The 56,895-nt window shown below is 59.8% G+C and carries 53 protein-coding genes (1 of these 53 only partly in view); 24 read left to right on the top strand and 29 right to left on the bottom strand.

The features are described 5' to 3' along the window. From uvrD to ACIOU6_RS06440, 4 genes are all read left to right on the top strand, one after another. Positions 1–950 carry the final stretch of a DNA helicase II gene (gene uvrD, locus ACIOU6_RS06455; RefSeq protein ID WP_221731871.1) on the top strand. It extends 1,234 nt beyond the left edge of the window, so only the last 950 of its 2,184 coding nucleotides appear in the window; its start codon lies beyond the left edge, outside the window; it ends in the stop codon at positions 948–950. Between the two features lie 133 nt (positions 951–1,083). Further along, positions 1,084–1,524 carry an EamA family transporter gene (locus ACIOU6_RS06450; RefSeq protein ID WP_016984014.1) on the top strand — a complete coding sequence of 147 codons (441 nt, stop codon included), beginning with the start codon at positions 1,084–1,086 and terminating at the stop codon, positions 1,522–1,524. 176 nt (positions 1,525–1,700) lie between these two features. Beyond that, positions 1,701–2,576 carry a Tim44 domain-containing protein gene (locus tag ACIOU6_RS06445; RefSeq protein ID WP_221731869.1) on the top strand — a complete coding sequence of 292 codons (876 nt, stop codon included), beginning with the start codon at positions 1,701–1,703 and terminating at the stop codon, positions 2,574–2,576. Between the two features lie 138 nt (positions 2,577–2,714). Further along, complete coding sequence (locus ACIOU6_RS06440) at positions 2,715–3,122, top strand: SMI1/KNR4 family protein (RefSeq protein WP_221731868.1); 408 nt, start codon at positions 2,715–2,717, stop codon at positions 3,120–3,122. Between the two features lie 21 nt (positions 3,123–3,143). Here the strand turns inward: ACIOU6_RS06440 and ACIOU6_RS06435 are convergent, their stop codons facing one another. Next, positions 3,144–4,907: a cation:proton antiporter gene (locus ACIOU6_RS06435; protein ID WP_401134795.1), complete on the bottom strand. Its 1,764-nt coding sequence runs from the start codon at positions 4,905–4,907 to the stop codon at positions 3,144–3,146. Between the two features lie 281 nt (positions 4,908–5,188). Between ACIOU6_RS06435 and ACIOU6_RS06430 the strand changes: the two genes are divergently transcribed. After that, a complete protein-coding gene (locus tag ACIOU6_RS06430) occupies positions 5,189–5,671 on the top strand; it encodes an acyl-CoA thioesterase (protein ID WP_003229693.1) in 483 nt (160 codons plus the stop codon). A gap of 134 nt (positions 5,672–5,805) precedes the next feature. Here the strand turns inward: ACIOU6_RS06430 and pdxY are convergent, their stop codons facing one another. Further along, entirely contained in the window at positions 5,806–6,678 is an 873-nt protein-coding gene (gene pdxY, locus ACIOU6_RS06425) for a pyridoxal kinase PdxY (protein ID WP_401134792.1), read from the bottom strand. Positions 6,679–6,794: 116 nt separating this feature from the next. Here pdxY and ACIOU6_RS06420 point away from each other — a divergent pair, with 116 nt between their 5' ends. Further along, a complete protein-coding gene (locus tag ACIOU6_RS06420; protein WP_221731865.1) occupies positions 6,795–7,208 on the top strand; it encodes a DUF3301 domain-containing protein in 414 nt (137 codons plus the stop codon). A gap of 1 nt (position 7,209) precedes the next feature. On the opposite strand, the gene ACIOU6_RS06415 is transcribed toward ACIOU6_RS06420, so the two are convergent. Next, the gene (locus ACIOU6_RS06415) at positions 7,210–8,181 is read right to left on the bottom strand and encodes a CobW family GTP-binding protein (protein ID WP_401134788.1); all 972 of its coding nucleotides are present in this window, start codon (positions 8,179–8,181) and stop codon (positions 7,210–7,212) included. Positions 8,182–8,209: 28 nt separating this feature from the next. On the opposite strand from ACIOU6_RS06415, the gene ACIOU6_RS06410 reads away from it, so the two are divergent. After that, a complete protein-coding gene (locus tag ACIOU6_RS06410) occupies positions 8,210–8,566 on the top strand; it encodes an NADH:ubiquinone oxidoreductase (RefSeq protein ID WP_221731863.1) in 357 nt (118 codons plus the stop codon). A gap of 4 nt (positions 8,567–8,570) precedes the next feature. On the opposite strand, the gene ACIOU6_RS06405 is transcribed toward ACIOU6_RS06410, so the two are convergent. Both ACIOU6_RS06405 and zigA read right to left on the bottom strand, forming a co-directional pair. Continuing rightward, positions 8,571–9,221 (bottom strand): DUF1826 domain-containing protein, encoded by a 651-nt coding sequence (locus tag ACIOU6_RS06405; RefSeq protein WP_401134785.1) that lies wholly within the window; start codon positions 9,219–9,221, stop codon positions 8,571–8,573. After that, positions 9,221–10,426 (bottom strand): zinc metallochaperone GTPase ZigA, encoded by a 1,206-nt coding sequence (gene zigA, locus ACIOU6_RS06400; protein WP_221731861.1) that lies wholly within the window; start codon positions 10,424–10,426, stop codon positions 9,221–9,223. The genes ACIOU6_RS06405 and zigA overlap by 1 nt, the downstream gene beginning before the upstream one ends. Positions 10,427–10,647: 221 nt before the next feature. On the opposite strand from zigA, the gene ACIOU6_RS06395 reads away from it, so the two are divergent. Beyond that, complete coding sequence (locus ACIOU6_RS06395; protein WP_221731860.1) at positions 10,648–11,025, top strand: glutamine synthetase; 378 nt, start codon at positions 10,648–10,650, stop codon at positions 11,023–11,025. On the opposite strand, the gene ACIOU6_RS06390 is transcribed toward ACIOU6_RS06395, so the two are convergent. Next, positions 11,022–12,224 (bottom strand): N-acetylmuramoyl-L-alanine amidase, encoded by a 1,203-nt coding sequence (locus tag ACIOU6_RS06390; protein WP_401134781.1) that lies wholly within the window; start codon positions 12,222–12,224, stop codon positions 11,022–11,024. The genes ACIOU6_RS06395 and ACIOU6_RS06390 overlap by 4 nt on opposite strands. Positions 12,225–12,308: 84 nt before the next feature. On the opposite strand from ACIOU6_RS06390, the gene folE2 reads away from it, so the two are divergent. The 5 genes from folE2 to ACIOU6_RS06365 are packed head-to-tail and all read left to right on the top strand — an operon-like array spanning position 12,309 to position 16,180. Then, a complete protein-coding gene (folE2, locus tag ACIOU6_RS06385) occupies positions 12,309–13,205 on the top strand; it encodes a GTP cyclohydrolase FolE2 (RefSeq protein ID WP_401134779.1) in 897 nt (298 codons plus the stop codon). Then, positions 13,202–13,870 (top strand): metal ABC transporter ATP-binding protein, encoded by a 669-nt coding sequence (locus ACIOU6_RS06380; RefSeq protein WP_401134777.1) that lies wholly within the window; start codon positions 13,202–13,204, stop codon positions 13,868–13,870. The genes folE2 and ACIOU6_RS06380 overlap by 4 nt, the downstream gene beginning before the upstream one ends. Further along, complete coding sequence (locus ACIOU6_RS06375; protein ID WP_221731856.1) at positions 13,870–14,736, top strand: metal ABC transporter permease; 867 nt, start codon at positions 13,870–13,872, stop codon at positions 14,734–14,736. Before ACIOU6_RS06380 ends, ACIOU6_RS06375 begins: the two co-directional genes overlap by 1 nt. Positions 14,737–14,747: 11 nt before the next feature. After that, on the top strand, positions 14,748–15,623 hold the full coding sequence (locus ACIOU6_RS06370; RefSeq protein ID WP_221731855.1) for a metal ABC transporter substrate-binding protein: 876 nt from the start codon (positions 14,748–14,750) through the stop codon (positions 15,621–15,623). Then, on the top strand, positions 15,620–16,180 hold the full coding sequence (locus ACIOU6_RS06365; RefSeq protein ID WP_221731854.1) for a carbonate dehydratase: 561 nt from the start codon (positions 15,620–15,622) through the stop codon (positions 16,178–16,180). Before ACIOU6_RS06370 ends, ACIOU6_RS06365 begins: the two co-directional genes overlap by 4 nt. Positions 16,181–16,279: 99 nt before the next feature. Here ACIOU6_RS06365 and ACIOU6_RS06360 read toward each other — a convergent pair whose 3' ends face one another. Beyond that, entirely contained in the window at positions 16,280–16,798 is a 519-nt protein-coding gene (locus ACIOU6_RS06360) for a DUF3617 domain-containing protein (RefSeq protein ID WP_221731853.1), read from the bottom strand. 131 nt (positions 16,799–16,929) lie between these two features. Here ACIOU6_RS06360 and cls point away from each other — a divergent pair, with 131 nt between their 5' ends. Next, positions 16,930–18,369, top strand: a complete 1,440-nt coding sequence (cls, locus tag ACIOU6_RS06355; RefSeq protein ID WP_401134771.1) for a cardiolipin synthase — start codon at positions 16,930–16,932, stop codon at positions 18,367–18,369. Positions 18,370–18,404: 35 nt separating this feature from the next. Here the strand turns inward: cls and cfaB are convergent, their stop codons facing one another. From cfaB to hflK (ACIOU6_RS06315), 8 genes are all read right to left on the bottom strand, one after another. Further along, positions 18,405–19,592, bottom strand: coding sequence for a C17 cyclopropane fatty acid synthase CfaB (cfaB, locus tag ACIOU6_RS06350; RefSeq protein ID WP_221731851.1), 1,188 nt, complete (start codon positions 19,590–19,592; stop codon positions 18,405–18,407). Between the two features lie 83 nt (positions 19,593–19,675). Beyond that, complete coding sequence (locus tag ACIOU6_RS06345) at positions 19,676–20,464, bottom strand: putative DNA-binding domain-containing protein (RefSeq protein ID WP_401134768.1); 789 nt, start codon at positions 20,462–20,464, stop codon at positions 19,676–19,678. Continuing rightward, the gene (locus tag ACIOU6_RS06340) at positions 20,455–21,300 is read right to left on the bottom strand and encodes a DUF692 domain-containing protein (protein ID WP_401134765.1); all 846 of its coding nucleotides are present in this window, start codon (positions 21,298–21,300) and stop codon (positions 20,455–20,457) included. The genes ACIOU6_RS06345 and ACIOU6_RS06340 overlap by 10 nt, the downstream gene beginning before the upstream one ends. A gap of 65 nt (positions 21,301–21,365) precedes the next feature. Next, a complete protein-coding gene (locus tag ACIOU6_RS06335) occupies positions 21,366–21,617 on the bottom strand; it encodes a hypothetical protein (protein ID WP_401134762.1) in 252 nt (83 codons plus the stop codon). Between the two features lie 110 nt (positions 21,618–21,727). Then, positions 21,728–23,635, bottom strand: a complete 1,908-nt coding sequence (locus ACIOU6_RS06330) for a heavy metal translocating P-type ATPase (RefSeq protein WP_401134759.1) — start codon at positions 23,633–23,635, stop codon at positions 21,728–21,730. Further along, complete coding sequence (hflK, locus tag ACIOU6_RS06325) at positions 23,632–24,693, bottom strand: protease modulator HflK (RefSeq protein WP_401134757.1); 1,062 nt, start codon at positions 24,691–24,693, stop codon at positions 23,632–23,634. The genes ACIOU6_RS06330 and hflK (ACIOU6_RS06325) overlap by 4 nt, the downstream gene beginning before the upstream one ends. Continuing rightward, on the bottom strand, positions 24,690–25,730 hold the full coding sequence (gene hflC, locus ACIOU6_RS06320) for a protease modulator HflC (RefSeq protein ID WP_401134754.1): 1,041 nt from the start codon (positions 25,728–25,730) through the stop codon (positions 24,690–24,692). Before hflC ends, hflK (ACIOU6_RS06325) begins: the two co-directional genes overlap by 4 nt. Beyond that, on the bottom strand, positions 25,727–27,688 hold the full coding sequence (gene hflK, locus ACIOU6_RS06315) for a protease modulator HflK (RefSeq protein WP_401134751.1): 1,962 nt from the start codon (positions 27,686–27,688) through the stop codon (positions 25,727–25,729). Before hflK (ACIOU6_RS06315) ends, hflC begins: the two co-directional genes overlap by 4 nt. Before the next feature lie 211 nt (positions 27,689–27,899). On the opposite strand from hflK (ACIOU6_RS06315), the gene lpdA reads away from it, so the two are divergent. After that, positions 27,900–29,300 carry a dihydrolipoyl dehydrogenase gene (lpdA, locus tag ACIOU6_RS06310; protein ID WP_401134749.1) on the top strand — a complete coding sequence of 467 codons (1,401 nt, stop codon included), beginning with the start codon at positions 27,900–27,902 and terminating at the stop codon, positions 29,298–29,300. 162 nt (positions 29,301–29,462) lie between these two features. Here lpdA and ACIOU6_RS06305 read toward each other — a convergent pair whose 3' ends face one another. Beyond that, on the bottom strand, positions 29,463–29,936 hold the full coding sequence (locus ACIOU6_RS06305) for an Lrp/AsnC family transcriptional regulator (protein ID WP_221731842.1): 474 nt from the start codon (positions 29,934–29,936) through the stop codon (positions 29,463–29,465). 144 nt (positions 29,937–30,080) lie between these two features. Here ACIOU6_RS06305 and ACIOU6_RS06300 point away from each other — a divergent pair, with 144 nt between their 5' ends. After that, positions 30,081–30,710 (top strand): LysE family translocator, encoded by a 630-nt coding sequence (locus tag ACIOU6_RS06300; RefSeq protein WP_401134747.1) that lies wholly within the window; start codon positions 30,081–30,083, stop codon positions 30,708–30,710. Here ACIOU6_RS06300 and ACIOU6_RS06295 read toward each other — a convergent pair. The 6 genes from ACIOU6_RS06295 to ACIOU6_RS06270 all read right to left on the bottom strand — a co-directional run bounded on the left by ACIOU6_RS06295 (position 30,707) and on the right by ACIOU6_RS06270 (position 38,899). Then, positions 30,707–32,845: a hypothetical protein gene (locus tag ACIOU6_RS06295; RefSeq protein WP_401134744.1), complete on the bottom strand. Its 2,139-nt coding sequence runs from the start codon at positions 32,843–32,845 to the stop codon at positions 30,707–30,709. The two genes, ACIOU6_RS06300 and ACIOU6_RS06295, sit on opposite strands and share 4 nt — an antisense overlap. Further along, on the bottom strand, positions 32,832–34,016 hold the full coding sequence (locus ACIOU6_RS06290; protein ID WP_401134742.1) for a DUF3142 domain-containing protein: 1,185 nt from the start codon (positions 34,014–34,016) through the stop codon (positions 32,832–32,834). The genes ACIOU6_RS06295 and ACIOU6_RS06290 overlap by 14 nt, the downstream gene beginning before the upstream one ends. Positions 34,017–34,078: 62 nt before the next feature. Then, positions 34,079–34,894 carry a class I SAM-dependent methyltransferase gene (locus ACIOU6_RS06285; protein WP_221731838.1) on the bottom strand — a complete coding sequence of 272 codons (816 nt, stop codon included), beginning with the start codon at positions 34,892–34,894 and terminating at the stop codon, positions 34,079–34,081. After that, positions 34,888–36,042: an acyltransferase gene (locus ACIOU6_RS06280; protein ID WP_221731837.1), complete on the bottom strand. Its 1,155-nt coding sequence runs from the start codon at positions 36,040–36,042 to the stop codon at positions 34,888–34,890. Before ACIOU6_RS06280 ends, ACIOU6_RS06285 begins: the two co-directional genes overlap by 7 nt. Continuing rightward, positions 36,039–37,340, bottom strand: a complete 1,302-nt coding sequence (locus tag ACIOU6_RS06275) for a glycosyltransferase (protein WP_401134738.1) — start codon at positions 37,338–37,340, stop codon at positions 36,039–36,041. The genes ACIOU6_RS06280 and ACIOU6_RS06275 overlap by 4 nt, the downstream gene beginning before the upstream one ends. After that, positions 37,334–38,899 (bottom strand): glycosyltransferase, encoded by a 1,566-nt coding sequence (locus ACIOU6_RS06270; protein WP_401134735.1) that lies wholly within the window; start codon positions 38,897–38,899, stop codon positions 37,334–37,336. The genes ACIOU6_RS06275 and ACIOU6_RS06270 overlap by 7 nt, the downstream gene beginning before the upstream one ends. Positions 38,900–39,326: 427 nt before the next feature. Between ACIOU6_RS06270 and ACIOU6_RS06265 the strand changes: the two genes are divergently transcribed. From ACIOU6_RS06265 to ACIOU6_RS06230, 8 genes are read left to right on the top strand one after another with little or no spacing between them, the layout of a single operon-like run. Continuing rightward, a complete protein-coding gene (locus ACIOU6_RS06265; RefSeq protein ID WP_401134732.1) occupies positions 39,327–40,241 on the top strand; it encodes a GDP-mannose 4,6-dehydratase in 915 nt (304 codons plus the stop codon). Beyond that, entirely contained in the window at positions 40,238–41,209 is a 972-nt protein-coding gene (gene gmd, locus ACIOU6_RS06260) for a GDP-mannose 4,6-dehydratase (protein WP_221731833.1), read from the top strand. The genes ACIOU6_RS06265 and gmd overlap by 4 nt, the downstream gene beginning before the upstream one ends. 3 nt (positions 41,210–41,212) lie before the next feature. Further along, positions 41,213–42,655 carry a mannose-1-phosphate guanylyltransferase/mannose-6-phosphate isomerase gene (locus tag ACIOU6_RS06255; protein WP_401134729.1) on the top strand — a complete coding sequence of 481 codons (1,443 nt, stop codon included), beginning with the start codon at positions 41,213–41,215 and terminating at the stop codon, positions 42,653–42,655. Further along, positions 42,656–43,453: an ABC transporter permease gene (locus ACIOU6_RS06250; RefSeq protein ID WP_339431445.1), complete on the top strand. Its 798-nt coding sequence runs from the start codon at positions 42,656–42,658 to the stop codon at positions 43,451–43,453. It abuts the gene before it with no gap. Further along, positions 43,453–44,706 (top strand): ABC transporter ATP-binding protein, encoded by a 1,254-nt coding sequence (locus tag ACIOU6_RS06245; protein ID WP_401134725.1) that lies wholly within the window; start codon positions 43,453–43,455, stop codon positions 44,704–44,706. The genes ACIOU6_RS06250 and ACIOU6_RS06245 overlap by 1 nt, the downstream gene beginning before the upstream one ends. Next, complete coding sequence (locus tag ACIOU6_RS06240; protein WP_221731829.1) at positions 44,703–46,070, top strand: glycosyltransferase family 1 protein; 1,368 nt, start codon at positions 44,703–44,705, stop codon at positions 46,068–46,070. Before ACIOU6_RS06245 ends, ACIOU6_RS06240 begins: the two co-directional genes overlap by 4 nt. After that, on the top strand, positions 46,054–47,184 hold the full coding sequence (locus ACIOU6_RS06235; protein WP_401134722.1) for a glycosyltransferase family 4 protein: 1,131 nt from the start codon (positions 46,054–46,056) through the stop codon (positions 47,182–47,184). The genes ACIOU6_RS06240 and ACIOU6_RS06235 overlap by 17 nt, the downstream gene beginning before the upstream one ends. Beyond that, entirely contained in the window at positions 47,185–48,315 is a 1,131-nt protein-coding gene (locus ACIOU6_RS06230; RefSeq protein ID WP_401134720.1) for a glycosyltransferase family 4 protein, read from the top strand. Between the two features lie 46 nt (positions 48,316–48,361). On the opposite strand, the gene ACIOU6_RS06225 is transcribed toward ACIOU6_RS06230, so the two are convergent. The 7 genes from ACIOU6_RS06225 to ACIOU6_RS06195 form a co-directional block, all read right to left on the bottom strand. Further along, positions 48,362–50,392, bottom strand: a complete 2,031-nt coding sequence (locus ACIOU6_RS06225) for a pyridoxamine 5'-phosphate oxidase family protein (protein ID WP_401134718.1) — start codon at positions 50,390–50,392, stop codon at positions 48,362–48,364. 45 nt (positions 50,393–50,437) lie between these two features. Next, entirely contained in the window at positions 50,438–51,064 is a 627-nt protein-coding gene (locus tag ACIOU6_RS06220; RefSeq protein ID WP_221731825.1) for a glutathione S-transferase family protein, read from the bottom strand. A gap of 104 nt (positions 51,065–51,168) precedes the next feature. After that, on the bottom strand, positions 51,169–52,095 hold the full coding sequence (locus tag ACIOU6_RS06215; protein ID WP_401134714.1) for a LysR family transcriptional regulator: 927 nt from the start codon (positions 52,093–52,095) through the stop codon (positions 51,169–51,171). A gap of 75 nt (positions 52,096–52,170) precedes the next feature. Further along, positions 52,171–54,003, bottom strand: a complete 1,833-nt coding sequence (glmS, locus tag ACIOU6_RS06210) for a glutamine--fructose-6-phosphate transaminase (isomerizing) (RefSeq protein ID WP_401134711.1) — start codon at positions 54,001–54,003, stop codon at positions 52,171–52,173. A 2-nt stretch (positions 54,004–54,005) separates the two neighbouring features. Continuing rightward, on the bottom strand, positions 54,006–54,782 hold the full coding sequence (locus ACIOU6_RS06205) for a DeoR/GlpR family DNA-binding transcription regulator (RefSeq protein ID WP_221733266.1): 777 nt from the start codon (positions 54,780–54,782) through the stop codon (positions 54,006–54,008). Between the two features lie 214 nt (positions 54,783–54,996). Next, entirely contained in the window at positions 54,997–56,364 is a 1,368-nt protein-coding gene (glmU, locus tag ACIOU6_RS06200) for a bifunctional UDP-N-acetylglucosamine diphosphorylase/glucosamine-1-phosphate N-acetyltransferase GlmU (protein ID WP_401134708.1), read from the bottom strand. Between the two features lie 117 nt (positions 56,365–56,481). Next, positions 56,482–56,895: F0F1 ATP synthase subunit epsilon (locus ACIOU6_RS06195; protein ID WP_401134705.1), on the bottom strand; the 414-nt coding region annotated here is incomplete at its 5' end.

Below are 56,895 nucleotides of genomic sequence, written 5' to 3'. Positions count from 1 at the left end.
TGATCAACGTCCCGGCCCGTGGCATCGGCGAGAAAACCGTCGAAGCGATCCGCGAGCATGCGCGCCACAGCGATGTATCGATGTGGGAAGCCATGCGCCAACTGGTCGCCAATAAGGGCCTGACCGGGCGCGCGGCGGGCGCGCTGGGGGCGTTTATCGAGCTGATCGAGAACCTCGCCGCCAAGTGCATGGAGATGCCGCTGCATTTGATGACGCAAACCGTCATCGAGCAATCCGGCCTCATCGCCTATCACGAAGCGGAAAAAGGCGAGAAAGGCCAGGCCCGGGTGGAAAACCTTGAGGAACTGGTCAGCGCCGCGCGCAACTTCGAGAACACCGAAGAAGACGAAGAACTGTCACCGCTGGCGGCATTCCTCGGCCACGCCTCGCTTGAGGCCGGCGACACTCAGGCCGATGAGCATGAAGACAGCGTTCAGTTGATGACCCTGCACAGCGCCAAAGGCCTGGAATTCCCTTACGTGTTCCTGGTGGGCATGGAAGAAGGCCTGTTCCCGCACAAGATGAGCTTGGAAGAACCGGGACGCCTTGAGGAAGAACGGCGTCTGGCCTACGTCGGTATCACCCGGGCGATGCAGAATCTGGTGATGACCTATGCTGAAACCCGACGCCTTTACGGCAGTGAAACCTACAACAAGGTGTCGCGTTTCGTACGCGAAGTGCCCAAGGGTTTGATTCAGGAAGTGCGCTTGTCGAACAGCGTCAGCCGGCCATTCGGCGGCAATCAGTCGATGAGTGGCAGCAATCTGTTCAGCGGCAGCGAAATTCCGGAAACCGGCTTCAGCCTCGGCCAGACTGTTCGTCATTCGATCTTTGGCGACGGAGTGATCCTGAATTTCGAAGGCGCCGGGGCTCAAGCGCGGGTGCAGGTGAATTTCGGCGAAGGCAGCAAGTGGCTGATGTTGGGCTACGCGAAGCTGGAAGCCATTTAAGCCTTACGGCGTCCCTGTGGGAGCGAGCTTGTCGCCAAAGTGGTCTTTCATTCAACACTGCGTTGGCTGACACACCCTCATCGCGAGCACGCTCGCTCCCACAGGGGCTGGCGTTAATCATCAGGATAGCCACATGGGCTCAGGCTTCTTTTCCTCCTGGACATTCTGGGCACTGCTCTCGGCGACGTTCGCGGCACTGACGGCGATTTTCGCCAAAGTCGGCATCGAAAACGTCAATTCCGACTTCGCCACCCTCCTGCGCACCATCGTGGTACTCGTCAGCCTGGCCTTGATTTTGTACGCCACGGGCCAATATCAGTCATTGGGATCAATATCCGCCAAGAGCTATCTGTTCCTGCTGTTATCCGGCCTGGGCACCGGCGCGTCTTGGCTGTGCTATTTCCGGGCGCTAAAGGTAGGCCCGGCCTCGCTGGTGGCTCCAGTCGACAAGCTCAGCGTGGTGCTGGTGGCAGTGCTCGGCGTGATCCTGCTGGGCGAGAAACTCGACCTGCGTCAATGGGGTGGAATCGGTCTGATTACGGCCGGTGTGGTGATGCTGGCGTTTCGTCGCTGAGCTAATTTCTCACTGAACCCATCCCGATTTCCTACAGACAAAAGTACATAGCCTTATTGCTTGGACCAAGCTGAACGTAACCTGTCAGGCAAAAGCCCGAAACACTCTCTCGCTAGCCAGTAACACTTCAGCTGTGCAACATGGCGCGCGTGTCTCCACAAACGGGTATTCCCTTTATGAAACGTTTTCTTAGCATCGCCATGGCGTTGTGCATCGGCCTGACGATGAGCCTCGACGCCAACGCCAAGCGCTTTGGTGGTGGCAAAAGCGCCGGCGCTGCGCCGACGCACCAGACCAGCCAGATGGCTCCTTCTTCCTCAGGCATGGGCGGCGCTGCGGCGACCGCGGGTGCTGCCGGTGCCGCTGGCGCCGCTGCCAAGGCCGGCGGTGCTTCGCGCTGGCTCGGCCCTCTGGCCGGCATCGCTGCCGGTGGCCTGCTCGCGTCCATGTTCATGGGCGGCGGCTTCCAGGGCATGCAGATCTTCGACATCCTGATCATGGGCTTGATCGCGTTCGTGATCTTCCGTTTCATCGCCGCTCGTCGCCGCAAGCAGCAAGAGCAATTCGCTCCGGCCGGCGCGCCGATGCAGCGTGAAACGTTCGAGCACAAGCCTGCGGCCATGGGTTCGATCTTCGGTGGTTCGGCTGCACCGGCTGCCGCCCGTCCGGTGATCAACGCACCGGCCTGGTTCAACGAACAGAACTTCCTTGAAGCTGCGCGCAGCCACTTCCAGTCGCTGCAGCAGCACTGGGATGCCAACGAAATGGACAAGATCGCCGAGTTCGTGACCCCGCAAATGCTCGAGTTCCTCAAGCGTGAGCGTGCGGATCTGGGCGACGCGTTCCAGTCGACCTACATCGACAACCTCCAGGTGCAACTGGACGGCGTGGATGACCGTGCCGACAAGACCATCGCCACCCTGACCTTCAGCGGTGTGTCGAAGACTTCGCGTTTCGACCAGGGCGAAGTGTTCAGCGAAAGCTGGAACATGGAACGTCCGCAGGGCGACAACCAGCCTTGGCTGGTCGCCGGTATCCGCCAGAACGGCTGATACCCTCTGCGTTAAGCATGCGCTCATGAAAACCCTGGACTCGTCCGGGGTTTTTCTATTTCACGGTTGCATCTATAGCGAGCTACTGTATAAACCGGCCCATATAAACCGCGCCATTCAAGCAAGAGGATCCCGGACGTGGAAGAAATCATCGAACAACTGCGCGAAGCCAACGAACCCGTACCGGTTCCATTGGAGTTGCCTGACGAAGATCTGCTGGTCGAAATCGAAGAACAACTGTTCATCGATATTCCGTTTGTCTTCAAAGAGTTTTTGCTGACCGTCAGCGATGTGGTTTACGGCAGCCTGGAACCTGTGACCGTGACCGACCCACAATCCCACACTTACTTGCCGGATGTTGCCGCCAACGCCTGGGATGTCGGTGTTGATCGCAGCCTGATCCCGATCTGTCAGGACGGCGACGACTACTACTGTGTCGAGGAAGACGGCACAGTGGTGCTGTGGCAGGCCGAAGAAGAGTTGGTTGCCGAAGAAACCTGGGAATCGGTATGGCACTGGGCACGGGACGTCTGGCTGGAAAGCTGATCGGCCAAGCGCCCCGGGTGATCAGTGCCCCGACGACTCCTTGTGATTGTCGAGGGTTTCCAGCAAGGCCACCTGCATCCGCGTGTGCACGCGGATGAACCAACGCCAGAGCAGCGCCGCCACGGCGGCCGCGACCACGGCGATCAGCACCAGCAACTTGTTGGTCGGCAGAATACTGGCCGACAAGGCTGCCAGCAGCAGAAAAATCACCAGCAGCGAGAGAATCGGGATCACTTCGCAGATCACCCGGCGCACTCGTTGCGTGTGACGCCCAGCCATGTGCGGCTTCACGCCCATCTCCGCCAGCAACATCGACAGCGCCTTGAGCTTGCGGTACGCCGCAATCAAGAACGGCAGCGACACCAGCAGCGCTCCACCCCAGATCAACGCTTTCTGCCAGCTCGGATCGCTGATCCAGTCTTGCATCCAGACCGACAGACGTCCGGCAAAGAATGCGCTGGTGAAGAAGATCGCAATCACCAGCGCCAGATTGACCCCGACCTGCAACAGAATCCGCCGAATCATCGCCGCCAGCATCGCGCCCTCGCCCTGCGGCTGAATGCTGCGCAGCCATTCGCCATACATCCCGAACACCCGCGCGAGGCGCTGCGGCATGGCGGCAGACAGCTTGATCGACAGCGGATCAGCGGCGCGAATCAGATAAGGCGTCAGCAGTGTAGTGATCACCGACACCGCCACGGCAACCGGATAAAGGAAGTGACTGGTCACCTGCAAGGTCATGCCCAGTGCCGCGATAATGAAGGAAAATTCGCCAATCTGTGACAGCCCCATCCCTACTCGCAGTGAGGTGCGTCCGTCATTGCCAGCGATAAAGGCACCGAGGCCGCAGGACAGCATCTTGCCCAGCACCACGGCGACGGTGATGACCGCTATCGGCCACGCATATTGCAGCAGGATCATCGGGTCGAGCATCAGGCCGATGGCCACAAAGAAGATCGCGCTGAACAGATCACGAATTGGCTCGATCAGCCGTTCGATTTTCAGCAGTTGCCGTGACTCAGCCATGATTGCGCCGATCAGGAATGCGCCCAGCACCATGCTGTATTCGAGCTTCACGACCAGCAGGCAAAAGCCGAAACACAGGCCCAGCACGGTGATCAGCAGCATCTCGTTGCTTTCGAATTTGGCGACGTAAGCCAGCAAGCGTGGCACCAACAGAATGCCGATCACCAGCGCAACAATCATGAACAGCGACAGCTTGCCGACCGTGGAGAACACTTCGCCGGAGCTCACTGTGCCGCTGACGGCGATGCTCGACAGCAGGGCAATAATGCCGATGCCGAGGATGTCTTCGACGATCAACACACCGAAGATCAGCTGCGCGAAGCGCTCGTTCTTCATCTTCAGATCATTGAGCGCCTTGACGATGATGGTGGTCGAGGAGATCGCCAGGATCGCGCCGAGAAACAGCGAGTCCATGGTGCTCCATTCAAACCAGCGACCAATCTCGTAGCCGATCCAGATCATCAGGACGATTTCGAGGAACGCCGCGATAAACGCCGTGGCGCCGACCTTGAACAGCTTACGCAGGCTGAACTCAAGGCCCAGGCAGAACATCAGGAAAATCACCCCCAGTTCGGCGAGGGTCTTGATCGTTTCTTCGTCATGGATGAAGCCGAACGGCGGGGTGTGCGGCCCGATGATGAAACCGGCAACGATGTAACCGAGCACCACCGGTTGCTTGAACCGGTGAAACAGGACAGTTACCACGCCAGCGACCAACATGATCACCGCCAGATCCTGAATAAAGCTGATGGCATGCATGGCGTGGGCTCCTTGATTGGCGAAGCGCGCAGTCAGACGCCAGAGAGGTCTGAGCGTGCTCGGAAAAATCCGCTTTTCTTGTGGGAATTGCCTTTTTGCACGGGCTTTTGCAGGGTAACACCGCGACTTCGGGCTGGAAGGCAGTGCAATATATGGAAACAGATCGATCCAGGCGTGACGGCGACCTGTTGCCCGGCGTCCCGATAACGGTACTTTTTGAAAAGTGACCAGGCACCCGCAGAGGTGCTTCCAGCAATCCAGCCTTGATCCGTGAGAACGTTATGGAACCCGGAAACGCCCAGCTGTCGATGACGGTACTGATGACCCCCGACATGGCCAACTTCTCAGGCAATGTCCACGGCGGCACCCTGCTCAAATACCTCGACGAAGTGGCCTACGCCTGCGCGAGCCGCTATGCCGGCCGCTATGTGGTGACCCTGTCGGTGGATCAGGTAATTTTCCGCGAGCCGATCCATGTCGGTGAACTGGTGACGTTCCTCGCCTCGGTCAACTACACCGGCAATACGTCGATGGAAGTCGGCATCAAAGTCGTGACCGAGAACATCCGCGAACGCTCGGTGCGCCACACCAACAGTTGCTTCTTCACCATGGTCGCGGTGGATGATCAGCGCAAACCCGCTGCTGTGCCGCCGCTACAACCGCAGAACAGTGAAGACAAGCGCCGTTACATGCAGGCCCAGCAGCGCCGGCAGATTCGTCAGGAACTGGAGAAGCGTTACCAGGAGATCAAGGGCGACGCCTGATCGATCCTTTGGAACGATGTCGCTTTACAGATAGCCTTCGCGAGCAAGCCCGCGCCCACATTTAATCGCAGTCCTCCCATGAGAACGCGGTCGAATGGGGGAGCGGGCTTGCTCGCGAAAGGGGTGACGCGGTCTTACAGACTGATCGCCGTAGCCTCGAACTTCACTCGCGGATGCGCAATTCGGTCCTGCGCACGCACCAGTTGCAGCTCATAACTGGCGCACGCCTGAGTCTCCAGCAACACTTCATGCACCGCCGCCGCCGTGAATTCGAACGCGGCCACCAGGCTGTCGCCCAGCAGCACCCGCGCCAGGAACAGACCAGACGTCAGATCGCCCACGCCCACCGGCTGGCGCGGGAACGCCAGCAACGGACGGCGCAGATGCCAATTGCCCTCGGCAGTCACCAACAACATCTCGAAGCCATCCGCCGGTTTGCCCGGGTAATCCAGATGTTTGACCAGCACCGCTTTCGGCCCACGCGCCAGCAATGCCCGCGCCATCGCCAGACAATCGAACAATGACTGCGGCTTGCGTCCGGAGAAGCTGTCCAGTTCCAGTTGATTCGGACACATAATGTCCGCCACCGCGGCCGCCTCTTCCAATAAGAAGTCGCTGACCTCCGTCGGCACGCTGCACCCCTTCTGCGGGTGCCCCATCACCGGGTCACACAGATAAAGCGCCTTCGGGTTGACCGATTTGATGCGCGCAACGCCGCTGAGAATCGCCCGCCCCTGTGCGGCGCTGCCCAGATACCCCGAGAGCACCGCATCGCAGTTACCCAATTCGCCAATGGCAGCGATGCCTTCGACCAGTTCGGGAATCTGCTCAGGCGACAGCACTTCGCCGGCCCACTGGCCGTATTGGGTGTGGTTGGAGAACTGCACGGTGTTGAGCGGCCAGACATTCACCCCGACCCGCTGCATCGGGAAAACCGCAGCGCTGTTGCCGGCGTGGCCAAACACCACATGGGACTGAATGGCGAGCAGATGAGGCGTACGTTTCATTCGGGTTTTCCGTAAAACGATTGAAATTCAAGCCGCGCAGTATGCGACGAAACGCAGTCTGTACGACAGACCGGCGACGCAGTTAAGCTGACGCCATCTTTTGGAGTTTGATGTTGATGCTGACCCTCGAAAACATCTTTGTGTTGATGCTGTTTGCCGCTGCCGGCGCGTGGCTTTGGCACAACCACGGCTTGCGCGAGCGAGCGCTGGAGCGGGTCAAGCAGCATTGTCTGAACGTGCGCGTCGAGTTGCTCGACGGCAACGTTGCGCTAAAGAAGATCGGCTTGATCAAGGACGCCAACGGTCGCCGACGTCTGGCGCGGGTGTACACCTTCGAATTCACGGTGACCGGCGAAACCCGCCACAACGGCACCATCACTCAGTTTGGCGCCCACAGCGCGCAGATCGAACTGGCGCCCTACCCGGCGCCGTTCGACGATACGCCGCCCGTGGTCGAAGTCCAGAAGCCACGCGCTGAAGTGATCGAACTGAGTCAGTGGCGGCAGGAACATACCAAGTGGAAGCCGTGAATCAGCGCGTCTGAATCCGGCACTGCGCCAATCCTGCCTGCAGTTGATCGATATTCTGCGAGTCGGCGAAGATCAGCTCGATTCGCGAATCCTTTCGCCATTCACTGGTTTGCCAACTCAGCTCGGCGTTATTCAGAGCATTCGCCGAAAACCAACCGTCGGCGCTGTGGATAACCAGTTTGGTCCTTGCCCACTCAAGGCTCTCAAGCCAAACGGCTATTTGTTGCTTATCGAACGTCTGGCTCGGATGCCAGCGCCATCCCATGCTCCAACCGCCCTCCTGTGCCTGACTCAGGCAAATCGGTAGCGTCGGATCGCTCCAGACAGCCGGCATCTGCGCCAACCCTTTGGGCGCGACCCAGTTATCCACACCCGCCACCGCTTGCGCGGCCAGGCCTGGCAGTTCGCTCAAGGGCAGTTGCGCCTGTTGCGTCCAGATCAGCCTGACGGGCGGCAACTGACTGGCTATTTTCTGTCGGGCAATCCCATCCAGGCCTTCAGCCTTGTTCAGCAACAGTAAACCGGCACGGGCCAACGCTTGCTGTTGCGCTGCCGGCAGCGCATTACCCGCGTTGAGCGACTGGGCATCCAGCACCAGCACACACGGTTGTATCGCCAGTACGCCCTGCCATGGCGCCTCGCTCAGCTGTTCAAGTAACTGCGCGGGATGGCCCAGCCCGGATGGCTCGATAAACAGCCGATCCGGTTTGGCCTTGCGCAGTAAACGTCCAAGGCCGACCTGAAACGGCGCACCATTCACGCAACACAAACAGCCTCCGGCCACTTCACCCAGTGCGATACCATCGCCGTCGCGAGTCAACAGCGCAGCGTCCAGGCCGATCTGGCCGAACTCGTTGATGAGCACGGCCCAGCGTTCACCGACCGGTCGTTGCGCCATGAGCTGGCGAATCAGACTGGTCTTGCCGGCGCCCAAAGGGCCGGCGATGACATGGGTAGGAATGTTCTGCAACATGGCCGGGGATTTTCTGAGGAGAGCGAAGATGCGTTGGATGGGATGGTCGTTGTTGCTGATGCTGGTGTCGAGCGAAGTGTTGGCCCAAGCCTGCGTGGTGCGCAGCCAGGGCGAGCGGCTGGACGTCAAAGTCTGCCAGCAGAACCGCAACATCCCGGAAAAACTGTTCAACGACGGCTTTTGCCAACCCACGCTGGCCGGGCAGAAAGTCGAGGTGCAGTACGTCGATCAGTGCCCGACCGGAGCCTTCGGCGTTTGCAGCAACGCGCAAGTCGCCAATATGCCCTATCGCCAGGATACTCACTATTACGGCGTGGCCACTGATGCCGCTTATCTGCAGCCCTATTGCGAGGGGCAGAGCCACGGTAAATGGCTCAAGCCTTGAAGCGTTAGCCGAGCCAGTCGAGGGTGAGAATCAGCCGTCGCTCGCCGGCCGCCGGCTGGGGCGAGCGATGAATCAAGCCAAAACCTTCATTGCCGTGCCACTTCTCGCCCTTGAGTAGCGCGACTTCACCGCTGGCCAGTTGCTGGATCTGTGCCGAGTCTTGCGGCTGCGCGTTCGCCTGGCCCAGTTGCTGACGATCCATCGCACCTTCTTTGAGCCACTGGCTGCCGACACCCGCATACGTGCTGATCAGCCGCACCGGCACATGATCAACGTGGAAACGCGGACACATGGCCTTATCCAGCACCCGCAGACGCAAGCCGATACGCCGGGCGCCGAGCAGGCACGCGAAGGCGCTGACCAACCACTTCAGGTCTGCGATAAAGCCCTCGTAACCCTGCAGATCGCGCAATCCGCCCGCCAACCCGGCGAGATCCGGCTCGGCCTCTTCGTCAGCCATTTCCAGGCACAGCGACTCAGCCAAGGGTTCGTTGAGGGACAGCAGCAAATCAGCGAATTCGGCGATGTGCAGTGGTAGTTGCCGCTGCCAGACCGCGAGGTTGGTTTCGTCCTCAAGGATGCGTGTCAGCACTTTGGGCGTGGCCCCCCGATGCTGGTAGCGGGTGCGAGTTTGCAGCATTTTGAGCGCGAGCATCAGGCCGCCTCTTCATGCCAGGGGCCGAACGGATCCGGCATCGATCGCCAGCCTTCGACGCCGATGGCCATTTCATCATCGGTCAGCAAACACTCGTCGAGCTCGGCGGAAAGCTGCACGAAATCGATGTTCTGGCCGATAAACACCAACTCCTGACGGCAGTCTCCGACGCTGGCTGTCCAGTTTTCCATGATCGCTGCAGTACTGTCCTGATCCTGCGGCCATTGGTTTTTCGGTACGAAACGCCACCAGCGTCCGGCAAAACCATGGCGCATCAAACCACCGGCCTGAGACCAACTGCCCGCGTCAGTAGGCTTGCTCGCCAGCCAGAAGAAGCCTTTGGAGCGCAGCAGCTTGCCGTTGAGCCACGGACGATCAATGAAGTTGTAAAAACGTTGCGGGTGGAATGGCCGGCGCGCGCGATAAGCGGTAGAGGCGATGCCATATTCATCAGTTTCCGGGACGTGCTCACCGCGCAGTTCCTGCAACCAACCGGGGGCTTGCGCAGCTTTTTCAAAGTCGAAGCGACCCGTGTTGAGGATTTTTCCCAACGGCACTTCGCCCATGACCATAGGGATTATTTCGGCCTGAGCGTTGAGGCGCTTGAGGATGGCGATCAGTTGTTCGCGCTCGCTCTGGCTGATCAGATCGATCTTGCTGATCAGCAACACATCGGCGAACTCGACTTGCTCAATGAGCAGATCAGTGATGGAGCGCTCGTCCTCCTCACCAAGGGTTTCACCGCGAGAGGCAAGGCTTTCGGCGGCCTGATAGTCGAGGAGGAAATTCATGCCGTCGACGACAGTGACCATGGTGTCGAGACGGGCAATGTCAGCGAGGCTCTGTCCCTGCTCATCGCGGAAGGTGAAGGTCTCCGCCACTGGCAGTGGCTCGGAGATCCCCGTTGACTCGATCAACAAGTAATCGAAGCGGCCATCACGGGCAAGCTTGCTGACTTCCTCAAGCAAGTCTTCACGTAACGTACAGCAGATACAGCCGTTACTCATTTCCACGAGTTTTTCTTCGGCGCGGTTCAGGCTGACATCACGCTGGACTTCGCTGCCATCAATGTTGATCTCGCTCATATCATTGACGATGACCGCAACACGCAAACCGTTTCGATTACGTAGTACGTAATTCAAAAGTGTACTTTTACCGGCGCCGAGAAATCCGGAAAGTACGGTCACGGGCAATTCGGCTGACATTGGATAATCCTCATTAGATAGCAGCCGATCAACGCATAGGTTGCGCATGACGTTTTCTGGCCTCCCACGACAGGGTCATGAAAGGTGAACGCTTTAAATCGACCCGCTCAGGCTCAGTTCAAGCTGATGTTATAGTATAACAATATGAATAAGCCAGCCCCCTCCCGCCCTAAACGACGAAGAGCAGGAAGCTGCAACCCCTCTCACGCCCGGGAAACACTATGAAAAATGCGCTGAAATGCTCGTTGTTGAGCCTCATGCTGTTAATGACTGGCCGCGTTTGGGCGCAAATTCCGGAGATCGCCAAGTGCACGCGCAGCGCTAATCTGCTGGCCTGCGTCGATGCCGATGGCAACGCCTATAGCGTCAATACGGTAGGCAACACGCTCTATCTGCGTGGTTTTGAAAAGAGCAGCCAGCGTTACTGGGCGCAAACCAACAGTCGGTTCGGTCAACTGACGTTCTTCACCGGCGTCGCCTCCGACGGGGAAGCCTGGGTGGGCTATACCCGTCGGGTTGGTTGGACGACTATCAACCGCTTCTCCAGTTCGGGCGGTAGCAGCGCGAAGTTTACTTGCAGCCGAATCACCGGCTGCTAGGCCTGCGTTTTTTGCCGGGTCTGCTGCCACGCGAGGTAGCTGTCGATGGGTGGATTCTTTTCAAAGTAGCGCTGCAGCCCGTCAAATAAACCATCAGCGACGGCCTGTTGATGCCGCGTCGTGACCAGCCGCTGACTGTCACGCACGTTGGAAATAAAGCCTGTTTCCACCAGGATCGAGGGCACATCTGGCGACTTCAAAACCGCGAAGCCTGCTTGCTCGACGCGCTTTTGGTGCAGCGTAGTAATGCCTGCAAGACTGCCGAGAACCGTTTTCCCAAGCTGCAAACTAGCAGCGATCGTCGCGTTCATCGACATGTCGAGAATCACCCCGGCGAGCATCGGGTCCTTGTCTTTGAGATTAAGCAGGCTGGTGGCGCCGAGCAGATCGGCACCGTTTTCGCGTTGCGCCATGAAGCGGGCAGTCGCTGATGTCGCGCCACCTTCAGACAGGCAATACACCGACGCGCCAGAGGCCGTCAGACGCGGCGCCGCATCGGCATGTACCGAAATGAACATGTCGGCCTTGTGCTGACGAGCGATCTCGACACGCTTGCGTAAAGGCACGAAGAAGTCGTCGTTGCGCACCAGCTTCACGTCAAAACCTTTCTCTTTTTTCAGACGTTTGGCGAGCAATTTCGCGATGGATAACACCACATCCTTTTCCCGCTCTCCCTTGGCGCCGACTGCACCAGGGTCCTTTCCACCATGCCCAGGGTCGACAACCACGATGATGTCGCGCTTTGGATGAACCTTATCCAAGGATGTTTCACGTGGAACCATTGGCGCTGCAATGGACTGCTTTGCGCTGACCAAATCCAACACAAGCCGATGTCCCTGACCCTCCTGTGGCGCCAGAAGGAAGCTGTTAAGCAGTACAGGGCTGCTCAAATCGAGAACAATCCGCGTATCACCACGGCCAAAAGCGCCGGATCTGATAGATCGAATAACGGTGTTTTTTAACACTAGCTGACTGAAATCACCGCTGACACTCGCCCCACTCAAATCAATAATGAGCCGCTCCGGCGCACTGAGCGTGAAGGTTTTGTAGCGTACCGGTCCGCTTAAATCGAAGACCAAGCGCAGCCTTTCATCTGAACGCCAGAGTCGAGCGTTGCGGATCTGCGTAGCTGACGCACTGAAAGGGAGAGCGAAGGCCGCACTGGCCAGAATCAAATTGAGCAAGTGACGTCTGTGCATATGAAAGCCTGTTCATGAAAAAGGCATCGTGATTTGCATTGTTATAATGTAACATCAAATTCAATTAACACGATGGCCCCGAACATGAATTCGCTGACACTCCCGGATATCGCCGCGCAGGCGTCTCGCCAAGCTTTACCCCTCGAATGGGTGGGCATGTGCGGCATTGAGTTACCCGTGTTGCTAGAAGGCCAACGTCTGAGCGCCAAGGCTGATGCCGGTGTGAGTCTCGATGACGGTGAAGCACGCGGCATTCATATGTCGCGACTCTATGTGTCGTTAGCGGCCCTCGAACACACAAACCTCTCCCCCAATTTTTTGCGCCAAATACTCCAGCATTTTCTCGATAGCCATGACGGCTTATCCAAAAATGCCTACCTGAATATCCACACCGATCTGCTATTGAAACGCCCCGCATTGGTCAGCCCTTTGGCCGGGTGGCGATCCTACCCAGTCACCCTTTCAGCCAGTCTGAAAAACGATATGTTCCACGTGGAACTCAAAATTGACGTGAAATATTCCTCGACGTGCCCTTGCTCCGCAGCACTCGCGAGGCAGCTCATCCAGCAACAATTCATTGATGACTTCGCTAACAAACCGCTGCAACACGCCGATGTGCTGTCCTGGCTCGGTACAAGCCAAGGCATCGTCGCCACGCCACACAGCCAACGCAGTACCGCGCAATTACACCTGCACCTCGATGAATTTATCGATGAGCTGCCGTTGAGCACGATCATCAACGATGCTGAAGCAGCCCTCGGCACCGCCGTCCAAACCGCTGTGAAACGTGCTGACGAACAAGCCTTCGCCTTGACCAACGGACAGAATCCGATGTTCTGCGAAGACGCCGCTCGCCGGCTGAATCTGGCCTTACGCCGCTCACCAGGCGTCAACGCCTTTCACCTGCGAGTGATTCACGCAGAAAGTCTGCACGCCCATGACGCCGTCGCCGAAAGTCGTTGGCACCGGGAGAACGCATGATCCGCTGCCAATCCTTGAGCTGGGGCGCACCCGGCCAGCCGCTGACTTCGCCTCTGAGTCTCGAATTCGAAACAGGCAGTCTTACCGCGATCATCGGCGCTAACGGCTGCGGCAAAAGCAGTTTGCTGAAAGTGATCGCGGGCCTGCAAAAACCCTTGGCAGGCCAAGTCGCCCTGAGCGTTCCACGGCAGAGCGGGCTGTCCTTCCTCCCACAACAACAGCATCTGGATCGGCAATTCCCGATTAGCCTAGAGGAACTCGTGGCCGCCGGATTCTGGGGACGCAGACTGTCGACAACGTTGCGCGCTCAGCGCCTCAAAACCGCACTGGAAAACTGGCACCTTGGTGGACTTGAACGCCGTCCACTCATGGCGCTCTCAGGCGGCGAATTACAACGCGCCCTGCTCGCTCGACTGAGCCTGACGGACACACCTGTGCTACTGCTGGACGAACCCCACGCCGCACTCGATGAACTCGGTCAGCAGCTACTTTGGCAACACATCCACGCATGGCATGCAGAGGGACGCACACTCGTCGTGGTGTGTCATGACCTGAGCGCCGTGCGCCAACACATCCCCCAAACTTTGCTGATCAAAAACACCGGCTGCGTGTATGGACCGAGCGCCGAACTGATCCGGCAAACACCTCATACGCAGGTGGCCTGATGCTCACCGTCGCCCACTTCTGGCAGCCGTTCAGCGAGTTCGTCTTCATGCGTCGCGCCTTGTTAGGCGGGCTGGTATTGGCCTGCAGCACCGCCCCCCTGGGTGTGTTTCTGATCTTGCGACGCATGAGCCTGATTGGTGACGCCGTCGCCCACGGCATCCTTCCCGGCGCCGCATTGGGCTTCTGGTTCGCTGGTCTAAGTCTGCCGGCGCTGACACTCGGCGGCCTCGGTGCCGGTTTGACCATGGCCGGTCTCGCCGCATGGATCACCCGACGCACCGGCCTGCGCGAAGACGCCAGCCTGGCGGCGATCTATCCAATCTCCTTGGCCGCCGGCGTACTCATTCTTGGCGTAGCCGGCAAACGCCTCGACCTTTTGCACCTGCTGTTCGGCTCGGCCTTGGCCGTCGATGGGCCAACCCTCAATGGCATGTTGTGGGTCTCGGCGCTGAGCCTGATCGCCATGACGCTCATCTACAAACCGCTGCTGCTCGATACCCTCGACCCGCTATTTTTGAGAACCGTCAGCCGCCTCGGCCCGCTCGCCCATGGTGTGTTTCTGACGCTGGTTGTACTGAATCTAGTGATCGGTTTCCAGGCCATCGGTGCGCTGATGGTGGTCGGGCTGATGATGCTTCCCGCTGCGGCCTCACGATTCTGGAGTCGACGCCTACCCATCCTGATAGCCGTTGCAGCAACCCTGGGTTGCCTGTCGGTATGGCTCGGTTTGTTGCTGTCGTTCTATTACTCACTGCCCAGCGGCCCCGCCATCGTGCTGGTCGCCGGCGCGGCTTATCTGCTGTCCGTGGTGTTCGGACCGGTGCACGGCCTGCTGCGCCGCCCGCCTTTGCTCACATCCCAATGAGGTGTTTCCCGATGCGCGCTCTACTTGTGCTGTTCAGCCTGATGCTGTCGATGTCGTTGTCGGCGGCGGAAAAATTGCCAGTGGTCACCAGCTTCAGCATCCTCGCCGACATGGTGCATCAGGTCGGCGGCGAGCATATCCAGATCACCAACATGGTCGGCCCGGACGCTGACGCCCACACCTATGAGCCAACACCGGACGATGCCAAAGCCCTGCTCAAGGCCAAACTGATCATCAAGAACGGGCTCGGTTTTGAGCCATGGCTGGATCGTCTGGTGACCAGCACTGAGACCAAAGCCCCGGTCGTCAGTGCCAGTCACGGCGTGATTCCACGCTCGCTGGACGAGGACGGCGAGACCGTTCCCGACCCACACGCCTGGCACAATCTGGCCAACACTGAGCTGTACATCGCCAACATCACCAAAGCACTGATCGCGGCTGACCCGGCGAACAAAGCCGATTACGAGCGCAACAGCAAAACCTATCTGAAGCAAATCTACGCCCTCCTCGCCGAAGCCAAGGCCAAACTGGGTTCGCTACCACCGGGCAATCGCAAGATCGTTACTAGCCATGATGCCTTCGGTTACCTCGGTCAGGCCTACGGTATCGACTTCATGGCTCCCCAGGGGCTGTCGACCGAGCGCGAACCGTCCGCCGCAGAAGTCGCTGCACTGATCACCCAGATCCGCCAGGCCCACGTCAAAGCGGTGTTCATGGAAAACATCAAGGACGCCCGCCTGCTCAAACAGATCGCCGACGAAAGCGGCGCGCACATCGGCGGCACGCTTTACTCGGACGCCCTCGCCGCGAGTGGCCCGGCCAGCACCTTCACCGGCTTGTTCGAATACAACCTCAACACCCTTTACGACGCGCTGAGCCGACCATGATCCGCAAAAATCCTTCAGGCGATTTACCGCAAATTGCCGAGTCGGCCTATGTCGACAAAACCGCGATCATCTGCGGCAAAGTGGTGATCGGCGAAAACGTCTTCGTCGGCCCGTACGCGGTCATCCGCGCGGACGAGGTGGATGCATCGGGCGGGATGGAGCCGATCACCATCGGCGCCAATTCGAACATTCAGGACGGTGTGGTGATCCACTCAAAATCCGGTGCAGCGGTGACCATCGGCGAGTTCAGCTCCATCGCACACCGCTCGATCGTGCACGGCCCGTGCGTGGTCGGCGACCGGGTATTCATCGGCTTCAACAGCGTGTTGTTCAACTGCGTGGTTGGCAGTGGCTGCGTGGTACGCCATAACTCCGTGGTCGATGGTCGCGATTTGCCAGACGCGTTCTATGTGCCCTCCACCACCCGCATCGGCCCGAACACCGACCTGTCGTTATTCGCGCCGGTGAGTGTCAGCGCCTCAGAGTTTTCCGAAGACGTGGCGCGTACCAACGTCGATCTGGTGCGCGGCTATAAAGCCCTGCAGAACGAGTTCTGACCCCTCATTTTGATAAGGTTTTAAAGACGCGTTCACGAACAAGCCCGCAGCCACAAGGTCAACACTAGACCTGTGGCTGCGGGCTTGCTCGCGAAGGATTTAAGTTCTTGGTTTGACAGCGCCGCAATCCTGGCCCAGCCATACCGCGCGGGTTTCCAGACTACCCTTCTGATTGATACCGATGGCGTTGAATGTACCGTTGGCGACCGTGGTGAATTCACGATCACTGAGGAACGTGGCCACACCAGTGCCCTGCGCTCTCGGGCAACTGAAGCGGAATTTCCATTGGTTGCCGCTACGGTCGGTGATCTGCTGTTTGCAGCCCGATTGCGGATCAGCCAACGGAATATCATCGGTCGCCACTTGTTGCGGCGTCAGACAGGCGCGGATGCCTTTACCGCCAATATTGATCCCGTTCTTTTCCAGCGCTGCCCGCTGTTGGGGAGTCATCTGCCCCTGGAGTTGGCCAAGGATCGATTGCACATCCATCGGTTGATCATCGACTTTCACATTGCTCGAGGTCATTTCCCACAGACCCGGTTGCAGCATCTGCGCCTGAGCCATCACCGGCATTGCCAAACCCAGGCCCAGCGCCAAACCCAGCAGACGAACATTCATCGATAAACTCCTGATCAGTAGTGGCCGTTAGACGTCGGCCGATTGCTTCGGTTCATGCACCAATTAAATAGCGACATTCGCGATAGAACATGGTCTGTTAAGCATTGAATCTTGCGGAGCAAGGCTGCCCCATGGATTATTTTGGACCGCACATTTTCGGTTATATGATCGCCCTGATACACACCCTCGGATTGATCGCCGCGATTCATGCGGTGCTGACCGTGCGCACGGCTCAGGGCTCGATCGCTTGGGCATTGTCGCTGATCTTCATTCCTTACCTGACGCTTATTCCTTACCTGGTGTTCGGCCGCAGCACGTTCGATGGCTACATCAAAGCGCGACGCCAAGCCAACGAACAGATGCGTCAGGCCATCTCCGAACTGAACTGGCGTCCATGGGTAGAAGAAGCCCTGACCGCCCGTGCCTCGAATGCCTATGCATCGCTACGCGCCATGCCCAAACTGGGCCGCATGCCGTGCCTGGCAAACAACGAAGTACAGTTGTTGGTGAACGGCACAGACACCTTCGAGGCGATTTTCCATGCCATCGATCAAGCCCGGGAAGCGGTACTGATCCAGTTCTTCATCATTCATGACGACCGACTCGGCCAACGCCTGCGCGATTTGCTGCTCAAGAAAGCCGCTGAAGGCGTGACCATCCATTTGCTCTTCGACGGCATCGGCAGCCACGCCCTGCCCCACAGCTATGTGCAGGCATTGCGTGATGGCGGCGTCGAAGTCAAAGCCTTCGCCACACGCAGCGGCTGGCTCAACCGCTTTCAGGTCAATTTCCGTAACCACCGCAAAATCGTCGTGGTCGATGGTGTAATCGGGTTTGTCGGCGGGCATAACGTCGGCGATGAATACATGGGGGAGAAACCAACGTTGGCGCCATGGCGCGACACGCATGTGAAGGTGCGAGGCCCGGTGGTGGCGTGCATGCAGGAATCCTTTGCCGAAGACTGGTTCTGGGCCGCGCGAACGTTACCGCCGCTCATCTTGCCGGATGAGTACCCCGACGATGGCGTGCTCTGCCAACTGCTCGCCAGTGGGCCGGCGGATGCTTACGAAACCTGCTCTCTGTTCTTCGTCGAAGCCATCCACGCCGCGACGGAGCGGGTGTGGATCACCAGCCCTTACTTCATTCCAGACGAAGCCGTATTCGCGGCGTTAAGGCTGGCGGTTTTACGCGGTGTGGATGTGCGCTTGCTGCTGCCTTCGCGTCCCGATCACCGTATCGTCTATGCCGCCTCTAGCCTCTATGCGTTTGAAGCCGTGCGCGCAGGCGTGCGCGTATTCCGCTACCAACCGGGGTTCCTGCATCAGAAAGTCGTGTTGATCGACAGTGAGATCAGCGCCATCGGCAGCGCCAATCTGGACAACCGCTCGTTCCGGCTGAATTTCGAAGTGATGCTGCTGACCGTCGACAGCGATTTTGCCGCCAGCGTGGAACACATGCTCAACGAGGATTTCGAGCAAGCCTTTGAGATCGCCAAAGAAGAAAGCCGGAAGATCCACCGCCTGCAACAGGTCGGCATGCGGATCGCCCGGCTTATTTCACCGATTCTCTAAACGCTCCCTCCTACAGATTGAGGGAGCGGCGGTTATCAAGGGTGGTAGATGTCGTCACGGGTCCAAGGCAGTTCGTGGCTGCCATCGGCGTGCGCTTTCACCGCGAGAATCTGGTGCAGATTGATCCAGCCATGCGCGAATGCGTAAGCACAGCCAGCCAGGTACAGGCGCCAGATACGCAACGCCTGATCAGGCACCAGTTTCGCGGCGGCTTCGAGGTTGTCCTCCAGCCGCTCGCTCCAGTGATCCAGCGTACGTGCGTAATGCAGGCGCAGGCTTTCGACGTCGACAATCTCCAGTCCGGCTTCGCTGATCTCGCCCGAGATCATTGCCAGGTGCGGTAGCTCGCCGTTGGGGAATACATATTTCTCGATGAACTCCCCGGCACCACGCCCCACCGGACGGCCATCGGTATGCTTGGCGGTGATGCCATGGTTCATCACCAGACCGCCCTCCTTCACCGCGCCAAACAAGGTTTTACAGTACTCGGCGAGATTGGCGTGGCCGACGTGCTCAAACATACCGACGCTGACCACTTTGTCGAAACGCCCGTCCTGGGGCAGATCGCGGTAGTCGAGCAGTTGCAGTTCGATCAGGTCTTCCAGGCCTTCGGCTTTCACCCGCTCGCGGGCCAGTTCCAGTTGCGCGTTGCTCAGGGTGATACCCAATACCTTGGCGCCGAACTCCCGGGCGGCGTAGCGCGCCAGGCCGCCCCATCCACAACCGACATCGAGTAAATAGTCGCCTGGCTGCAAACGCAGCTTGCGGCATAGATGACCGAATTTGGCTTGTTGCGCCTGTTCAAGGGTTTCGCTGCCAGTCTCAAAATAAGCGCAGGAGTACGCCATGTCGCTGTCCAGCCAGAGCTGGTAGAACGCGTTGGACAGGTCGTAGTGATAGGAGATGGCTTTGGCGTCGGTTTCCTTGTCGTGCAGCGAGCGTACCGGGTTGCTGTCGTCATCCTCATTGAGCAAAGCGCTGCTCCACTCGTCACAAACACGGATGACCTCGGCAATCGAGCCCTCCAGTTCGAGCTTGCCCTCGACGAATGCAGCCCCTAGCGCATCAAGGCTTGGGTGGGTCAACTGCGAAACCATCTGGGGATCCTTGACCACGATGGTGACACTGGGCGATGGCCCGAGATTGAACTCATGGCCATCCCAAAGTCGCAGACGAAGCGCAAGCTGCAGATTCTGTAAGGCCGGTGGAAGTTGCGCGAGCATGGAAATCCCCCTTGTTTCAGACGTCGAATCTGAGGGTAGACCATCCTGGAAAAATAGCAGGCTATCGATTTAATTAGCCTTATCTATTGTTGCAGACGCTCTAACAGGCCTTCCTGCACCCACTGTTTCAACCAGGTCACGGCCTGAAGTGGAGCGCCCTCTTCATAGATGACTGCTAACTCGGCGCACAGTTCGGCGAAACTCCAACCTTCGTTTACCAAGCCATTCAGAGCATTGGCCTCGGCAGATTCCAGACTGCGGTAATGACAGATCAGATCGTTGCGCCAGATCAGGTAGATCTGAGGGGTTTGGAGTGGCTGGCTGGTAGGGAAATCGGTTTGTTCTTTAACGGAACGCCACAGGGCGACGCTGTTGAACCGGCATTCCAGCCACTGAACGCAAGGCGCGAGTTTGACCCGCAGCACTGGCCATTCTTGCGCGGACAGCGTCGTCATGGTTTCGAGATTTAACGGCTCACCCGCTGGCGCATCGAAAGCCAAAGTGAATGCCCACTCGAGCGTGGCCATTTCAGCCAAAGGCGCACTGTGTTCAGGCACCAGATGCTCGCGAATAAACCCTTCGAAACCTTTACCCAACCAACGCAGGCTGTAATGCGCCGACGGGTATTGACGCAGGTACGCGGTGGCGAGCGAGTCGAACTCATCGTCGCCCATCCAGTACCAGATCACCGGAAAATCGTTGCGCAACACTTCCAGTAGTCGGGCCTGATAAGCGTTGTGATAGATCGCCAGACCGGTGCCGACATCCAGCGTAGGCCCGCCGATCAGGCTGGCGCCCAGCAGCGGTTGGGCTGTGGCCGCCTCATCCAGCAAATACGACTCGAATGCCAATTGCCATTCTTTCAGGCGCATTGCTGTCTCCCGGCCAGAACCCTTTCACCCAGCGCCCGGGCCTTTTGCAGCTCATCGAGCAACTCTTCAAAAGGCGGAAAGTGATCGTCACGTTCCAGCAAAGTAGCCACCGGCCCGAAGTGCTCCAACGTACGTTGATACAACGCCCAGACGGGGTCGCTCACCGGTTGGTCATGGGTATCGATGACGTAATCGCCGTAGTCGCTGTGTCCCGCCAGATGCAGTTGACGCACCTTGTCGGTCGGCAGGCTTTGAATGAACGTCCACGGATCGAAACCATGATTGCGGGAGCTGACGTAGACATTGTTGACGTCCAGCAGTAACTCACAACCGCTCACCCGACTCAGGACAGCAAGAAACTCCCATTCAGTGAAATCATCCGAAGCGCCGCGGACATAGCTGGAGACGTTCTCCAGCACCAACGGCCGCTGCAAAACGTCCTGAACGTGGCGCACGCGTTCGGCAATGTATTCAAGACTTTCTTCGGTGTAAGGCAGAGGCAGCAAATCGTGCAACTGATGAGCGTTGCCGCGACTCCAGCACAAGTGATCAGAGATCCACGCGGGGTTGACCCGTTCGGCCAGTTGCTTGAGTTGTTTCAGATAGTCCACATCGAGGGCATGTGGCCCGCCGATGGAGAGGGAAACGCCATGCATCACCAGCGGATAACGCTCGGCAATGGCGTCCAGGTGATACAGGGCTTTACCGCCCTGCACCATGAAATTTTCGGAGACCACTTCAAACCAGTCCACGTTCGGCGACTGTTCGAGGATCTGCTGGTAGTAAGCGCTACGCAATCCCAGGCCATAGCCGAGGAAGGGGTCAGAGGCGGACATGTGCAGACTCCTGTTAAAAAGTGGCCGCAGTGGCGTGAGCCACTGCGGCGGCACTTGCCGGTCAGTTATTCGCCGACCTTGCCACCTGCTTCTTCGCAAGCTGCTTGAGTCATGGCTTTGAAACCCTGGCCTTTGCAGGAGCCTTGGCCTTTGCAAGCATGGTCTTTGGTTTTGCAGTCGTTCTGGCCTTTGCAGGCAGTCACGCCGTAGCAGTGAACGTTGGCATCAGCGGCCATCGCATTGGTGGCGACACCGGCAAACAGAGTGGCAGCGGCCAAAGCGAGAGCGGCACCAGCAGCAGCGGTCTTGATAGTCATTTTTCTTATCCTCGGTAATCGTCAGGGATGTCGGCTGGACGGTTTGTTCAGTCCCGACATAGCACTAGAGAGCGCTACCCCGACGGCGTTACAGAGGCCTCAAAAAAAATTTAAATATCTTCTCTGAGCTTGAGCAACGGCTCCTGAAAACGCAGCAAACGCCCGGCGTTGCCCAGCACCAATAGCGTACTGAGGTTATGCAGCAACGCGGCAATCATCGCCCCGGCTGCCCCCAGCCAGCCGAATGCGGCAAACACGACGATGGCCAGCGTCCAGCCCAGACCGATGATCACGTTGACCTGCAATGTCCTGCGGCATTGACGGCTTAATCGCACGCAGGTACCGAGCCGACGCAGATCACTGCCGATCAGCACGATGTCCGCCGACGCCAACGCAATATCCGCACCACCCGCCCCCATCGCGACGCCAACCACGCCAGCCTTGAGCGCGAGCGAATCGTTGATGCCGTCACCGACCACCATCGGCCGGAAGCCGTTGTCGATTTCCTTGAGCACGCGATTGAGTTTGTCCTCGGGCAAGGCTTGGGCTTGAACCTCCTGCAAACCGACATCCCTGGCCAAGGTCTGGGCGACGCTTTGCCGATCACCGGTCAGCAACAACTGCCGGCCCAGGCCCAGCTCTCGTAATTCGCCAAGCGCAAAACGCGCTTCCGGTTTGACCGTGTCGGCCAACAACAACCACGCGAGAAACTCACCGTTCAGCGCCAGGCCGGCAATCGGTCCGTCATGTTCAGGAATCGGCGTGGTGGCGATAGCCAATTGCGCGAACAACTCCGGCCGCCCGAGTGCCGCCTCGCCTTGCCCGGTCATGGCGACGACACCAAGCCCCTGCCGCTCATGTATCTCGGTGAGCGACAAATATCCTTCCTGGCTAACCAACCCGGCGAGCGCACGACTGACCGGGTGACTACTCGCCGCGCCAAGACTGGCGGCCAGCGCCATGACACTGGTTGAGTCCGCCCGGGGACTGCTGATCGACTGTAAGCGCAAAGTGCCGTAAGTCAGGGTCCCGGTTTTGTCGACCACCAGGGATGTGAGGTCGGCCAACTCTTCAAGGAACGCCGAACTGCGGATCAGTATCCCGTGGCGCGCCGCCACCGCAACACCGGCAATCGCCGTGGCCGGTGCCGACAACACCAAGGCGCACGGACACGCCGCCACCAGCACCGCGAGCATCGCCTGCGCATCGTGGGTGATAAACCAGGTCACCGCCGCCAGCAGCAACACCAGTACCATGTAGCTGCCGGCATAACGTTCGAGCAACCGGGTGATCGGCGGCTTCGAGCGCTCGGCGTTTTGCATCAGTGCGATAACTTTACCCAGGGTCGACTCATCGCCCGTACGGGTCACTTCGACGCGCAGCAAACCGTCGAGATTGATCGCGCCACCGAATACGGTCATACCGACACCCGCCTCAACCGGTACGGACTCACCGGTAATCGACGCGGTATCGAGGCTCGCTTGACCGCAAAGAACCCGACCGTCCGCCGGGACGCGATCACCGGCACGCACCTCAACCGTGTCGCCGGATCTGAGCGTGCCGTTGTCCACTTCGATGATCGAACCGTCAGCCTGAATCTTGCGCGCATGGCTGCGGGTCAATTGACCGAGGGCGTGAATCGCTTCCTGCGAACCGATGACACTGCGCTCCTCCAGCACATGACCAAAGATCATGATGATCGGCAGCAGCGCCGCCGTCAGCAGATCGCCCGTCGCCCAGGCCCCCAACATCGCCAGGGCAATCAGTTGATCGGTAATGCCGTGCAGGCTCGGATAACGCAGGCTGTACCACGCCGAGCGCATGACCGGTACGGCCACCAACACAGAAGCAAAACCGAGCAGCAACTGACTGACGCCGGTTTGTTCCGGCACCTGCCAACGCCAGATCAATCCCAGGCCAAGCAGACCGAGCGCGAGCATCGCCAAGGTCAATTGCCTCGCGGCGCGGCGTTGTTCGGCCGAGGACAACAGGCTCGGTGCAGCAGTGGTCGCACTCATTTACTGGCTCCCTGAATGATCAGGCGGGAATCGTCTTTCGGATCGACCGTGGTCACCGATCCGGCCTGAGCGAGAATCTTCGGCATACGCTCACGGTAAATCCGCAAGAGCATTTGCGGGTCGGTGCCTTGTTGCTGCGCCTTGGCCAGACTCAGCACTGTGGCGGTGTCGGCGGACGCTTTTGCCAGACGTTCGCCGGCCTGGGCATGGGCAACTTGCAAGGTGCGATCGGCTTGTTCGTTGGCGGTTTGGGTGAGTTTCTCCGCGTCTGTGCGCGCATTGGCCACGGCTTTATCGGCTTGTTGGCTGGCGGTCAAAACCGCATTGAAGGCACTGACCGCAGGGCCTGGCAGACTCGATTGCACATCGACTCGCGCCACTTCAATTCCGATGCCCTGCCCGCTCGCCTTCAACTCGGCCAAGCGTTTGTTGATGCCTTGCACCAGATCACCGCGCAACCGTTCACGGCGTTCAGCGGCCTGATTGTCGGCGCCGATCAGTTCCGGACGGGCGACCAGAATGGTGTCCAGATCGCGCGCGGCTGTTAGCGCCACAGCACTGCGCGTGACCAGACGATCCAGCGCCGGCAGCACATGATCACCCTGAAGCACGAAGTCATACGGATCGGTCACCTTGTAAAACACCCGCACATCCAGTTGCACCACACCCGCATCACCGGTCAATAAATAACCAGAGCCGGCCAGCGCATCGCTCAAAGGCGTGGCGAAAGAGGCGACCCGGTCAGCCTTCAGCGCCTCCTCCGAGCGCAGAAGATTCTCCACTCGACGCTCGATCACCCGATCCGCTGCCGGCAGCAAAACCACCTGCTCGAACGGCTGCGGCCATGCCAATAACAGACCGGCATTCTGAACGCGATCCAGCGCGCCAAAATGCAAAACCACGGCGCGATTCTGCGGGTCGATTTGCCGCACATTGGAAAACGCCCAAGCCAATGCGGCCAACACCGTCACCGCATACAGGGAGAGAAACGCCAAACGTCCTGCCTGAATCCATGGACTGCTCAGCGAATGTGTTCCACGTGGAACTTCTTCATTCATGGCTGCGATCCGGATTTGCTGTCGAGCGTTGGTGGGCCATCGACGAGCACGCGGAATGGCGCGGCATCGGTGCGCAGGATCAGTTTGGTGTCTGGCGTAACGATGGTGCCGAGGGTGTCGAGCGAACGCAGCACGTTGTAAAGCTGCGGAGAGCCGGCATAGGCACGACCGTAGATTTGCGCGGCTTCGACGCGGGATTGTGCTTCGATGTCCGCCGCTTTCACCGTTGCATCTGCCTGAACAATTCGCGCATCGCGCTCGGCGGCAGAGCGGATTTGCGCCGCTTCACGCTTGCCGATGGCCGTGCGCTCAGTGGCGATGGTTTCACGCTCAGCGCGCATCCGATCAACCGTGGCGGTGAGCGTCACCGACGGCAACGTCAGCCGCTCAATACCCACCTGCACAACGCGCACACCGTAAGTGGCGAGCAATTGCTGATCGATCTGCTGACGCAATTGCGCTTCAAAATCAGCAATGCGCACCTGACTCGCGTCGGTGTTCACCAGGTTCGCCAGATCAAAACTGCTGGCCGTGGTCTCGAGTGCCGAACCGACAAACGTGCGGATCTGCCGGGCTGCTTCGTCAGGCTGGTTCTGCACCGCACGCATAAAGCGTTGCACATTGTCCGGATCGCCCTGCACCTGCCAAGCGACATAAGCCTGAACGATGATGCGCAAACCGTCGCGGGTACCGACATCCTGCAAGCCGCTGGAGGTGGTACGAAGGCGCAGATCCACCGGAATCGCCGCTTCGAACGGCGCCGGCCAGCGCCAGCTCAATCCTGGATCAAGCAACACCCGCGATGGATTTCCGAAGCGAGTGATCACTGTGGCTTCACCGGAGCGAACTTGCACCAGGCTCGCAGCCGCAATGGCGAACGCGACCAGCAACACCGCCCAGCCCATGCGCCGCCATGGAAAGGGCCCTGCTTCAGCCGGATCACCGTGGTGATGATGTCCATGGTGATGGTGATGCCCGCCGTGGCCGTGATCGTGGCCGCTGTGGTCATGATGATCGTGAGTGTGCGACTGGCTCAATGGGCAACTCCTGGTTGAGCGGTGGTGCGCGCGGGCGTCGGGTCAGCCGGCAGCGTGAACGTACGCAGGTCGATGGTCGGCGCGTTGCTGCTGCCGCCCAGACGATGGTCAAGAATGAGCAGTTTGGCTTTGCTCAATCCAAGGCTGAGTTGGCTGAGGTATTGCTCCAGCACAAACGCCTGGCCAGCACTGGCAAAGGCTTTTTGCTCAGCGCTGAATTTCAGATCCGCCGCCTGCGCCGTCGCGTTGATTTCACGCGCATTGGCGCTGGCTTGGTCGCGAGCAAGACTGGCCTGCAACTGCGCCTGATTGCTCGCTTCTGCGGCAGCGCCACGCTCACGGGAGATCAGCGCCTGCGCGCCGATCTGCGCGGCTTGCACGCTGTGATAAGCATTGGCGGCACCGGCCGGCGGATGAATCGCCTCGACCACCGTGGCGAGAATCTCCACGCCACTGTCGAGTTTGTGCAGATCACGTTGCACCGCACGACCGATCTCTTCGGCCAGCCCTGCCCTGTCCTCACCGAGCAAACCGTCGAGGGTACGCGAGGCGAAATCGTGCACCAGAATCCGGCTGGCGGTGCTGCGAATCAACGTCGGTACATCGGCGCTGTTGTAGGTGGCGGCGAGCGCTGCCTGATCGCTCAGACCAATGCGATAGATGAAACGTACGTCCATGTTGACGATCTGAAAGCTCTGCTGCTCGCCGCGACTGCTGGCAATGACCTGGGATTTGTCGTTGACATGACTGGCATCCCACAACCGGTTGGCCGTCATCGGCGCCGGCCCTTCAGCAGGGTCGAGTTGAGCCGGTGCCGGGTTCTCACCAACACTGGTTGCCAATTCATGCACCACACCGTTTTCGACGCTCAACACGCGCCCCAACGGCCACGGCAAACCCGCGTGCAAACCGGGGCCGAAGACCTGCACCGGTTTACCGAAACGCTCGTAGATGCCCCGGCCTTGCAATGGAATTTCGTGGAGGCCGGTCAGCAACCAACCCACTGCCACCACCAGCGCCAACACCGGCAAAAACGCCCGGCGCATGTAACTGAACGCCCAGATCTGACGCAGATCGATACCGAAACGGTTGTGTAATTCATGCTGCAACGCGAGCAGCGGTTGTGGCGGCCAGTGCAGCATGTCGGCGACAAAACTGCGGGCCAGCAGCGTCGGCTCAAGCTGTTCACGACGAGGGCTGAACACCGACAATACAGCGCGTAATAGCAACTCGATCGCTACCATTCCCGGCAAGATACCCACCAGCACGGCCAAACGAATTGGCCACACCGCCTGCTCACCGGCGAACAACAAGCACAGCGCGCCCACTATCAGGCTGATGATCGCCACGCGGGTCAGTTGCGCGAGTGATCCTGCTTCAGGCCATTGGGCAGGATTTTCCTGCGCCAGTTGCCGCTCCATCACCAGCAAACCGAACGCCAGCAGCAACGCCAATGCCGCACCTACCGTGGCAGACAACCCGACAGCCGCCGGCGGCAATGCGAGGTTCCACACCTGTTCGATGCTGAGCATCACCAAGAGCGCCCAGCCGCCCAGCCACAAAGTCGCTGCGCCGATCAGGCCTAGCAGGTGCAAACCGCGCTGACTCAGGCGATCCAGCCATCGTTCGTACCAGCCATTCGGCTCAGGCCGCTCCTCATCAGCAAGCGACGTCGGCACCACCGGATTGATCACCCGCTCGCGCCATTGCGTCACCGACCACGCCGATTGCAGCCCGGCAACCAGCACCAGCAGCGCCGCGCTTTGACTCACTAACAGCGGTAGCCACACCGATTGCGGCGCAAACAGCGCGACAAAAAACGCCAGAACCCAACCCACTCCGGCCACGGCGCCGAGACCGATCGCCACCCTGCGCAATCGTCGACCTTGTATGGCCGCCTGCTGAAAGCGCGGCAGTCCGGTCACTTGCGTGCCATCAACCTCCAGATCGACTTGCATATCACCCCGAAATCATTGGTTCACTCTTCATATCGTTACGATATAACGAAAAGCGTGAAATATTCGTACACAATCACGCTTATTCAAAAACGCTCAACCTGTCGCTTGACTGAAGCCTTGACCGAAATACCCGGAAACGCACATATTACGTTCGTAATTTTATTCGAGAACTACCTTTAGCCATCCGCATCCATCAATGAGGAGCAAGCGCATGAGCAACTATGACGTGGTGATTCTGGGCGGCGGTCCCGGCGGTTATAACGCGGCCATCCGCGCTGGACAGTTGGGCCTCAAGGCTGCCTGCGTTGAAGGCCGGGCAACCCTCGGCGGCACCTGCCTGAACGTCGGTTGCATGCCATCCAAAGCCTTGCTGCATGCTTCCGAGCTGTACGACGCAGCGATGGGCGCGGAGTTCGCCAATCTCGGGATCGAGGTCAAACCGACGCTGAACCTCGCACAGATGATGAAACAGAAAGACGAGAGCGTGACCGGCCTGACCAAAGGCATCGAGTTTTTGTTTCGCAAGAACAAGGTCGACTGGATCAAAGGCTGGGGCCACATCGACGGCCCGGGCAAAGTCACGGTGACAGGCGACCAGGGCAGCACGATCGAGCTGACCGCCAAGGACATCATCATCGCTACCGGCTCAGAGCCCACTCCCCTGCCGGGTGTCGACATCGATAACAAACGCATCCTCGATTCCACCGGTGCGTTGTCCCTGAGCGAAGTGCCCAAGCATCTGGTGGTGATTGGCGCCGGCGTGATCGGTCTCGAACTCGGTTCGGTGTGGCGGCGTCTCGGCGCCCAAGTCACCGTGGTCGAATTCCTCGACCGCATCTGCCCCGGTGTCGATGCTGAGGCTGGCAAAACCCTGCAGCGCTCGCTGAGCAAACAAGGCATCGCGTTCAAATTGAGTTCGAAAGTCACCAGCGCCACTTCATCGGCCAACGGTGTTCAACTCAGTGTCGAGCCAGCGGCCGGTGGCACCGCTGAGTTACTGGAAGCCGATTACGTCCTGGTGGCGATTGGGCGCCGGCCCTATACCCAAGGCCTGGGCCTGGAGAACGTCGGTTTGAGCACCGACAAGCGCGGCATGCTGGCCAACAAGCAGCACCGCACCGAAGCGCCCGGCGTGTGGGTGATCGGCGACGTGACCTCAGGCCCGATGCTCGCGCACAAGGCCGAAGACGAGGCGATGGCCTGCGTCGAGCAGATTCACGGCAAGGCCGGTGAGGTCAATTACGATCTGATCCCTAACGTGATCTACACCAAACCGGAACTGGCCAGCGTCGGCAAGACCGAAGAACAGCTCAAGGCTGAAGGCCGCGCCTACAAGGTCGGCAAGTTTCCGTTCACCGCCAATAGCCGGGCGAAGATCAATCACGAAACCGACGGTTTTGCCAAAGTCCTCGCCGACGAGCGCACGGACGAAGTGCTCGGCGTGCATCTGGTCGGCCCGAGCGTGAGTGAAATGATTGGCGAGTTTTGTGTGGCGATGGAGTTCAGCGCATCGGCCGAGGACATTGCCCTGACCTGCCACCCACACCCGACCCGGTCCGAGGCGCTGCGTCAGGCGGCGATGAATGTGCAGGGGATGGCGACGCAGATGTAAGCGCTGGCAGGACTATCGCCTTCGCGAGCAAGCCCGCTCCCACCCTGGGAATGCAATCCTCTGTGGGGGCGGGCCCTCAATCACGTAGAACTGCACGATTAAGCAATCCGTGGTTTAAAAAACTGAACCCCTACAGTTTGCTCGCCAAACGAGCCACTCGGTCTAGAGCGCAAGATGCCCCAACGGCAGTGCCCCCGGCGTCTTCACGGTGTGAATCGCGAAGTTGCTGCGAATGTCGCTCACCCCCGGCAACTTCAACAGACACCCCGTGAGAAAGCGGTCATACGCCCGCAGATCCGGCACCACGACCTGCAGCAGAAAATCCGACTCTCCTGACACCAGAAACGCCGAAATCACCTCGGGCAATGCCGTGACCGCCTGGTAAAACGCCTCGGCCTGTTCCTCGTTGTGTCGCTCGACCTTGACCCCGACAAACACCGTCAGCCCCAACCCCACCTCATCGCGATCGAGATTAGCCTGATAGCCGCGAATCACTCCCGCCTCTTCCAGCATCCGCACCCGACGCAAGCACGGCGATGCCGAGAGGCCGATCTCATCCGCCAGTTCGACGTTGCTCAGGCGTCCGTCCCTTTGCAGAGCGGCGAGAATCTTGCGATCAAAGGCGTCAAGTTTCATGTTTGGCAGATTCCGATAGTCATGGCGCTGAAAGCCAGCAGGTTATGCCAATTCCAAGCGTATTTGAAGCTGACTACGCAAGCACCTGCCCCACCCTTCGGCCCTAGACTGGCGTCACCGAATCGCCAATCAAAGGGGTGTAGCGTGGCAAGTCTCTGGCTGTTTTTCCTGGCATTGGCTGTGGTCTATTTGTTGCCCGGCCCGGACATGATTCTGTTGCTGCAGACCGGCGCCCGTCAGGGACGTGGCGCGGCACTGGCCACCGCGATAGGCCTGGCGATTGCCCGAAGCTGTCATGTGGCGTTGGCGGCGTTGGGGCTGGCGGCGCTGTTCAAGGCTGCGCCATGGACGTTCGAAGTGGTACGGCTGGCCGGGGCGGCGTATCTGTTGTGGATCGGCATTCAATGCCTGCGCAGCACGCTGGTGCCGAACTTGAATGCCAACGACATTGCCGAGACTCGCGGGCAATGGCGTGAAGCGATCCGGCGCGGGCTGCTGACCAATCTGCTCAACCCCAAGGCGTTGCTGTTCTGCTCAGTGTTGTTGCCGCAATTCATCGTCGCCGACGGCGCACCGGTACTGAGCCAATTCGCCCTGCTCGGCGCGATGCTGGTCGGCGCAGGCTTGCTGTTCGACAGCGCCTACGCCCTGACCGGCGCCGCACTGGGCCGTTGGCTGCAACACAGTCCAACGGCTCAACGCGTGCAGCAATGGCTGTTCGGCGGTTTGTTGATCGGCTTCGCTGTGCGCCTGGCGTTTATCCAGCAGGCTTAGCCTTTGCGCCCCTTGCGCTGGCGCCGGGTGATCAGCAATAACGCGGCGCCGACACCCAACACAATCGCACCGATCTGCACCGGCCACTTGTACGGCCGCAAGGTGTCGCGCACGGCATCAGTCACCTGGGTGACGTAACGCTTATCGGCGTTCTCGAAGTCCGGGTATGGGCATTGATTGCCGAAATCCACAGCCCACGGCACGTACGGCCCTTCCTTCACATAACGCTGATACAGCGTGCTCTGATCGTCCGGGCTGCTGTTCCAACCGGCGGCGTTGCACAGCACGGCAGCAAACGCCTGACTGGTGTGCGGCAGATTATCGGCGGCTTTACGGGCCAGCTCGGTGGCGACGAAACGGTAGTGATAACGCTGATCCGGTTGCGCTTCACTGGCTTTCTGACGTTGCAATTCGGCGTCACTCACCAGAGGACCGACTGTAAGTTCGGCCGTCTCCAGGCTGTAGTTGCCACCGAACGTGGCGTAGTCCGGGGCCATCTCGTAACCGAGGATATCCATGCCCCACTCGCGGGCCGTCCACGCCGCGTTGTACAGCGCACTGGCGCGCTTGGTCGGCCACCACGCGGCGTCAGCCTTCATTCGTTGCTCGCCGTAGAGTCGGGCCTTGTTCTGCAGATCGGCACTGTCGAAATACCCGACTGCCTGCGCGTAATGGCCTTCGCGCAGCAAACGTCGACCGAGCAGATCGCGCAGGCGTGCAGCAACCGGCAGCGGCACATAGTTGTCACGTTCCTGCTGGGTCAGCGCCGGCGGGGCCGGTACGTTTTCGTCGACATACTGTTTGAGTTCATCGACCGTCAGCACACGCTCAGCGACCGTCGCGGCATCAAACCAATAGATGTCATTGCTGCGATACAACTGCACAAAGGCTTGCAGGTATTCGCCCCGTTGCAACGCCAGAATCGCACTCTCGCCCTCGACCCGACATTTGGGCTGCACACTTTCATACGCCCAGTCCGGCGTGCGTCGATAACCCCAGTCTTCGTTCTGCGGGAAGGCCTGCGCCGCTTTGGCGTAGGCTGCGGCGGCGGCGTTTTTATCGCCATCGCGCACCGCCAGTTTTGCCCGTAACCACCAGGCCAATCCGCCATTACCCGCGTTTTCGAGGAAGGCCTTGGCGCTGGCGTAATCACCCTGTTGATAATTCAGCGCCGCTAGCCGATCGGCGTTTTCCAGGCTGCCGCGCGTGCTGTTCTGCAGCAGTTTGATGAGTTTTTTCTCGTTCGGCGGTTGCTCATCAAATGACCAGCCAACGCGGCTGATCAACGACGCCGTGACCAGTTGCTGCACCGCTTTGCGTTGCAACCACTTCGCCAGTTCTGCTTCGGGCAACTCGGCCAGTTCATTCATCACCTGTTTCAGCGAGGTGTAACCCACGGCGGAACCGTGCAGGTTTTGCGCTTCATACAGTTCGATGGCGCCGCTCCAATCGCCAGCGGTGCGCAACACCCGCGCCTCTTCACCAAGGCTGGCAACCCCCAATTCCAGCGGGTCACTGAAGCCGTCGATGCTCATCTGCCGGGTTTGGCGGAACGCTTCGCGCGATTGCTCAAGCGCCTGAACCGCGTCGTCCATCTCGCGGCTCATGGCAAACCAGGTGCGCCCCAAGGAGTACGCGGCCCACGTGCTGCGCAATGGACGTTGATCGGCCGGCAGCGCCAGCAACTTGCCAAAATATTCGACCGCCAGTGGATGATCGCCCGTCGCAAACGCCACCGCGCCCGCCACGTATAAACGCACTTCCAGCGGCAGGCTGGCGCCCTGCACCTCAACCTGACGCGCATCGGTCAGACCGCGCAGTTGCTTGACCAGCGTTTGCTGTTCGGCGGTCAAACCGACCTGTTCGGCTTTATCGCGTGCCTCATTCGGCTCGCTCGCTTCACCGTACAGATCATTGGGATTGTATGTGGCGGCAGTGACGTTTTTCAGCCCGGCGATGGTTTTGCCGAGGCGGCTGATCTCAAAGTTGAAGTTGCCTTCAGGCAGATCCGCCAGCGTCTGCCCACGATTGTCGAGCAGGCGCATCGGGAAGTCCGGGCCGCAGGCCAGCGCCGAACCCAGCGGCAGGCTGAGGCTCAGGCAGAGCAGATGGCGGGGCCAGTTACGGGTCAACATGCGAACCTCCTTGATCAATAATTGCGCAACGCGCCCAACCGATGGCGCGCTGCCCGTCCGCAGGCAAGCGGCCGTCGCGCAAGCGGGTGAAGGTAAGCAGATCACGACTTTGTTGCAACGAGTATCCGGCGAGCGCATCGGCGCCTTCGCAGTCCCGGGCTTTGAGGGTGATGCGGGCGGGCCAAGCGCTGTCGAGGTTGCCGACATTGGCGAGGCTGATGTCGTAGAGGCCATTCTGTTCGCTGAGGCTCAGGCTGAGTTGGCTGTGCAGCGCATCACCCCGGGCAACGGCGCGCAGCGTGGTCAAGCTCCAGGCGCGGCGGTCGTTGGCCAACGGCAAGCGAAACCAGATCAGCCCAGCCAGATGCGCAGGTGGGTCTTCACGCAATTGCTTGGCGAGTCGGCTCAATGGCACGGGATCGGCAAGCAATTCGCGGCGCTGACCGCCGCGCTCAAGCGGCACTTCGCTTTCCACCACTGGCGCGCCACCGGCATCCGGCAACAGCGCCACCCCATAGGCCGGCAGCGCCAGATAGAACGGTTTGTCAGAGACTTTGCCCCAGGCCTGGGCCCAACGCTGCGCCTGCTCAGCGTCGAACAGACCGCGGCGCGGGTCACTGACGGCATGCACTTGCAATACGCTGCTGTCGACCGAGGCCAGCAATGTCGGCAGTTGTGCACTGTCGAGCCACGCCGGCAGCGCGGTCATGCTCAGGGGTAAAGACGCCGGCAGTGCCGAGCGCAGTTCGCGGAGAAATTGCGCGTAGGCCGGCAGCCGCGCATTACCGGCATCGTGGTCGATCTCCACGCCACTGAGGGTCAGGCCCAACGCCTGCCAATCATTGACCAGTTGAAGGATCTGCGCCGTAACCTGCTGTTGATCCAGCCCCTTGAGTTGCCCATCGAGACGAATCACCGCGATCAACGCACGCCCATCGTTCTTCAACAACGCAGGATCAATGCGTGCCCGGCTCCATCCAGCGTTCGGGAACGCTTGCAGCGCCAGCACCCGCAGGGTGGAAAAATCACGTCGGCTCTCGCGCAACGCCGCCTCATGGGCCGGCGTCCACTGGCGTTGCCAGACGTAGAGTTGTTGATCGAGCGGCGGCGTGTCCCGCTGTTCGCAAGCGGACAGCAAGATCAGTGCAACCAGAACCACAATAAACCGCATACCTTGCTCAATCCCTGACAACTCAAGGCTGCAAGGTTACACAAAACCCTGCGCCAAAAGGTTCAAGGCTTGCGGGCAATGATCACCTGACTTTTGGCCACCACCGCATCCAGTGCCTGCTTGATTTGTGCCCCTCGCGGCGAGTCCAGCACCGCTTGCCAGGTGTCGGCCCAGTGGTTGAGCAACGGATGATCGGGGTTACTGAAATCGACTTTGGCCTCCCAGAACAACAACATCCACATCGACCAGTAAAAGCCGTACTGGCTGTGGCTGATGACTTCCAGCCCCGCCTCGCTGACCATCGCCTTGAATTGCGCTTCGCTGATGATGCGGATGTGGTTGGGCTTCTGGAAATACTCTGCTGCGGCGATGTCTTTTTGCAGGTCTTCGGAGCTTGGGTGCGGCACGCTCAACAGGTACAGCGCGCCCGGCTTGCCGACGCGCACCAGCTCCGCAAGAAACTGCGCAGGGTCGTCGACGTGCTCGATGACTTCAGTCGACACCACGCGGGTTGCCGTGGCGTCGGCAATCGGTAGCGGGTTGCAGTCGGTGACGTGGCATTCGATGTCGCGTGCCGGGGTGTCGCTCAGGCGCTGACGGGTGGCCTCGACCTTGGCGCCGTCGATGTCGGCGATGATGATCTTCGCCCCGCGCATGCCACAGAAATGCACGTTGCCGCCGTCACCACAACCGACGTCCAACAGCGTGTCATCGGCGGTCACCGCAAAGCCCTTGAACAGCTCGCCGGTTTCCTGATTGAACCAGCCGCTGAGCATTGCATCGTGCAGGCCGAGCATGTACGGGTCGGTCTTCTCGGCAGCCGCAAGAGGGGCCGGTGCAGGCGTCGACGCCGTCAGTTTCTTGAAAAGGCTCAGCATGAAGTGGCTCCAGTGGATGGGACGGCGGTTCGCGAGGTACCGAGGCGTTTGACTAACGCGGCGCCGCGGTTGCGCATGGGCATTTCAATGAAACGGTAATTGAGTTCACTGAGCAGCACGATCAGGCCGAACGCCAGCAACAGCGTGATGATCGGGTGTCCCGCGGGACTCGGCAGGCCAGCGCTCTGCAAACGGAAGATCAGCTCACGCACCAGTTGATAGGCCGGAATATGGATCAGATAGATCCCGTAGGAACGGCTGCCGACCCATGCCAGAGAACGCTGCACGCCCCCGGCAGGCATCAGGTAATCACGGTTGTACGAGGCGATCCACACCAGCAGCGCGCCGAGCACAGCAATCGAACCGATGCGGTAATTGGCAAACGTGAAGCGGTCGGTGGCCATGAAGCTCAGCAACAAACTGATTACCAGCAGCGCGCAAATTCCCGCCCAGGGCCTGCGCAGAAACGTCGGTTCCCAGCGCTGATAACTCGGCTGTGCGCTCCACATCGCCAACAAGACGCCCAAGGCCAGGGCGTCGGTACGCACCACCATCAGCAACGGGGTGCGCAGCGTGAAAAGCTGCACGGCGACCAGCGCCAGCAATGCCCACACCAGATGTTTACGACAGAGCACTATCAGCAGCGGGAACAGCAAGTAGAACTGCTCCTCCAGCGACAGGCTCCAGTAGACGAAACTGCTGCCGTATTCGTAATGAAAGAAGCTGTCGGCAAAGCGCAAGTTGGCGTATTGCAGCACCCCAGCCAGCGTCGCTTGCAGGTTGGCGTACAGCGTACCGAACGCCCCCGAGCGATTGAGAAAAACGCACGCCAGCAGCATCAGTGCCAGCCACAACCAGGCTGAAGGCAATAAGCGAAAGGCCCGGCGCAGCCAGAAAAGGCGTGTCTGCTGCCAGTATTCCTGACGGGTCGTGCAGCCCCGCAGCGCCGGAATCAGGCTACGGGCTATGACGAATCCGGAGATGGCAAAAAAGAGATCGACGCCCCACCACGGTTGCGCCCAGCCATGGATTTTTTCCAGCAACGGCACCGGATCAGTGAACAGGCTGCCCTGTAAGTGATGAAACAGCACCCCGAGCACGGCGATGGCGCGCAGGACCTCAATGTCCATGATCCGTTTGCTGTTCATGATTCAGGGGCTTCCACGACGCCAGCACAGCGCTCGAACAACTGCGCAAGAAAGACCTGCAAACGCTGCTCGGCCACCGCCTGACTGCAAAACCCTTGCAAGCTGCTGACGGCTTGCGCCGACATCTGTGCATAGCGTGCCGGATCGTTTTTTGCCATGTCATAACTGGCTTTATAGGCTTGGCACAGTGACGCCCAGTTGGTCACATAACGCAATGTGCGGAACGCCTTGCGCGGGTCATGGGGCCAGGCCGTGAGTTCGTCGGTGGACTCGATCAGGAACGCATTATCGGCACTCAGGTAATCGATCATCGCCGTGGTACGCGGGGCCACCGCCGGTTTGCCACACGACATGAACTCCATCAGCGGCAGGCACTGGCCTTCGCCGTAGGAGGTATTCACGACATAGCGGGTCGCCTGCACCAGTCGCTCGTAATCCGAATCGGCGAGATAGCCGTAAATCAGCACGATGCGGCAGCAATAGGACTGGTTCTTGTACAGGTGATGGAGGATGTCGCTGAGTGCTTCTTTGGCATCGTGGTGGGTGAGTTTGAGCACCAGGGTGGCGTCGTCGACGTCGCGAAAACTCACGCAGAAGGCGCTGAGCATGTCTTCCCAGTTCTTGCGGCCGTCGCCCGGATTGAACACCGAGGTATACACCACACCGTCCAGCACCAGTTCCTGCTCGGTAACCGGCGCGGCAAAATCGATGCCCTTGCCGCGGCGCAAATGTTTGGGGCCGAACGCATTCAGATCAAGTACGCGGCTGTCGACCACCAGCCCCCTGATCTTCAAGCGAAACGATTCGCCCTCAGGATGCCTCTGCAACTGCGCACCCCGCGCCGCGAAACGATCCCAGACTGGCGCCGGCACCGCGACGATGGGGTAAGCAGCGCCCATCGCCTCGCGCACCGCGTTGACCGTATAACTGGAGTGAGTGATCGCCGCCCCGCAGGCGTGCAGCACGGTACGCCAGTCGTTGCGCGGTTCACCGGCAAACGCTTCGTTGGGGATGGTGCTGAACTCCCAGGCAAACACCGGCAGGGTCGGACAGGCCAGGTGCACCGGCGTGCGATGGGGCGGGGAAAACGACAGGAACACACAAGGTTCGCCGCGGTCCAGGCACTCCCGATAGAGCACATCGACTTCACGCTGCGGATCGGCAACCTCCACCACACGCCCAAGACGCTCAAGCACCGGACGATATTCCTTGAGCACGAAGTAATAGCTGTACTCAGAACGCCCGAGATTTTGCGCAATGGTGTGCTGATTGGTTTCCGAATGAATGATGATCAGCATGAGGCGTTATCCGTCACTGTCGCAGCATCGGTGACGGGCGGTACCCGCCCGAAAAAATCCGCCATGCGTTTTTGCACCGGGGCAAAGGCACAGTAATCGTGCATGCGCTGCACCGCAGCAGCAGACATGCGCTGATAATCCTGCGGCTGTGTCTTGGCCATCCGGTAGCTTTGTTCGTATGCGTTTTGCAGCGATCCCCAATCGGGGCGGTAACGCAGGGTGCGGTAAATGATGCGCGTATCCTGCGGCCAGATGGTCAGTTCTTCGCTGGACTTGACCACGAACGCCACCGCGTCATCGATGTAGTCTTCCATGGCCGTATGATCCGGTGCGATCACCGGTTTGCCGCTGGACATGAACTCCATCAATGGCAGGCACAAGCCTTCGCAGCGTGAGGCATTGACGTAAAAACTGGCAGCCTTGTAGAGCCCGGCGTACTGCGCATCGTCCAGATAGCCGTGCATCACCACCACCCGGCAGGCGAACGGCGTGAGCTGGGCGAGCAACGTCATCAACTCGCTGTAGTAGGACGCCAGATCGTTCTGGGTGATCTTCAATACCAGCGTCGCGTCGCTCGTTTGGCGAAAGGCCCAGCAGAACGCGGTGACCAGATGATGCCAGTTCTTGCGGCCATCCTTGGGGTTGAACACGCTGACGTAGACCACACCATCGACATGGGTCTGGACCACTGATGTGGTGTCCGGCAAATCCACCGGCAGCGATTCTTCCACGGGCACCGCTTGCGGGCCGCAGACAGCCGCAAAGCGCTGTTCGAGCCAGCCGTGAAGGTTGTCCGAGAGCAGGTCGCGAATGCCTTCCCAATACCAGTTGTGCAGAAACTTCACCCGTGGCACCGGCTCTGCTTGCTCGCGCCCCTGGTTCAACGCCCACAGGCGCAGGTAATGCCGGGCGATGACCAAGCGCCGCTTGAGGGTCAGCGGTGGCGGGCGGGCGGCTTCAAGCGCGGCTTGCTCCTCAGGCGTCAGTGGTTTGGGGATCAACGCCTGCGCAGACAGTTCGAGTGTGCGCGTATCGAAAATGCAGCCCTTGATCGCCAGCGTTGCGCCCGGATTGACCGGCACAGGGACATGCTGCTGACGAACCGGCGAGAATTGCTCCCACAGCGGTGTCGGCAACACCAACACCGGAAAGTTTTCGCCCATGGCCCGGCGAATGGCCCGAGCGGTGTGGCTCGACAGAGTGATGACCCGTCCCTGACGAGCGAGCATTTGCGTCCAGTCCTGTCGCGGATCGTTGTCCCACTGCTCATCGGGGATCGAATCGAACTCCCACGCGACCACACAAATCGTCGGGCATTGCAGATCGACCGGGGTTTTCTGTGGCGGGGTGAATGACAGGAAAACACTGTCTTCGCCGGCGGCGAGCCGTTGCCGATAAAGTGCATCGACCTCAGCGGTGGACGACACCACATGCACGCGCCCAAGGATTTCCAGCACCGGGCGATATGCCTTGAGCACGAAGTAGTAGCTGTATTCAGGACGCCCGAGGCTCTGGCTGATGGAGCTGTCGTTGACGTCCGAGTAGAGAATGAAATTCATGGCATCCCACGATGAAACTGCCGTCCTGGCAGCTTCATGCTATGACGACCAGGCGTCGGATCAAGTCGGCATCACCGAGACTTGTCCTTCGTCATCCAGTACGTCTTCGTTCTTGTTTTAGTGGTCGGTTTCACTCAGTTGCGCACCCCCTCTGGCGAACCTCGGGAGATGGCGACGAGGGGCATTCTAAACACATCCATCGAGGATCCGGGAACCGCCCGGCGAGAATAAATCCGGCTACGCTAACGAGAACTGACCGGTCACGGTTTGGCCAGTTGAAATTGCTGCTCAATTGGCACAGATTGATGCCAAACAACTACAACAACAGACTTCGCCTGTCGTCTTGCCGGTTTTTTCCTCCGGTCTGACAGACCTTCCAACAAAGCCTGTAGGAAGTGGCGCAAGTTCAAGACCAAGGGGTCGCTGTTTGAAAAAGCGTCTGTTCATCACGGGTCTCAGTGGATTCGTGGGACAACATATTCAGTCACGTTTGGCTTTGCCCGATTCATCGTGGGAGCTGCTGCCTGCCGCAACGCCCTACGACCTCACGGATGCGAACAGCCTTGTCGACCTGTGGCCGCAAATGCCCGATGCGGTGATTCATCTGGCCGGGCAGACCTTCGTCCCCGAAGCGTTCCGCGATCCGGCCCGCACCCTCCAGATCAATGTTTTCGGCACCCTCAATCTGCTGCAGGCTCTCAAGGCTCGTGGCTTCGCAGGCACTTTTCTGTATGTCAGTTCCGGCGACGTCTACGGCCAGGTGGGCGAAAGCGATCTGCCGATTACCGAGCAACAACCACCCTGCCCGCGCAACCCTTACGCCGTGAGCAAACTCTCGGCGGAGTTCCTCAGCCTGCAATGGGGCTTGAGCGAACACTGGCCGGTGCTGGTGGCGCGCCCGTTCAACCACATCGGCACCGGGCAGAAAGACAGCTTCGTCATCGCCAGCGCTGCACGCCAGATCAATCGCATCAAACAAGGCCTGCAAGCCCCGCAACTGGAAGTCGGCGATATTGACGTGACGCGTGATTTCCTTGATGTCGGCGACGTCGTATCGGCCTACTTCGCCCTGCTGGAAAAAGGTCAGCCGGGGCAGGTTTACAACATCTGCTCAGGGCGCGAGCAAAGCATTCGCAGCCTCATCGAACAGTTGGGCGATCTGGCAGAAGTCCGGATGCAACTGGTTCAGGACCCGGCGCGCATGCGTCGCGCCGATCAGCGCCGCGTTTGCGGCAGCCACGCAAAACTGGCCAAAACCACCGGATGGTCGCCAGTCATCACAACACAACAATCCCTGCGGGCGATCCTGTCCGACTGGGAGACGCGAGTACGACAAGAATGACAAAAAGTGCTTTGATCACAGGGATCACCGGACAGGACGGCGCGTATCTGGCCAAACTGCTGCTCGACAAGGGCTACAAGGTTTACGGCTTCGTGGCGCGCCGCAGCAGCGATTCGCGCTGGCGCTTGCGCGAGATGGGCGTCGAAGCCGACATCGTCTATCTGGACGGTGACATGGCCGATGCGTGCTCGGTGCAGCGTGCGGTTATCAAATCGGCGCCAGACGAAATCTACAACCTCGCCGCACAGAGCTTTGTCGCGGCCTCCTGGGACCAACCGGTGACCACCGGCATTGTCGATGGCCTCGGTGTCACGCATCTGCTCGAAGCGATCCGCCAGTTCAGCCCGCACACCCGCTTCTATCAGGCATCGACCAGCGAAATGTTCGGGCTGATCCAGGCTGAACAGCAGGACGAGAACACGCCGTTCTACCCGCGCAGTCCTTACGGCGTGGCCAAACTGTATGGCCACTGGATCACCGTCAACTACCGCGAAAGTTTCAATCTGCACGCCAGCAGCGGCATCCTCTTCAACCACGAATCACCGCTGCGCGGCATCGAGTTTGTTACCCGCAAGGTCACTGACGCTGCCGCCCGCATCAAGCAAGGCAAACAGCAGGAGCTGGCGCTGGGCAACATCGACGCCAAACGCGACTGGGGGTTTGCCGGCGACTACGTCGAGGCCATGTGGCTGATGCTGCAACAGGACAAGCCTGACGATTTCGTGGTCGCCACCGGTGTCACCACCACGGTGCGTGAAATGTGCCGCATCGCCTTCGATCACGTCGGCCTCAACTACCGCGATTACGTGAAGATCGACCCGGCGTTTTTCCGCCCGGCCGAAGTCGAAGTGCTGCTCGGCAACCCGGCCAAGGCTCAGCGCGTGCTGGGCTGGAAGCCGAAAACCGACCTGGACACCCTGATCCGCATGATGATGGATGCGGACATGAAACGCGTCGCCAAGGAGTAGGCCATGCTGATCCCCGTGATTCTGTCCGGCGGTGCCGGTACCCGTTTGTGGCCGGTGTCCCGCGAGGGCCATCCCAAGCCATTCATGACCCTGCCCGACGGCCAGTCGCTGCTGGGCAAGACCTATCAGCGTGCAGCGGCGTTGCTGGACGGCTGGGGTGACATCGTCACGGTGACCAACCGCGAGTACTACTTCCAGAGCAAGGACCACTATTGCGCCGCCCACGTGTCGCGCCATCGCGGGCACTTCCTGCTGGAGCCGGCCGGGCGCAACACCGCCCCGGCCATCGCGGCCGCCGCCCTGTCGCTGCAAGCGTTGCATGGCGACGAGGCGATCATGGTGGTGATGCCGGCCGACCATTTGATCGTCAATCAGGACGCGCTCAAAAGTGCCGTCGAGCACGCCGTCAATCTGGCGAAGGACGGTTACCTGGTGACCTTCGGCGTGCTGCCGACCGCACCGGAAACCGGCTTCGGCTATATCGAAACCGGTGCGCCACTGGACGCCAAAGGCGCGGCCAAAGTGCAGCGCTTCGTGGAAAAACCCGACCTTCAAACGGCTACGCATTACCTGGAGAGCGGCAACTTCCTGTGGAACTCAGGCATGTTCTGCTTCACCACCGCTGCGGTAATCGCCGAACTGCAACTGCACGCGCCGCAACTGCTGGAGCAGACCCGCGCCTGTATGGCCGCCAGCGCCCCGGTGGAAACCGTCGGCTGTCTGCAACAGGAACTGTCGCCTGCACTGTTCGCTGAAATCACTGACATCTCCATCGACTACGCGCTGATGGAACGCTCGGAAAAAGTCGTGGTGGTGCCCGCCGGTTTTGACTGGAGTGATATCGGTTCGTGGGGCGCCGTGGCCGCACTGGTGCCGGCCGACGCCGACAACAACCGCGCCAGCGGCGAAGCGATTTTCATCGATAGCCGCAACAATTTTGTCCAGAGCGAAGGCCGGCTGGTGGCTACAGTGGGTGTGGATAACCTGATCATCGTCGACACCGCCGACGCCGTGCTGGTGGCCCACGCCGACCGCGCCCAGGATGTGCGGCGCGTCGCCAAGCAGCTCAAGGACAAATCCCACGAAGCCTATCGCCTGCACCGTACGGTCAGCCGTCCGTGGGGCACCTACACCGTTCTGGAGGAAGGCCCGCGCTTCAAGATCAAACGCATCGTGGTCAAACCCGGCGGCAAGCTGTCCCTGCAAATGCACCATCACCGCAACGAACACTGGGTGGTGGTCGAAGGCATGGCCAAGGTCACCAATAATGGCTCCGGCACGACGCTGGTGGCCAAGAACGAATCGACGTTCATTGCCGCCGGCCACCGCCATCGCCTGGAAAACCCCGGCGTGATCGACCTGGTGATCATCGAAGTGCAAAGCGGCGAATACCTGGGAGAGGACGACATCGTCCGCTTCGAAGACCATTACGGCAGGACGGTTTGAATGCTGCTTTCCCTGTACCGCTCGCTGCACAGCTACCGCGGATTCATCCTCGGTAGCGTCAAGCGAGAGTTTCAAGCGCGGTATCGCAATTCGCTGTTCGGTGCGTTGTGGCCGATCTTCAACCCGTTGTCGATGATCGTCGTCTACACCGTGATCTTTTCTCACATCATGCGCGCGCGCCTGCCGGGTGTGGACGACAGCATGGCCTACAGCGTCTACCTCTGCGCCGGGCTACTGGCGTGGGGACTGTTTTCGGAAATCACCCTGCGCAGCCAGACCATGTTTCTGGACAACGCCAACCTGCTGAAGAAAATCAGCTTCCCGCGGATCTGCCTGCCAGTGATCGTGCTGATCAATGCCGGGATCAACTTCGCGATCATCATCGGTCTGTTTCTGGGCTTTCTGCTGGTCTCCGGGCGCTGGCCGGGCATGGCCTTGCTGGCGCTGTTGCCGCTGATCCTCCTGCAAATGATGTTTTGTGCCGGCCTGGGAATGGTGCTTGGCGTACTCAACGTGTTCTTCCGTGATGTCGGCCAGCTCTTCGCGATCTGCCTGCAATTCTGGTTCTGGCTCACACCGATCGTGTACCCGATCAGCATCCTTCCGGAATGGGTTCAGCGTCTGTTGCAGCTCAACCCGCTGACCAACCTGATCGCCAGCTATCAGAATCTGTTCCTCTACGGGCAGTGGCCGGTCTGGAGTTCGCTGCTACCGATCTTCGTCGCGGGCGCGTTGCTATGTGTCATCGGCCTGCGGCTGTTCCGCCAGCGCGTCGGCGAAATGGTGGATGAACTCTGATGGGGCATATCCGTGTGACCGGCCTGAGCAAGGCCTACAAGCAATACCCCAACCGCTGGGCGCGCCTGGCCGAGTGGCTGATTCCGTTCTCGCCCCTGCGCCACCATCAGCACTGGGTGCTGCGAGACGTCGAATTCGAGATCGCACCCGGCGAAGCGGTGGGCATTGTCGGCGCCAACGGTGCCGGCAAAAGTACCTTGTTGAAGATGATCACCGGCACCACGCAACCCACCGGTGGCAAGATCGAAATCGAAGGCCGGGTGGCGGCATTGCTGGAACTGGGCATGGGCTTTCACGCGGACTTTACCGGTCGCCAGAACGCGATCATGGCCGGGCAGTTGCTGGGCATGCAGCTTGAAGAAATCGAAGCGCTGATGCCCGAAATCGAGTACTTCGCCGAGATTGGCGATGCCATCGACCACCCGGTGCGTACCTACTCCAGCGGCATGCAGATGCGCCTGGCGTTCAGCGTCGCCACCGCCCGCCGACCGGACATCCTGATCGTTGACGAAGCGCTGTCAGTGGGCGATGCCTACTTCCAGCACAAGAGCTTCGAGCGCATTCGCAGCTTTCGCAAGGCCGGTACCACCCTGTTGATCGTGTCTCACGATCGCTCAGCCATTCAATCGATCTGCGACTCGGCGATCCTGCTCAAGGATGGCCGCATGGCCATGTACGACAAACCGGAAGTGGTGCTCGATTATTACAACGCGCTGATGGCCGAGCGCGAAGGCCAGGTCGTGCGTCAGGAAATGCTCGCCGGCGGCGAAGTGCAGACCGTGTCGGGTACCGGTGAAGCCGCCATTCTTGGCGTGCGCTTACTGGATGAACAGGATCACAGCATCGACGCCGCCGAAGTCGGTCAACCGGTGGTGCTGGAAGTCCAGGTTGAGGTGCGCAAGGACATTGAGCGGTTGGTGCTGGGCTTCATCCTCAAGGATCGTCTGGGCCAGATGATGTACGGCATCAACACCCATCGCCAGGACAAGGCACTGACCGATCTGCGTGCCGGCGAACGCTTCACCTACCGCTTTGCGTTCGTCATGGGCCTGGGCAAGGGCAACTATTCGGTGTCGCTGAGCCTGTCGCGTCTGGACTCTCATCTGGATCGCAACTTCGAATGGCGGGACTACGGCCTGGTATTTCACGTCATCAATAATCGTCAGGAAGATTTCGTCGGTTGTTCGTGGCTCAACGCCCAAACCACGATTACCCGTGATACCGAAGCCAGACTTGCCGAGCGCGCGCCATGACCCGCTTGCTGGTGGAATGCACCCATGTGTTCAAACACCCGAAGGTCAACTCGGGCATCCAGCGAGTGGTGCGCAACGTCATCAAGCAATTGCCTTCGAGTGCCGAGGGCGTCGAATGCGTGCCAGTCATTCTGCTTCGCGGCCAACTCTACCGTGTACAGCACCTGGCACCTCTGGACACCCCGCTGTTCAACGCCTTGGCCAGTTTCGGCGAACGCCTGGAACGCATGGCCCATCGGTTCGGGCAATGGCATCAACGACTCGACGCCCAGTGCACAGCAAAACTGGCGCGACGCTCACTGTATGTCTCGTATCGCTTGACGGCCTTCGGTGTATTTGGCCTGCCGTTACGTTTTATCGGGGCGATCAATCGGACCCAACTGCCAAAACGCTGTTCACCCTTGCAGCATCAGACCGGCGACCAACTGGTGTTACTGGATTCGTCCTGGCATTCGGATTTTTTCAGCCCTGTAGAACGGCTCAAACGCGAGGGTGTAGGGATCATTGCGGTGATCTACGACCTGATCCCCCTGACCCATCCGCAGTTCTACGACACGCGGCTGGTGCAGGTTTTCAGTGAGTGGTTCGACTGGATCACCCGAACCGCCGACGGCTACATGGCGATTTCCGCCACCGTGCGCGATCAAGTGCGCGAAGAACTACAGCGCCGGATCGGTGCAGAACGAACCGACAAACACTGGTTCGATTACTTCCACCTCGGTTCCGAACTGGATCTGCACAGCGCCAAGGCCGCCGTGGCCCCGTCCCTGCAACGGCTGTTCGCCAATCCTGAGCCGGTGTTTTTGATGGTCAGCACCATCGAACCGCGCAAGAACCACGAATACCTGCTCGACGCCTTCGACCGCGCCTGGGCCGCCGGCTCGACCGCGCGACTGTGCATTGCCGGGCGCATTGGCTGGAAGTGCGACGCCCTGCTCGCCCGGGTGCGCAATCATCCCGAGTTGAACCGGCGACTGTTCATGTTCAACGACCTGAACGACACCAGCCTCGAACACGCTTACGCCCACGCCAGTGCATTGGTGTTCCCCTCGTTCGTTGAAGGCTTCGGCCTGCCACTGGTGGAAGCCATGCAGCGCGGCTTGCCGGCGATGGGCAGTGACATTGCGGTGTTCCGCGAAATAGGCGGCGAGTTCATGGCGTACTTCGATCTGCAGGAACCGCAAAGCCTCGCCGACCTGATCAACACCTTCCAGCGCAGCGGACAGTTCCCTGCCGCCCGCGACGTGGCCGATTGGCAATGGATCGGTTGGCGCGAAGCCAGCGCGCAACTGGCCGAACGCAGCGTGCGCAATGTGCAGCAGGCGCCAGCGGCGCAAGCGAGGCAACATGCGCATTGCCCTTAACGCACGGATTCTCCAGGCGCCGCGCACCGGTATCGGCCATTACGTCGCCGAACTGGTCAACGCCTTGCGCAACGAACCCGATGTTGAAGTGACGTTGTTTCACGGCTGGGGCTGGAGTTCAGCGCTGCCGGAAGCGGCCATGCCCGGCTATTCGCGGTTGACCCCACTGCTGCGGCAGATTCCCGGGGCTTATCAGGCGCGGCGCTGGCTGGAACAAAAACGCTTCGATCAGGGCCGCACCCAAGGCATCGACCTGTATCACGAGCCGAGCCTGTGGCCCCTGGCCTTCGACGGTCCGACCGTGATCACCCTGCACGACCTGACGCACCTGCATTTTCCCGACACTCAGCCACCTGCGCGACTCAAGGAAATCGAACGGCGACTGGCGGCTGGCGTACAGCAAGCGCGGCTGATTCTGACCGACTCGCAGGCCATTGCCGACGAAGCTCAGGAACATTTCGGGCTGCCGGCCGAGCGTTTTATCGTGGCGCCGCTGGGTGTTTCCGAGCGTTTCCATCCGCGTGAGGCGCACACCCTCGACGCCGTGCTCAAGGCCCATGCGGTCCAGGTGCGTGAGTACTTCCTGTGTGTCGGCACTCTTGAGCCGCGCAAAAACCTGGGCCTGGCCCTGCGCGCCCATGCCCTGCTGCCGAACGCCGTGCGTGAGCGTTTTCCGCTGCTGATCGTCGGCATGGCCGGTTGGCAGCGTGAACAGTTCAGCGACGAACTGCGTCAGGCCCTGGCCAGCGGGCATGTGTGCCTGCTCGGTTATCTGCCCGATGAACAAGTCGCGCAATTGTTGGCCGGCGCCCGTGCGCTGATTTTTCCGTCGCTGTACGAAGGCTTCGGCCTGCCCGTGCTGGAAGCGATGGCCAGCGGCACGCCGGTGGTGATCACCCGCGCTTCGGCGATGCCGGAAGTGGCGGGCGGTGCCGGCAACTATATTGAAGCTGACGATGCAGACGGCTTGCGTGACGTGATGAGCCGACTGATCGACGATCAAGCACATTGGCAGGCATGCCGAGAAGCCGGATTACAGCAGTCACGGCTTTTTTCCTGGGAACGTTGTGCACAGGCTACGGCCGGTGCCTACCGCCAGGCCATGGGAGGTTGAATGCGAGTTCTTCATTTTTTCAAGACGTACCTGCCTGATTCGGTCGGCGGCATCGAGCAAGTGATCTTCCAGCTCTGCGAAAGCGGCGCCCAACACGGTATCGACGGCCAGGTGCTGACGCTCAGCGCCGACCCGAATCCGCCGGTGGTGCAACTGGGTCAGCACGAAGTGCACCGCGCCAAACTCGACATCCAGTTCGCCTCGACCGGTTTTTCCTGGAGTGTGTTCAAACAGTTTCGCGAGTTGGCCGCCGAGGCTGACGTGGTCAATTACCACTTCCCGTGGCCGTTCATGGACCTGGTGCATTTCGCCAGCGCCATCAAGAAACCCAGCGTGGTGACCTACCACTCGGACATCATTCGTCAAAAACACCTGCTCAAACTCTACCGACCACTGATGAACCGCTTCCTCGCCAGCGCCGACCGCATTGTCGCGGCCTCGCCCAATTACCTGCACACCAGCGATGTCTTGCAGCAGTTTCGGGACAAGACCCGGGTGATTCCCTACGGCTTGAACAAAGCAGGTTATCCACAGGCGGACAGTGAGCGGATGGACCACTGGCGCCAAAAGCTTGGGGATAAGTTTTTCCTGTTCGTCGGGGTGATGCGCTATTACAAAGGCCTGCACATCCTGCTCGACGCCATGAAAGATGTGGACTATCCGGTGGTCATCGTCGGCGCCGGGCCGCTGGAGCAGGCACTGCACGCCCAGGCAGCAGCGCTGGGCCTGCGCAACATTCATTTCCTCGGACGCCTGGGCGATGAAGACAAGGTCGCGTTGCTGCAATTGAGCTACGCGATTGTCTTCCCGTCACACCTGCGCTCTGAAGCCTTCGGTATCTCGCTGCTGGAAGGCGCGATGTACGGCAAACCGATGATCTCCAGCGAGATCGGTACCGGCACCAGCTACATCAACATCCACAACGAAACCGGACTGGTGGTGCCACCGAGTCATCCACAGGCCTTCCGTGAGGCGATGCGCACCCTGTGGGAAAACCCGCTGCGCGCAGCAGAGATGGGGGTGAAGGCGCAGGCCCGTTACCGGCAGTTATTCACAGCCGACGAAATGGGCCGCAAGTGGACGACGCTTTATCAGGAATTGCTGGAAGAAAAATCGCTGTCCTACGCCTGACTTTCGGTTGAAACATATCTCCTCTGTGGCGAGTGGGGGATCGGGTTTAAAGATCCAGCACCAGCGGTTGCTCGCTCTGCGCCGGCACCGCACAGCAAATCAGCACCTGCCCCTCTTCCGGGATATCGGCGGGGGGCTGTGGATAATTCACCGCACCGCTGACCAACCGAGTCTTGCAGGTACCGCACGAACCACCACGGCAACTGAATTCCGGACGCAATCCGCGACTTTCCGCCAGTTCCAGCAAACTGCCACCGTCCGGTTGCCAACGGGCCTCCTTGGCCGAGCGTTCGAACACCACGGGCACGGAGGTGGTGGCGGCCGGGGGCTGCTCCATCGTGATGGCGTCCGCATCGGCACGCCGCTTCAGGGTCGACGGGCCGAAAGTCTCGGCGTGAATCTGTGCATCGCGCACATCCAGTTCGCGCAGGCTGTCGTACAGACCTTGGGTGAAAGCGCCGGGGCCACACAGAACAAAGTCGATCTGATCGTAATCCTCAACCGCCAGCAGATTCCTCAACACCGCGTCATCGATGCGCCCGTGCAGATCAAAATCTTCACCTTCGTGCGCGTCCTCTTCCGGCTGACTGAGCAAACGCAGGACCCGCACCGCATCGCCCGCACTGTCCAACAAGCGGTCCAGTTCCTTGCGAAACGGTTGATCGGCCAGGCTGCGCGAACTCTGCAGCAACCACGTCGGACGAATTCTGCGCGTGCGCAAACCTTGATAAACCACTTCGCGCAGCATCGACAGTATCGGCGTAATGCCGACCCCGGCCGCCAACAGCACCAGCGGCCGCCGTTCCAGCGGCGCCACGGTGAAATGCCCTTGCGGCGCTCGCGCCTCCAACACGTCACCCACCTGGATCTGCTCATGCAAATGGCTCGACACGCGGCCTTCGCGCTTCACACTGATCCGGTAAAAACCATCCGATGGCGCACTCGACAGGCTGTAAGTGCGGATGTGCACCTCGCCATCGAGAGTAAAACGCAGCGGTAGATGCTGACCCGCGAGAAACACCGGCAAACCGGCGCCATCGTCCGGCTCCAGGTAAATGGAGCGGATGTTGCGACTTTCTGCCTCGATCTTCGCCACCCGCAGCGGCCGCCAACGGTTACCCAACGCCTGCGCCTGCAAACGCGCATCGGCCTCGGCCCAGTTGCCGGTCAGCAGACTGGTGGGCGACATGCCGTCGAAGCGCCAGCGCAAGGCCAGCGCTGCCGGGCGCCGAACCAGTTTTTCCACATCAAATGTCCACAGCCGTTCGGCCCCCTGGAAAGCCTCGATCTGTGGCCCATCGAGGACGATTTCCGTACGACCGCTCAGGTGCAGCAAATCGCCTGTGGAAAAGTCGATGAACAGCAAGCCAGCCTTGGGGTTGAGCAGCAGATTGCCGAGGGTGTTGAAGTGCAGGTTGCCGGCAAAATCCGGGATGGTCAGGCGATTGCCTTCTACGCGTACGAAACCGGCCTGACCGCCACGGTGGGAAACGTCCACTGATCGCTGGCCATCGACATCGACGTAACTGGCGATAAAGAACGTGTCGGCGCTGGCGATCAACGCGGCGCCCGCATCGTCCAGCGCATCCAGATGCCGCGCCGGCCGCGACGCGGGATCAGTCAGCGGCACCCGCTGAAACTGGCGCAACTGAATGTACTGCGGGCAGTTGCCGAAGGCCTGATCCACCGTCACGTCGAAACCGCTTGCCTCAAGATTAGCGACGTGACCATTGAGCCGGTTGCGCCGACGGGTGTGCAATTCGATGCCGAGCAAACCGACCGGCTCTCCATGACGAATCGGCGCCGGATCATCATCGGCGGGCAGGCTGGCAAATTGCAGGCGCTGCGGATCGGGCGAATGGGCGAACCCCGGCGCACCTTCCAGCACGCTGGCCCAAGGACGCCCCTCGGCATCCACTGCGCCGTACAACATGAACGGCAATTGCTGATAGAACTCACGGTGCTGGTCCGGCATCCAGGTACGAATGACCTTACGCCCGAATGCTTCCATGCGCTCGGCCACACCCACATGCTCTTGCAGTTGCCGCTCGCCCGCGTGCCAAGGTGAACGTTCCATCACGACCTCTCCCCTGCGCCGTCGGCACAGTGTGGCTAATGAGAATCAGACTGTGGTTTGCAGACCGGCGACGGTGCGCGGCATACCGACGAAACCAGGCAAGGCTTCGATCCGTGCCAACCAGGCGCGCACGTTGGCGTAATCGTCCAGTGACACATTGCCCTCCGGTGCATGGGCGATATAGCTGTAAGCCGAGACATCGGCGATGGTCGGCTCGTCGCCCACCAGATACGGCGTCTTGCCCAACTCGACATCCATCATCTTGAGCAGATTGTGCGAACGCTCGATCAGTTCTTCAGCATTGAGTTTCGCCCCGAATACCGTGATCAACCGGGCCGCCGCCGGACCAAAAGCGATCGGCCCGGCCGCCACCGACAACCAGCGCTGCACCCGTGCGGCGCCCACCGGATCGCTTGGCAGCCAGCGGCCATTGCCGTATTTCTGCGCCAGATACACCAGAATCGCGTTGGAATCCGCCAGCACCACACCCTCATCATCAATGGCCGGCACCTGACCGAAACTGTTGATCGCTAGATACGCCGGCTGTTTGTGCTCGCCTTTGGCCAGATCGACGAAGATCAGCTCGGTCGGCAGGTGCAACAGCGACAGCATCAGCTCGACACGGTGAGCATGGCCGGAACGAGGGAAGTTGTAGAGTTTGATCGGTTGCATGGTCGACTCCGCTGGATAATCGCACCGCCCAAGGGTGGCAGCGCTGATGGAGCCCATCTTCTACCTATCCTTGAAGCAACAGAATCACCAGCATTTGCAATCGATTATTTCTTCTCATGCAATAAAGCGGCATTTTTCAGCCCCGGATGCTCACGCAGAGCATTTACCGTGAAATCAACAAAACTGCGCACCCGCGCCGGCGCCTTGCGCCCGCCCTGATACACCACATGGATCGGCAGCGGCGGCAGTTCGAACTCGGCGAGGACGATCTCAAGTTGGCCTGCCGCGACCCTGTTCGCCACTTGATAGGAAAGCACTCGGGTCAGCCCCAGGCCCAGACACGCGGCCGTGATCGCAGCCTGATTGGCGGTGACTATCAGACGCGGCTCCGGGCGCACGATCAATGGTTCGCCACCGTCGAGAAACGGCCATGTGCGTATCTGGCCGGTGGCCGAAGTCGCCACCACGGGCAAACCGGCCAACGCCTGAGGATGCGTGGGACGACCATGATCGGCCAGGTATTGCGGCGAACCACAAACCACTCGCCGAACCTCGCCCACGCGAATCGCATGCTGATTGCTGTCCGCCAGTTCACCGATGCGCACCGCGACATCGATACCCTCCTCAACCATGCTCACCACCCGATCGAGCAACAGGGCATTGATCGAAACGTCCGGATACTGCGCCAGATAACCGGCCATCACCGGCGTGACAAACAACTCGCCAAACAACACCGGCGCCGTCACCGTCAATTGCCCACGGGGCTGGGCGTGACTGCCGGCAGCCGAATCCTCGGCTTCCTGCACCTCGGCGAGAATTCTGCGACAGTCCTCCAGATACCTCAGCCCCGCCTCGCTCAAATGCACGCTGCGCGTGGTTCGAATCAGCAATTGCGTACCGATGCGCTGCTCCAGTGCGGCCACAGCACGGGTGACGCTGGCGGCGGACAGGCCCAGATGCCGTGCGGCGGCGGAAAAGCCTTGCTCCTTGGCGACGACGGCGAAGATTTGCATTTCCTGGAAGCGATCCATGGATACCCTCGAATCAGATACAAAAATCGCAGCCGAAGCTGCGATTTTTTTGGGTCGAATTCAGCTGTGGATAACTTATTCCACCGTTACCGACTTCGCCAGGTTACGCGGCTGATCCACGTCCGTGCCCTTGAGCACAGCAACGTAGTACGACAGCAGTTGTAGCGGAATGGTGTAGAGGATTGGCGACAGGATGTCGTGGATGTGCGGCATCTGAACCACATGGGTGCCTTCGCCGTTGGTCATCCCGGCTTTTTCGTCGGCGAACACGACGAGTTCGCCGCCACGCGCACGCACTTCCTGCAGGTTGGACTTAAGCTTCTCCAGCAGTTCGTTGTTCGGCGCTACGGTGACCACCGGCATGTCGTTGTCCACCAGCGCGAGCGGGCCGTGTTTCAGCTCTCCGGCTGGATAGGCTTCGGCGTGGATGTAGGAAATCTCCTTGAGTTTCAAGGCGCCTTCCATCGCTACCGGGAATTGCGCACCGCGACCGAGGAACAGGGTGTGGTTCTTCTCGGCGAACAGTTCGGCGACTTTCTCGACCGTGCTGTCCATCGCCAGGGCTTCGCCCAGACGGGTTGGCAGGCGACGCAATTCTTCCACCAGCGTGGCTTCAATGCCTTTGGCCAGCGTGCCGCGCACTTGGCCCAGCGAAAGGGTCAGCAGCAATAGGCCGACCAGTTGCGTGGTGAAAGCTTTGGTCGAGGCGACACCGATTTCGCGCCCGGCCTGGGTCAGCAGGGTCAGGTCGGATTCGCGGACCAGCGAACTGATGCCGACGTTGCAGATCGCCAGGCTGGCGAGAAAGCCCAGCTCTTTGGCGTTGCGCAGCGCGGCCAGGGTGTCGGCGGTTTCGCCGGACTGCGAGATCGTGACAAACAAGGTATCTGGCTGCACCACTACTTTGCGGTAGCGGAACTCGCTGGCGACTTCGACCTGGCAAGGGATACCAGCCAGTTCTTCGAGCCAGTAACGCGCAACCATACCAGCGTGGTAACTGGTGCCGCAGGCCACGATCTGTACATTGCGTACTTTGGCGAACAGTTCGGCCGCTTGCGGGCCGAATGCCTGTACCAGCACTTGATCATTGCTCAGACGACCTTCAAGGGTGCGCTGAACAACGGCCGGTTGCTCGTGGATTTCCTTGAGCATGTAGTGGCGGAATTCACCCTTGTCCGCCGCTTCTGCGCCATCGCTGTACTGCACGGTCTGGCGCTCGACGGCGTTGCCGTCCACATCCCAGATCTGCACGTTATCCCGGCGAATCTCGGCGATATCGCCCTCTTCCAGATACATGAAGCGGTCTGTGACCTGGCGCAACGCCAGTTGATCGGAAGCGAGGAAGTTCTCGCCCAGACCCAGACCGATCACCAGTGGGCTGCCGCTGCGGGCGGCGACCAGACAATCCGGTTGCTTGGCATTGATCACTGCCAGACCGTAAGCACCGTGCAGTTCTTTAACAGTGGCTTTGAGGGCCACGGTCAGGTCAGGTTGCTCCTTGAACTTTTCGCTGAGCAGGTGGGCAATGACTTCAGTGTCGGTGTCCGAAGTAAACACGTAACCCAGCGCTTTCAGTTGTTCACGCAGAGCTTCGTGGTTTTCGATGATGCCGTTGTGCACCACCGCGATATCACCGGAGAAATGCGGGTGGGCGTTGCGTTCACACGGTGCGCCGTGGGTTGCCCAACGGGTGTGGGCAATTCCGAGACGGCCGATCAGTGGATGCTCGGCCAACGCGGTTTCGAGTTCGCTGACTTTGCCCGGGCGGCGCATGCGCTCCAGGGTTTCGTCGTTGGTGTAGACCGCTACACCTGCGCTGTCATAGCCACGGTATTCGAGGCGCTTGAGGCCTTCGAGCAGGATGGCAGTGATATTACGTTCAGCCACTGCGCCGACAATTCCACACATGCTTATTTCTCCTGACTGACAGCCGCGCAAATCAAAGTGATGCCGCGGGCCTGAATCTGATCGCGGGCCTCATGAGGCAGGCGATCATCGGTAATGAGGGTATGGATGCTGCTCCATGGCAGCTCCAGGTTGGGAATCTTGCGGCCGATCTTGTCGGCCTCGACCATCACGATCACTTCGCGCGCGACTTCAGCCATCACCCGGCTCAAACCCAGCAGCTCATTGAACGTGGTGGTGCCGCGCACCAGGTCGATGCCGTCGGCACCAATGAACAACTGATCGAAGTCGTAAGAGCGTAGTACCTGCTCCGCCACCTGGCCCTGAAAGGATTCCGAATGCGGATCCCAAGTGCCGCCGGTCATCAGCAGCACGGGCTCGTGTTCGAGTTCGCTCAGGGCGCTGGCGACGTGCAGCGAGTTGGTCATCACCACCAGACCCGGCTGCTGGCCAAGTTCGGGAATCATAGCGGCGGTGGTGCTGCCACTGTCGATGATGATGCGTGCGTGTTCACGAATTCGTTTTACCGCTGCACGCGCAATCGCCTGCTTGTATTTGGAAACGCTTTGGGCAGTTTCCGCGACCAGTTCCTGGGGCATGGTGATCGCCCCGCCGTACCGACGCAGCAACAGACCGTGACTTTCCAGCGCGGCGAGATCCTTGCGAATCGTAACTTCAGAAGTTTCGAAGCGCTTGGCCAGTTCATCCACACTCACTTCGCCCTGCTCGTTGAGCAAGGCCAGTATGTTGTGGCGGCGTTGGGGTGTGTTGCGTTTCGACATGGTGATTTTAAGTTTCGTTTCGAAAGATAACGGAACCAATCAAAACCTATTGCTTAAAGGTCGTCAAGCGGCAGACCGACTTTTTTGAGAACGACACAAACTAAAGTGGGAGCGGGCTTGCTCGCGAATACGGCGTATCAGTCACTGATTGTGTGCCTGATGCACCGCGTTCGCGAGCAAGCCCGCTCCCACATTGAACAAGATTGTGGATAACTCAGTTTTTCCTGATCTTCTCCGGTCGCTTCCAGCCATCGATGTTCTTCTGCCGCGCACGGCCAACAGCCAACTGCGCGTTATCCACATTTTGAGTAATGGTCGAACCTGCCGCTGTGGTTGCACCGCTGGAGATATCCACAGGTGCGACCAATGAGTTGTTCGAACCAATGAACACATCTTCGCCCAACACGGTTTTCCACTTGTTGGCGCCATCGTAGTTACAGGTGATCGTGCCGGCACCGATGTTGGTGCGCGCACCGATTTGGGCGTCGCCCAGGTAGGTCAGATGTCCAGCCTTGGCGCCCTCCCCCATGTGGGCATTTTTCAGTTCGACGAAATTACCCACATGGGCGCGGGCCTCCAGCACAGTGCCTGGACGCAAGCGAGCGAATGGGCCGGCATCGCTGCCTTCACCGAGAACCGCGCCTTCGATGTGGCTGTTGGCTTTGACGATCACGCCTTTGCGCAGCGTACTGTCCTTGATCACGCAGTTCGGGCCAATCACCACGTCATCTTCAATAACGACGTTGCCTTCGAGAATCACGTTGATATCGATCAGTACGTCGCGACCGACGGTCACCTCGCCGCGCACATCAAAACGTGCGGGGTCACGCAGGGTAACGCCCTGCGCCATCAAGCGGCGACCGGCGCGCAACTGGTAATGACGCTCCAGTTCGGACAGTTGCTTGCGGTCGTTGGCGCCCTGCACTTCCATCGGATCGTGCGGCTGTTCAGTGGCCACCACCAGACCGTCGTTGACCGCCATTTCGATCACATCTGTCAGGTAGTACTCGCCCTGCGCGTTGTTGTTCGACAGGCGGCTCATCCAGTCGGCCAGACGATTGGCTGGCACGGCGAGTATGCCGGTGTTGCCTTCAGTGATTGCACGTTGGGCTTCACTGGCATCTTTGTGCTCGACGATGGCGGCGACTTTGCCATCGGCGTCGCGCACGATGCGGCCATAGCCCGTCGGATCGTCCAGCTCGACGGTCAGTAAACCCATCTGGCCTGGAACGACGTGCTTAAGCAGGCGTTGCAAGGTCTCGACTTCAATCAGCGGAACATCACCGTAAAGAATCACCACGGTGTCGGCAGAAATGAACGGCACAGCCTGGGCGGTCGCATGGCCGGTGCCCAGTTGCTTGTCCTGCAGCACGAAATTCAGATCATCAGCGGCCAGACGTTCACGCACAGCGTCTGCACCGTGGCCGATGACAACATGGATGCGTTGTGGATCAAGTTGCCGGGCACTGTGGATAACATGGCCCAACATGGAATTTCCGGCAATCGGGTGCAAGACCTTCGGCAACGCCGAACGCATACGAGTGCCTTGACCGGCCGCGAGGATAACAATTTCGAGAGACATGACTGGCTACCAATCCTGGGTGGTCAGCAACTGCGACCGGGTTGTAAAAATCGGAAAAGAAAAAAGGGTAGCCGAGGCTACCCTTTTTTATCAATCACACAACAAGTGGCTGACGGATTAACCGCCAAACTTCTTGCGGATCTGCTGGACGGTGCGCAGCTGAGCTGCAGCCTCGGCCAGACGTGTGGCAGCGGCGCCGTAGTCGAAGTCCGCGCCTTTTTCGTTCAGGGCATTCTCGGCAGCCTTGAGAGCTGCTTGAGCCTGAGCTTCATCCAGGTCGGCAGCACGTTGCACAGTGTCGGCAAGCACCTTGACCATGTTCGGCTGAACCTCGAGGAAACCACCGGAGATGTAAAACACCTCGGCTTCCCCGCCTTGCTTGATCAGGCGGATTGGACCCGGCTTGAGATTAGTGATCAGCGGCGCGTGACCCAGAGCGATACCAAGATCACCCAGTGCACCGTGCGCAATCACCATCTCGACCAGGCCGGAAAAGATTTCCCCTTCCGCGCTGACGATATCGCAATGGAC

Origin of the sequence: Pseudomonas sp. NPDC087615 (genome assembly GCF_044743445.1) — a bacterium.
GTDB classification, from domain to species: domain Bacteria; phylum Pseudomonadota; class Gammaproteobacteria; order Pseudomonadales; family Pseudomonadaceae; genus Aquipseudomonas; species Aquipseudomonas baetica_A.
This window is presented reverse-complemented; position numbering and strand designations above follow the sequence as displayed.

What these genes read in the sequence shown, in the direction of transcription:
- glmS (WP_401134711.1), bottom strand. Translation starts at nt 54,003, where the DNA reads ATGTGTGGAATTGTCGGCGCAGTGGCTGAACGTAATATCACTGCCATC.
- lpdA (WP_401134749.1), top strand. Translation starts at nt 27,900, where the DNA reads ATGAGCAACTATGACGTGGTGATTCTGGGCGGCGGTCCCGGCGGTTAT.
- ACIOU6_RS06430 (WP_003229693.1), top strand. Translation starts at nt 5,189, where the DNA reads ATGGAACCCGGAAACGCCCAGCTGTCGATGACGGTACTGATGACCCCC.
- ACIOU6_RS06295 (WP_401134744.1), bottom strand. Translation starts at nt 32,845, where the DNA reads ATGTTGACCCGTAACTGGCCCCGCCATCTGCTCTGCCTGAGCCTCAGC.
- ACIOU6_RS06330 (WP_401134759.1), bottom strand. Translation starts at nt 23,635, where the DNA reads ATGAGTGCGACCACTGCTGCACCGAGCCTGTTGTCCTCGGCCGAACAA.
- gmd (WP_221731833.1), top strand. Translation starts at nt 40,238, where the DNA reads ATGACAAAAAGTGCTTTGATCACAGGGATCACCGGACAGGACGGCGCG.
- ACIOU6_RS06220 (WP_221731825.1), bottom strand. Translation starts at nt 51,064, where the DNA reads ATGCAACCGATCAAACTCTACAACTTCCCTCGTTCCGGCCATGCTCAC.
- ACIOU6_RS06255 (WP_401134729.1), top strand. Translation starts at nt 41,213, where the DNA reads ATGCTGATCCCCGTGATTCTGTCCGGCGGTGCCGGTACCCGTTTGTGG.
- ACIOU6_RS06290 (WP_401134742.1), bottom strand. Translation starts at nt 34,016, where the DNA reads ATGCGGTTTATTGTGGTTCTGGTTGCACTGATCTTGCTGTCCGCTTGC.
- ACIOU6_RS06275 (WP_401134738.1), bottom strand. Translation starts at nt 37,340, where the DNA reads ATGCTGATCATCATTCATTCGGAAACCAATCAGCACACCATTGCGCAA.
- ACIOU6_RS06450 (WP_016984014.1), top strand. Translation starts at nt 1,084, where the DNA reads ATGGGCTCAGGCTTCTTTTCCTCCTGGACATTCTGGGCACTGCTCTCG.
- ACIOU6_RS06335 (WP_401134762.1), bottom strand. Translation starts at nt 21,617, where the DNA reads ATGACTATCAAGACCGCTGCTGCTGGTGCCGCTCTCGCTTTGGCCGCT.
- ACIOU6_RS06360 (WP_221731853.1), bottom strand. Translation starts at nt 16,798, where the DNA reads ATGAATGTTCGTCTGCTGGGTTTGGCGCTGGGCCTGGGTTTGGCAATG.
- ACIOU6_RS06225 (WP_401134718.1), bottom strand. Translation starts at nt 50,392, where the DNA reads ATGGAACGTTCACCTTGGCACGCGGGCGAGCGGCAACTGCAAGAGCAT.
- ACIOU6_RS06280 (WP_221731837.1), bottom strand. Translation starts at nt 36,042, where the DNA reads ATGAACAGCAAACGGATCATGGACATTGAGGTCCTGCGCGCCATCGCC.
- ACIOU6_RS06395 (WP_221731860.1), top strand. Translation starts at nt 10,648, where the DNA reads ATGAAAAATGCGCTGAAATGCTCGTTGTTGAGCCTCATGCTGTTAATG.
- hflK (WP_401134757.1), bottom strand. Translation starts at nt 24,693, where the DNA reads ATGAATGAAGAAGTTCCACGTGGAACACATTCGCTGAGCAGTCCATGG.
- ACIOU6_RS06375 (WP_221731856.1), top strand. Translation starts at nt 13,870, where the DNA reads ATGCTCACCGTCGCCCACTTCTGGCAGCCGTTCAGCGAGTTCGTCTTC.
- ACIOU6_RS06240 (WP_221731829.1), top strand. Translation starts at nt 44,703, where the DNA reads ATGACCCGCTTGCTGGTGGAATGCACCCATGTGTTCAAACACCCGAAG.
- ACIOU6_RS06215 (WP_401134714.1), bottom strand. Translation starts at nt 52,095, where the DNA reads ATGGATCGCTTCCAGGAAATGCAAATCTTCGCCGTCGTCGCCAAGGAG.
- ACIOU6_RS06415 (WP_401134788.1), bottom strand. Translation starts at nt 8,181, where the DNA reads ATGTTGCAGAACATTCCTACCCATGTCATCGCCGGCCCTTTGGGCGCC.
- ACIOU6_RS06270 (WP_401134735.1), bottom strand. Translation starts at nt 38,899, where the DNA reads ATGAATTTCATTCTCTACTCGGACGTCAACGACAGCTCCATCAGCCAG.
- ACIOU6_RS06340 (WP_401134765.1), bottom strand. Translation starts at nt 21,300, where the DNA reads ATGTCCGCCTCTGACCCCTTCCTCGGCTATGGCCTGGGATTGCGTAGC.
- folE2 (WP_401134779.1), top strand. Translation starts at nt 12,309, where the DNA reads ATGAATTCGCTGACACTCCCGGATATCGCCGCGCAGGCGTCTCGCCAA.
- glmU (WP_401134708.1), bottom strand. Translation starts at nt 56,364, where the DNA reads ATGTCTCTCGAAATTGTTATCCTCGCGGCCGGTCAAGGCACTCGTATG.
- ACIOU6_RS06365 (WP_221731854.1), top strand. Translation starts at nt 15,620, where the DNA reads ATGATCCGCAAAAATCCTTCAGGCGATTTACCGCAAATTGCCGAGTCG.
- cls (WP_401134771.1), top strand. Translation starts at nt 16,930, where the DNA reads ATGGATTATTTTGGACCGCACATTTTCGGTTATATGATCGCCCTGATA.
- ACIOU6_RS06435 (WP_401134795.1), bottom strand. Translation starts at nt 4,907, where the DNA reads ATGCATGCCATCAGCTTTATTCAGGATCTGGCGGTGATCATGTTGGTC.
- ACIOU6_RS06405 (WP_401134785.1), bottom strand. Translation starts at nt 9,221, where the DNA reads ATGCTCGCGCTCAAAATGCTGCAAACTCGCACCCGCTACCAGCATCGG.
- pdxY (WP_401134792.1), bottom strand. Translation starts at nt 6,678, where the DNA reads ATGAAACGTACGCCTCATCTGCTCGCCATTCAGTCCCATGTGGTGTTT.
- ACIOU6_RS06410 (WP_221731863.1), top strand. Translation starts at nt 8,210, where the DNA reads ATGCGTTGGATGGGATGGTCGTTGTTGCTGATGCTGGTGTCGAGCGAA.
- cfaB (WP_221731851.1), bottom strand. Translation starts at nt 19,592, where the DNA reads ATGCTCGCGCAACTTCCACCGGCCTTACAGAATCTGCAGCTTGCGCTT.
- ACIOU6_RS06205 (WP_221733266.1), bottom strand. Translation starts at nt 54,782, where the DNA reads ATGTCGAAACGCAACACACCCCAACGCCGCCACAACATACTGGCCTTG.
- ACIOU6_RS06420 (WP_221731865.1), top strand. Translation starts at nt 6,795, where the DNA reads ATGCTGACCCTCGAAAACATCTTTGTGTTGATGCTGTTTGCCGCTGCC.
- ACIOU6_RS06345 (WP_401134768.1), bottom strand. Translation starts at nt 20,464, where the DNA reads ATGCGCCTGAAAGAATGGCAATTGGCATTCGAGTCGTATTTGCTGGAT.
- ACIOU6_RS06370 (WP_221731855.1), top strand. Translation starts at nt 14,748, where the DNA reads ATGCGCGCTCTACTTGTGCTGTTCAGCCTGATGCTGTCGATGTCGTTG.
- ACIOU6_RS06390 (WP_401134781.1), bottom strand. Translation starts at nt 12,224, where the DNA reads ATGCACAGACGTCACTTGCTCAATTTGATTCTGGCCAGTGCGGCCTTC.
- ACIOU6_RS06245 (WP_401134725.1), top strand. Translation starts at nt 43,453, where the DNA reads ATGGGGCATATCCGTGTGACCGGCCTGAGCAAGGCCTACAAGCAATAC.
- ACIOU6_RS06445 (WP_221731869.1), top strand. Translation starts at nt 1,701, where the DNA reads ATGAAACGTTTTCTTAGCATCGCCATGGCGTTGTGCATCGGCCTGACG.
- hflK (WP_401134751.1), bottom strand. Translation starts at nt 27,688, where the DNA reads ATGCAAGTCGATCTGGAGGTTGATGGCACGCAAGTGACCGGACTGCCG.
- ACIOU6_RS06250 (WP_339431445.1), top strand. Translation starts at nt 42,656, where the DNA reads ATGCTGCTTTCCCTGTACCGCTCGCTGCACAGCTACCGCGGATTCATC.
- ACIOU6_RS06285 (WP_221731838.1), bottom strand. Translation starts at nt 34,894, where the DNA reads ATGCTGAGCCTTTTCAAGAAACTGACGGCGTCGACGCCTGCACCGGCC.
- ACIOU6_RS06305 (WP_221731842.1), bottom strand. Translation starts at nt 29,936, where the DNA reads ATGAAACTTGACGCCTTTGATCGCAAGATTCTCGCCGCTCTGCAAAGG.
- ACIOU6_RS06230 (WP_401134720.1), top strand. Translation starts at nt 47,185, where the DNA reads ATGCGAGTTCTTCATTTTTTCAAGACGTACCTGCCTGATTCGGTCGGC.
- ACIOU6_RS06380 (WP_401134777.1), top strand. Translation starts at nt 13,202, where the DNA reads ATGATCCGCTGCCAATCCTTGAGCTGGGGCGCACCCGGCCAGCCGCTG.
- ACIOU6_RS06235 (WP_401134722.1), top strand. Translation starts at nt 46,054, where the DNA reads ATGCGCATTGCCCTTAACGCACGGATTCTCCAGGCGCCGCGCACCGGT.
- zigA (WP_221731861.1), bottom strand. Translation starts at nt 10,426, where the DNA reads ATGTCAGCCGAATTGCCCGTGACCGTACTTTCCGGATTTCTCGGCGCC.